Below are 57671 nucleotides of genomic sequence, written 5' to 3' on the forward strand. Positions count from 1 at the left end.
CATATTCTAGCGGCTCAGTGTTTTAAGTCAACCCTTTTTTTCAACTTTCGTGGCCGGAGCCGCGCGGAAAACAGGGTGACTCACAAGTCGATAACGCCGGTTAACTTTGCAATAAAATCAACCACTTACTTCCGACTTGCTCGCTCTGTTTGAGGGCCGTTAAAGCCGCTCTCCCTAAGCGAGGTGCGCATTCTACATTCCCCCAGCGGAGAGTCAACAGCCCTTTTGAAAATAATGCCCGGAAAGTGAAAAAAGGCCGAATCCGGGCCTGGAAAACGCCTGGACGCGCATAATCGGCTTAAATAACAAACAGTAGTTAACCATTAACACTCATGAGCCCGCCAAAGCCCCGTGAATAAAACCGGACCGAGCCGATAACAATCGCCAGCAGCTCCATATCAAAAGCCCCATAAAAACAAAGGGCGCCGAAAGGCACCCTTTGTACATTTGAGATAAAGAGCAACTAACCAGAGGTATAAGTGAGCGGAATAAAGGTTCCCCACAGAATAGCGGACGCAGCCAGTACACCCACCAGGACACAGAGTCCAACTGTCAGAATCGAAGACGAGAAGAAAAAAGCGCGGTCTTCAGGAATCTGCATGATCACAGGCACCCCGGTGTAAAGCAGGTACACGGTATAAGCAAGGGCGATCATTCCGATAATGACATCGAACCAGAGCATAGGATAGAGACCCGCCAGCCCGGAGAGAAAGAGCGGTGTGGCGGTGAAGGTCGTCAGGACAATACACTCATCCATCGTCACGTTTCCGCCGTAGGTTTTTTCCATCCAGTGGACCGCATAAGCGATAAAGCCAACGGCAACCCACATTGCGAAATAGAACGCGATCGCCACGGGTAACGCACTGGCAACTTCCAGCTTGACATAGTCACTGCCCGCGATGCTCCACCCCACCTGGGTCGTGCCAATAAACAGGGACACGGCGGGAATCGCCGCAAGAATGCTGATCTGAGATAAAAAGACGTGCAGTGTTGTGTAGTGCTCCTTACGAATCGAACCCCATTCTTCTTTAGGGTGATAAAGCATACCCATCATGTGTTGCAGGAACATATGGCACTCCCCTTTTCTTAGCCCTGGAGATCCTTCCCTGATATCTGAGGCTATTGCATGTGGGCGAACCCCAAGCCAATCTTGAGCAGCCCTTTTTCAAACCCACTGACAGTGTAGATCCTACTGCGGCAGTTTGTGACAGTATTTAACGTGTAAAAATGAAGTAATGGTCCAGCAGCAATAGGGCAAACAGCAACATGATGTAACTGATGCTGTAACGAAACATCTGCATGGGAATCTGCCGGTTATCTCCTGCGTACATGACCCGCCAGGCCCACTGCAGAAAGCGCAGGTTCAACAATGAAACCCCCACCAGATAGAGCACACCGCTCATGCCCGTAAGGAAAGGCAACGCAGTAGTGGCGATCATCAACAGCGTGTAGAGCATGATTTGCAGGCGCGTGAAGCTCTCGCCGTGGGTGACCGGAAGCATCGGGATTCCTGCTTTAATGTAATCCTCCTTGCGAGCAAGACAGAGCGCCCAGAAATGGGGCGGCGTCCAGGCAAAGATGATCAGCATCAACAGCAAGCCGTTGGGCTCAAGTGCACCGGACACTGCCGTCCAGCCAAGTAACGGCGGCGCGGCACCGGCAACACCGCCAATCACGATATTTTGCGGCGTCGCACGCTTCAGAAACATCGTGTAGATAAACGCATAGCCTATCAGGGAGAACAATGTGAGCCAGGCAGTCAGTGGATTCACCCAGAATGCCAGCACACCAATGCCGAAAACACCCATTGCAGCAGCGAACAGCAGAGCCTGCTGCGCACTCATTTTCCCACACGGCAGCGGGCGCCCCCGGGTTCGCGCCATGTTCTCGTCCAGGTGGCGATCCATCACGTGATTGACTGCAGCAGCCGAGCCAGCAGCCATCGCGACCCCCAGCAAGGTGAGTAGTATCAACTCAAGGGAAGGCAGCTCGGGTCGGGCCAGCCCCATGCCGACCAATACCGTCAGTAGCATCACCGCAACCACTCGAGGTTTGCACAGTTCGAGATAGTCGCGCCAGGTCACATGAGCATGAGCAGTCTCAACAGCTTTGCGTACGGGCATACACAATCTCCTTATCAACAACACGATCTTGCTGGGATAACCACACCAGACTGAGCAGTAGAACAACAGCCCCGCCGTGGTGCGCCATTGCCAGCGGGATAGGAACAGCATAGATGATATTGGCGACACCCAATGCAACCTGCAGCACCACAAGCCCCCCAACCAACATCAGGCTCCCCCTGGACCAACCTGCTCTACCCAGGCGCCAGATCATGGTTGCAATCAGCATCAAAACGACCACGGCACCGGCCCGGTGCGTCATCTGGACCGCTGCGCGCGCATCCCGCGGCATGTGCCCGCCCTGATAGTTGGGACCTGTATCGAGCGCCGGTGTAAAGCCCGTAACAAAATCGAGTGTCACGACACCGCCCTGTTCACATTGCAGCCAGTCGGTGCAGGCCCAACCGGCGTAGTTGGCGCTGGTCCAGCCACCCAATGCAATCTGGCCAAAGAGCGCAAAGGTAGCCAGCATAATCCAGCCTTTGCCTTGCTGCGCCCGCCCCGGCCAAGAAGACCGTGCGGCAGCTTGATGCCAGTGAAGAATGCGAAAACGCAATAGCACCAGCAATGACAGAATAACGAGCCCGCCGAGCAAATGCAGCGTCACTATGAGGGGAAGCAGTTTCAGCGTCACGGTCCACATACCAAAGGCGCCCTGCACGCAGACCAGTAAGAGCAACGCGATACTGAGCCCTGCTGGATACCGTCGGTCTGTGCGGCACTTCCAGCCCAGCCAGGCCAGCCATAACACCAGCAAACCCAGACTGCTGGCCGCGTAACGGTGCACCATTTCGAGCCATCCCTTGCCGGCCACCAGCGGCTGATCCGGATACAACGCCTGAGCCTGCGCCAGCGCCTCCTCAGACCCTGGTAACACGATATGACCATAACAGCCCGGCCAGTCAGGACATCCGAGACCCGCATCATTAATACGAGTCCACCCCCCCAACATCACCACCAGCAAGGCGAGTACCACAGCAAAATTGATCAGCACGACGGATGCGGCACGTTGCGGCATATTCAGCCTCCCGTTTCAGCCCAGTTTGGATAATTTCAGCAGTTTGCGCAGATCATCCAGCACCGCCTGTGGTGCCTCGGTCAGGTCATAACGCAGGACCAGATTCCCCAGAGGGTCAACAACCCAAACTGCCGCGCCCAGGCGAGAGATCTCGTCTGACACCAGCCCACCCTGAACAGCAGCAGAAGACACCTGGTGCCACTCAACCCGATCCCGTTCTTTGCCCAGCGCGGTATGCAGGTTGGGCATTTTTTCTACCCAGCTGTCACAGCCGCTGCAGCCTGGCGGCTGAGTGAGTATTAACTGCCAATGCTTGCTCATTTGCCATGGTTCTCCTGTGGCAGTCACCAGCGACCAATCATCCACAGTGCGTCCATCCGCAATGAGTTCGCCATGATGAGTGCGCCCTTGAGGAATACCCACGCCGGTAAAATACATGAACAAGGCCAGCAACATTGGCCCTGCACCCACAGCAAAAACCCACCAGACAGTACTCTTGCGCATCAATCATCCACTCCTTTATGTACCCCATTGCGCCAATGCCACCCCAGCAAAACGGCCAGCGCCAGCGCCATCGCGAACCACTGCACTGCGTAGCCCAGATGTCTTTCAGGCTTAAGTGCAGCCACAGGCCAGTCTGTGTTGAGACGCGTGTCCACCGGTTCGACAACCTCCAGTACCCAAGGCAGCACCGGCCGATGAACAAGTGACTGCAAACGCTCAACATCCAGCGTCTGGACTCTCAGAGGCCAGCCAGGGGTCCAGATGTCCTGCGCCAACACAAAAGAAGGCTGAACCCGATGCATTCGCCCGGAAAAATAATCAGGCAACTCGGGCAACTGAATCTCCGGCAGTTGAGATCGATCAGGAGAGGCCTTGAGCCAGCCCAGGTTGACAGGGAGTAGCGAGTGCTCTGTTGGCATTTGCAGAAAGCCGATCAGTTCATAGCCTGCATGTCCGCCACGGGTACGATTGTCCAGCAACAGCCACTTCCCTTGCAGAATGCCGCCCTCCAGCCTTGCCGGAAACAGGTTTTTGTCTGCCAGACTGTTCAGCTGCGAAAGGCTCGTAAGCAGGATGCTATCGTCATTCCAGGCCTTGAGCAGCTCCTCCTTTTGCACCGCCCGTTCCAGCTGCCAGTTGCCCAGATACAGCAGCAGCGGCAGAAGCAATGTCGCACTCAACACAAGAAGCCACTTGAAACCTGAACGTCTGTCACCTTTACTCATGGCATACTCTTTACGGATAACCTGAATGTTCCTCAAGCCTCTGATCGCCGTGCTGTTTCTCGCTATCCTGGTTAGCCTTTTCTGCGGGCTCTATTTTCTGCTTACAGACCGGGGACACTCCAACCGCACCGTCAACTCACTGTTTTTCCGAGTGGGTTTTAGCGTGCTGCTAATTCTTGTACTGCTTTATGGCTTTTACACCGGGGAGCTGGGTATGGGCGCTCATGCCCCCTGGCTGCACCGCTGAGCCCTTAGATGATATAAACAAATAGAAAGAGCCCTACCCAAACAACATCGACAAAATGCCAGTACCAGGTAACCGCCTCGAACCCGAAGTGATGCTCGGCGTCAAAGTGCCCCCGCAGCACCCGTAGCCAGATAATGATCAGCATCACACTACCCAGTGTGACGTGCAAACCATGAAATCCAGTCAGAATGAAGAAGGTGGCACCGTATACGCCGGCATTCAGTGTCAACCCCAGATCATGGTATGCCTCGACGTATTCATACGCCTGGAACACCAGAAACCCTGCTCCCAGCAGTACAGTAATTGCCAGCCAGAGTACGATACGGCTGCGCTGATCAACCTTCAGCGCCTTGTGCGCCACCGTAACCGTGAAACTTGACGAGACCAGCAGAATGGTATTGATCAGCGGCAGGTGCCAGGGATCGACTATTTGCTGCGGCCCCGGAAACGTTTCCATATCCGGTGTCGTCATCAGGGGCCACTGCGCCTGAAAACCCTCCCACAGCATGTTGGAGATACCCCTGTCGCCTTCCCCGCCCAGCCAGGGCACCGCAAGCGTGCGGATATAAAACAGGGCGCCGAAAAAGGCCGCGAAAAACATCACTTCAGAAAAGATGAACCAACTCATGCCCCAGCGGTAGGAACGGTCCATTTGTTCGTTATAGAGCCCGGACATGCTTTCGTTAATCACGTTACGAAACCAGGCAAACAGAATCGCCATCATCAGCACCGCCCCCACAAGCAGGAGCCAAACGCCGATACCGCCAGACACTTCCGCGCTTAAATCATTGATCAGATTACCGGCACCCAGGGCCATCAGAAACAGCGCAATGGACGCCAATATCGGCCAGTGGCTTTGCTTGGGTACGTAATACTCAGCAGAACTCATAGCGTCGACCTCTGTGTATCATCATTTGTTATTTGCCCGGCGGACAGGTCCGGAGTGATATCGAACAGGGTGTACGAAAGTGTGATGGTGTGGATATCGGCCGGAAGCTTCTTGTCAATGACAAACAACAGCGGCATTTCCATGTGCTCATCCGCATCCAGCGCCTGCTGATCGAAGCAGAAGCAACTGACCTTGTGCAAATACTGGGCTGCTTCCGACGGTGTCACGGATGGAATGGCCTGAGCCACCATGCGACGAGGGGTCGGGTTGCGGGCGAAAAAGGCCATTTGGCGCATTTCGCCGGGATTAACCGATACCGTATTCAGCAGCGGCCGGAACTCCCAAGGCATGCCTTCGTTGTTCACGCCGATAAATTGCACACGTACATCACGGCTGGTATCCGCAGCGGCGATGGCAACCGGGCCGGTATTGGTAATCTTGCCGTTCAGACCGGTCACACGACAGAACACATCGTATAGCGGTACCAGCGCAAAGCCGAATCCGAACATGAAGATGCCACCGAGCATCAGCTGCAATACCAGACGCCTGTTTCTGCGTCGAAGATTATCCATCAGCCGAGCCTCCCGCGGTTACTTGATCAACGGAGGCTTTGAAAATGTATGGTAGGGCGCCGGCGACGGCAGCGTCCATTCGAGCCCATGAGAGCCCTCCCAGACCTGATCCGTGGCTCGCTCTCCGCCACGAATGCAGCTGATGATGTTGTATACGAACACCAGCTGGGAGAAGCCAAAGATAAAGGCCCCAACACTGGCCACCGCATTAAAATCGGCGAACTGCAGCGCATAGTCCGGAATCCGTCGCGGCATGCCTGCCAAACCGACGAAGTGCATCGGGAAGAAGGTAATATTGACGCCGATAAAACTGAGCCAGAAGTGCGCCTTGCCGAGACGCTCGTTGAGCATGTGACCGGTCCACTTGGGTAGCCAGTAATACACGCCCGCCATGATTGAAAAGATGGCGCCCGGCACCAGCACATAGTGAAAATGCGCCACCACGAAATAGGTATCGTGGTACTGGAAATCGGCCGGGGCGATGGCCAGCATCAGGCCGGAGAATCCCCCAATGGTAAACAGCACGACAAAAGCCAGTGCAAACAGCATCGGGGTTTCAAAAGTCATAGAGCCATGGAACATTGTCGCGACCCAGTTAAACACCTTAACCCCGGTAGGTACGGCGATAAGCATGGTGGCGTACATAAAGAACAGTTCACCGGCCAGCGGCATACCAACAGCGAACATGTGATGCGCCCAGACCAGGAACGACAGCAGTGCAATCGACGACGTCGCGTATACCATTGAGGCATAGCCAAACAGCCGTTTGCGGGCGAAGGTCGGAATGATCTCGCTGATAATGCCGAAAGCCGGCAAAATCATGATGTAGACCTCCGGGTGGCCGAAGAACCAGAAGACATGCTGGAACAACACTGGATCACCGCCGCCTGCGGCATTAAAAAAGCTGGTACCGAAGTGGATATCCATCAGCATCATGGTCACCACGCCCGCCAGTACCGGCATGACCGCAATCAGCAGGAACGCTGTAATTAGCCAGGTCCAGACAAACAGCGGCAGTTTCATCATCGTCATGCCGGGAGCTCTGAGATTCAAAATGGTGGCGATAATATTTATCGCCCCCATGATCGAGCTAAAACCCATCATGTGAACTGCAAAGATAAAGAAGGTCACGCTCGGCGGAGCATAGGTGGTCGAGAGTGGCGCATAGAATGTCCAGCCGAAGTCGGGGCCGCCACCCTCCATAAAGAGGGTCGATATCATCAGCGTAAAGGCAAAGGGGAGAATCCAGAAACTCCAGTTATTCATCCGCGGCAACGCCATGTCCGGCGCGCCCACCATGATGGGAATCATCCAGTTAGCCAGTCCCACAAAGGCCGGCATCACGGCACCAAACACCATAATAAGGCCGTGCATGGTGGTCATCTGGTTGAAGAATTCAGGCTGTATCAGTTGCAGCCCCGGCTGGAACAGTTCAGCGCGTATCATCAGCGCCATACACCCGCCCGTGAGGAACATCAACAGGCTGAACCAGAGATAGAGAGACCCTATATCCTTGTGGTTGGTGGTAAACAACCAGCGCCCCAACCCTTTGGCAGGGCCATGACCGTGATCGGCAATTCCCGCAGTCTGACTGAGCGTAGTGTCCATGATCCCCTCCTACTGCTGCAGTTCGGTAATTCGCTGCGGACTGACACTGTCACCAGTATCGTTACCCCAGGCATTACGCTCGTAAGTGATAACCGCCGCCAGATCGACAGCATTCAACTGGGCGCCGAAAGCCTGCATGGCTGTCCCCGCCTTGCCGTGCAGAACTATATCGATATGCGCCCCGATATCGCCGGTAACCATCGGGCTACCCGCCAATGCAGGGAAAGCACCGGGGATACCCTGCCCGTTCGCCTGGTGACAGGCCGCACAGCTGGTGTTGTACACCTGCTCGCCGCGCTCCATCAGCTGCGCCAGCGTCCACTCCTGGGTAGCCGAGGCTTTCTGGGCGGCAGCTGCGCTACGAGTATCAGCCAGCCATTGATCAAACTCAGCCTGGGGTCTGACGTCGACCACAATGGGCATGAAACCGTGATCACGACCGCACAGTTCGGTGCATTGCCCACGGTAAATACCGGGTTCTTCAGGAATGGCCCAGGATTCATTGATAAAGCCGGGAATCGCGTCTTTTTTCACAGACAGGTCCGGCACCCACCAGGAATGGATGACATCGTTGGCGGTAAACAGAAAACGTACCTTCTTACCGACCGGCAGCACCAGGGGGTTGTCGACTTCGAGTAAATAGTGCTCGCCTTTGGGGGCTTCATTATTTATTTGCTCCCGGGAAGTCGCCAGTGACGAGAAAAAATCAATGTCCTCGCCGAGGTACTGATAGCGCCATTTCCATTGATACCCGGTCACCTGAATATCAATCTCGGCGTCCGTATTGTCGTACATTTTAATCAAAGTGGCGGTGGCAGGGACCGCCATGGCGATGAGTATGGCAAAGGGGATCAGCGTCCAGAGGATCTCTACCGCTGTATTCTCATGAAAATTGCGCGCCTCGGCGCCGCGAGATTTTCGATGATGAATAATGGACCAGAACATCACCCCGAAGACCACAACTCCGATGGCGACGCATATCCAGAAAATAATCATGTGCAGGTCATAAACTTCACGCGCGATCGCGGTTGACCCCGGTCTCATATTTACATCCCAAGCGGCTATAGCCGGCAGGGAAACAAGCCATCCTATCCATGGCAGGAGCCAGACTTTTCTTATCATTAGCGGGCCTCTCGCAGATCCGCAGAACCGCCCAAGTGTTGCGGTTATACGGAATTTTCCCTACCAGATCACTTGGTTAAGAGTGAGTATAGCAGCCCATCCGATAATGCAAGGTGAGATCAGGCTCCCGCCAGCATAAGCGCCAGACGCACCAGCAGAATCACGCCGACGACAAATAGTGCCGCCATTAGCACGCCCGTCAGTAAATAGCGCAACGGCGAGCCCGATGAAAAATCTTTTTGCCGATTGCGGTCCGATTGAACACCAAACATGGCTGCCAAAGCGCTCAATACGGCGGTGAGCAGCCCGTTTTTCTTTGGATCCGGCATTGTATGACGCCCCCTTTATAACCATCGCTGATGTTAAAGGTATAGCTGAACGCCCGCCGCTGTGCTGTCCAGCGCAGGATATGACGAGGCAAACGGAAAGAGCAATAACACATCGCTGACTTGATAGCGGCCCCTTGGCGCCATCCCGCTCAGCATGTAGCAGTGATTTGCGCGAAGGAAACCGGGACCGGTGGCAGGATAGATATTTTCAGTGAGCGAGCAGGGTTCAGCCACGTTTTCGCTTCGCTGAACGACGACGTATCCATAGCCGATACCCCAGCAACCAAGCCAGAATCAGGCCGTATAACAGCTGATCTTCAAACGAACTGCGGATTTGCCAGATGAAGTGCACCATGGCTAACACCGCGATGACATACACCAGACGATGTAATTTTACCCAGCGCGCGCCCAAACGACGCTGCATGCTTCGGGTTGAGGTTACTCCCAGTGGAATCAGCAGCAGCAGGGCCAGTGACCCTACGACGATATAAGGCCGTTCACTCAATTCACGTACTAGCAGATCCGGGCGCCACCCAAGAATAAAAGTGGCAAAGGCGAGCGCATGCACAACAGCATAAAACAGCGTGTAAAGGCCCAGCATGCGACGATAGCGCTGCAACCAGCCCCATTGAAAGATCCGTCGAAGCGGGGTCACGGCCAGGGTTATCCACAGCAGGCGCAGTGTCCATAGCCCGGTGAACTTGACGATCGCCTGGGCGGGATCGGCACCCAGGTTCATGTTCCAGGCCTGGTCGAACAGCCATGCCAGCGGCAGCAAGGGCAACAGGAACACCAGCCACCAGAGCGCATAGGGTTTCAGGGTGTTAGCCCTGACGCCGGTCAGAACCATTGCCGTAAATCCATGCCGCGATACAGGTCGGCGACTTCGTCGGCATAGCCGTTAAACAGCTGGGTATCGATGATATTGGGTGAAAACAGCGATGACGGAAGACGCCGCTCGGTCGCCTGGCTCCAGCGCGGGTGGTCGACCGCCGGATTTACGTTGGCGTAGAAGCCATACTCCCCCGGGGCCGTGCGATTCCAGGAGGTACCAGGCATCTCCTCCACCAGGCGAATCTTGACGATCGACTTGATACTCTTGAAGCCGTATTTCCAGGGCACCACCAGACGGAACGGAGCGCCGTTCTGCGGCGGCAATCCATTGCCATACAACCCCACCGCGAGCAGTGTGAGCGGGTGCATGGCTTCATCAATGCGCAGGCCCTCGACATAGGGCCAGTCCAGGGTTGAGAAGAACGAGCGCTGCCCCGGCATCTGCTCGGGATCCTGCAGCGTGGTGAACTCGACATATTTGGCCTTGGACGTGGGCTCAAAACGCTTGAGCAGATCGGCCAGCGGAAAACCCATCCAGGGAATAACCATGGACCAGGCCTCAACACAGCGCAACCGATAGATACGCTCTTCCAGGGCATGGGGCTTAAGCAGGTCTTCCAGGTTATAAATGCCGGGCTTGTTCACCTCACCGGCAATATCGACTTTCCAGGGGTCGGTTTTAAACTCCTGCGCCCTGCGTGAGGGATCCTGTTTGCCAAGACCGAACTCATAGAAATTGTTGTGGGTAATGATATTGCCGTAGGGCGCGGGCTTTTCATCGGTGGAAAAGGCCTCGTTACGCTCACTGGCACGCAATGCGCCCTGAAGCCAGTCGGGCCCCGGATACTGCGGCTGGTTTTTATCCAGGCTATAGGCCGGGATCGCCGACGCGCCTTCGGTTAATGCCAGCGCCGCAGTACCCGCCAACCCCTGCATGAACCGGCGTCGATTGACATAGACAGATTCAGGTGTGATTTCAGAGGACTTCAGCGGCGATCTTCGTTTAATCAACATGTTCCGTTCCCTGCGTGCAGTTCAGCGATTAACCGTGCCCAGACGGGCACTACGGTAAGTCAGCCCTGAGCCTAGAGCCCTTGGCTGAACCCACCCTGAAAAGCCGCTTTACTGCACGTCGGGAGAAGCCCTGCGCAACGCTGGTTCAGCGCGTCTTGCGCTTGCGCCATAACCAGAGCAGCGGGCCGGACAGCATGTAACACAGGAACAGCAGCCAGAGGAAAGTCGCCGGACTGATTGAGATAACCCCGATCACCAGGACAATGCCCGCCAGGATCATAAAGGGCACCTTGCCCTTGAAATCCACTTCCTTGAAACTGTAATACAGCACGTTGCTGACCATCAGCAAACCGCAACAGGCGACAAAGGCGGCGACAAGATAGGCCAGTGGCCCTGGTGCGACTTCAAACTCGGAGCAGGCCCAGACAAGACCCGCAACCGCCGCTGCCGCGGCGGGGCTTGGCAAGCCGATAAAGTATTTTTTGTCGACCGAGCCGATCTGGGTATTAAAGCGCGCCAGCCGCAACGCCGCACAGGCAACATAGATGAACGCGGCAAACCAGCCGATCTTGCCCACGCTGTCCAGCACCCAGGTGAACGCCACCAGCGCCGGCGCCACACCAAATGACACCATGTCCGAGAGCGAGTCATACTCCGCACCGAACTCACTGCTGGTATTGGTCATGCGGGCAACGCGACCATCAAGCCCATCAAGCACCATGGCGACAAAAATGGCGATAGCCGCATTAACGAAGTCGCCATTCATGCCTGCGATCACGGCATAAAAGCCCGAAAACAAGGCCCCCGTCGTGAACAGGTTAGGCAGCAAGTAAATCCCCCGGCTACGGGGTGTCTGCTCGTCGTCACAGGGTTGAGTATGTTCGTCCGTCATCATCTCTCTTCAGTGGTCGATTGAGTTGGGCTCATTCTACAGGTGCCGCCTCCCTGCTGTCACCGCCCCACAGGCGGGTTAGGAAACACGGCACTCTGCTCTTGCAGCAGTACTCGGTCCACAAATTTTCGCATCAGGCCATTGGATATCGGGGTCTCCTGCGCCGTCGCCAGTACCTGCTCCAGATGCTCCGCACCGTCGGTGTAATGGGCCCGGTAATGCGTGAGTCGCTCCACCAGCGTTGCCCTGTCCACTTCCGGATGAAACTGGAATGCCCAGAAAGGTTTTCCGCTGACCCTCAGCACATGTACGCACTGCTCGGTATAGGCCAGCAGTTCACAACCAGGGGGCACCTCGGCAGCATACTGCCGGTGGACCGATACGGCGGCGAAGCCATCCGGGCTATCGTGCAGCAACGGATCCTGGCGAGCGGCCTCAGCCAGGCGGATGGCCAGTGTGCCCATCTCAAAGTCCTGCTCCCGGTGTTCAATCCTGCCCCCCAGCGCCAGCACGGCCAGCTGAAAGCCAAAACAGGACGCGAAGGTTGGCTGCCCGGTTGTCACCACATGACGGAGCAGCTTTTCGCAGTTGTGCACAAAGGGATACCGCGAAGGCTCCAGTACATTGGCCTCGCTCGCCCCCCCCACCAGCAGGGCGTCATAGCCTTCGACGACATCAAGGGAAAAGGCCGGGGTATGGAAAACATTCAGCCGGTCGATCTGCTCAGGGTCCAGGCCGCTGTAACTGGCGAAACTGCGGTGCTCTTCATCGCAAACCCGGGCCTCGGTACGGATCTGCATTAACAGCAATCGGAGATCGGATCTTCTTTTCGAACATGGCTTCATGGGTAGTTCCAAAACAGTTTCCTTGCACGGCCTCCTCCGTTCGAAAGCGGCCTCAGTGGCGACGCCAAACGTCAGTTACGGCAACGGCCAGAGATGCTTTACAGAAAGAGTCCCAGATCGCAGCTGGATGCACGCCCGATACTTTGACCCTGCTGCGCCAGCCAGCGATGGGCCCGCACCCGTCCCCGGTCTCGCAGGTCTTCCAGAAAGTGTAGTCGGGTATCGTACTTGCTGGCCCGATCCAGACTGGCCAGCAGCTCATCGGTTTCGATCAGGTGCAAACGCAAACGGCGCACCCGACGCTCAAAGGCCCCAATGGAAAACGGTGTCTTGCGGATCTCAAACTGCATGTGACTGATGGCGCGCATTTCACGCAAGAACGTACTTTGAAAGCCGAATTCTGCCACTCGCTCGCGAATGGCAGACGCACTGACAGGCGTGCCGACACGCATCAGCGGCTGCAACAGAATGACCAGCACATCGTCACTGTCACAGTCAAAAATCAGTGGATAGATCGCCGGATTACCGCTGAAACCTCCGTCCCAGTAACTGTGCCCGTCAATCTCAATGGCTTTGTGCAGGGTCGGCAGACAGGCCGAGGCGAGCAGGTGGTCAGCACTGAGCTCAGTTTCACGAAACAGCCGCAGCTTGCCGCTTTGCACATGGGTCGCCACGATAAATAACGGTATGGGGGACGCTGTACGCAGTCGCTCGAAATCCACCATCCGCTCTACCAGTGAGCGTAACGGGTTAATATCCAGCGGGTTGAGGTCATAGGGCGACAGGTAATAACTCAGCATCAGCATCCAGTCGTTCACCGAGTCGCCCAAGCCCGCGGCAGGCACCCCCTGCGGCAGCTCCGGTAACGCATGCAACGACACCTCGTGCCAGAAACGCGCCAGCATCTCGCGGGCGCCCTCATGGCCGCCCTGCTGCAGGCCACTGGCCAGCATCACCGCATTCATGGCACCGGCACTGGTGCCACTGACGCCTTCAAACTGCAGTTCGGGTTCCTCCAAAAGACGGTCCAGCACACCCCAGGTAAAGGCCCCGTGGGCACCTCCCCCCTGCAGTGCAAGATTAAGTTTTCGCGCTCTCATAACAGCCTCCGGCCAATATTTGTGCACTGCACAAATCTGACATTTAGCCGCCACGAAGTCAAAAGAAACCCGGGTGACAATCGAGTGACACACAGGAACCGGGCTCAGTGAAAATCCCGTGAGCGCAGCGCCAGTGCCTGCCAGCACTGGGTGATATCCGTCAAACGACCGGCCACAACATGGATAACGCCCGCCTCTGACTCCAGCACCCCCGATACGCGCAACAGGCGTGCGCCCAGCAATGCCTGACGCTGTAGTGCAGCGGTAGTACGCCAGACCACCAGATTGACCTGTCCGGTTTCATCCTCCAGCGTGACAAAGGTAACCCCCGAGGCTGACCCCGGTCGCTGCCGGTTGGTCACGATTCCCGCGACCCTCACCAGCTGCCCGGGTCGACAGGTTTCGAGTTGCTGCGCACTCAGGCAGCCGTTGAGCTCACCGCCCTCACGCAGCAGCGCCACGGGATGACGCCCCAGCGTTAGCCCAAGATGGCGAAAATCCTCTTCCAGATCCGCCTGCTCATCCGGGGCCCTCAGCCTTACGACACCGCTGTCAGCCACCCGGGCCTCTCCCAGCGCCAGCGCCGGATCCTCGGCCAGCAATTCCCAGCGCGCCTGGTAACGGTGCTGCGCCAGCGCATTCAGAGCACCGGCCGCCGCCAGTACATCCCAGCTGCCACGGTCCAGCTTCATACGCCCCTGGGCATCGGCCACCGAAACAAAAGACCCCGCCTCCCGGGCCTGCAGCACAAGCTCAGCCGCCTTGCGGGACAGGCGTTTAACCATGCGAAAGCCAAGACGCAGCGCACCGTCTGGCTCCAGCGCAGAATCCCAGGCACTGCAATTCAGGTCGACCCCGCGTACGGTGACGCCCTGGCGCCGTGCGTCCTGAACCAGCTGCGCAGGCGAATAAAAGCCCATGGGCTGACTGTTCAGCAAACCACAGCAGAACGCCGCCGGCTCATGACATTTAAGCCAGGCCGACACGTACACCAGCAGCGCAAAGCTGGCGGCATGGGACTCAGGAAAACCATACTCGCCAAAGCCCTCGATCTGGCGGCAGATCCGTTGAGCAAACTCCTCGCTGTAGCCCCGCTCCAGCATCCCGGCCACCAGCTTCTGCTGATAGACAGCGATAGTACCGCTGCGCCGCCAAGCCGCCATGGCGCGGCGCAACTGATCCGCTTCGCCGGCGGAAAAACCTGCAGCCACCATGGCCAGGCTGATCACCTGCTCCTGAAAGATAGGTACGCCCAAGGTACGTTCCAGCACCCGGCGCACGGCGTCGCCGGGGTAGCTGACCGATTCAAGGCCCGCGCGCCGTTTGAGATAGGGATGCACCATGTCCCCCTGGATAGGCCCGGGGCGCACGATGGCCACCTGAATCACCAGATCGTAGTAGCAGCGCGGCTGCAGGCGCGGCAGCATATTCATCTGCGCCCTGGATTCCACCTGGAACACACCCACGCTCTGAGCCCGCGACAGCATGTCATACACTTGAGGATCTTCCCGGGGAATATCCTGCATGCGCAGCGCCTTGCCATCCCTGGCCGACAACAGCGCCAGTGTCTTGCGCACGGCACTGAGCATGCCCAGCGCCAGCACATCCACTTTCAGCAAACCAAGACTTTCCAGGTCATCCTTGTTCCACTGAATCAGGCTGCGATCTTTCATCGCGGCATTTTCCACCGGCACCAGTTCCGACAAGGGACCTGCCGAAATGACAAAGCCACCGACATGCTGCGACAAATGACGGGGAAAACCGATGATTTCGTCCACCAGCTCCAGCAGCAGGCGAAACTGCGCGGGCGGTTTGTCACCACCGAGTTCACGCAACTGTTCAAACCACTGGCCGGAGTCGGCACGCTGGTCCAGCCGGCTGCACAGCCAGCTCAGATAAGCGGCATCCAGCCCCAGCGCCTTGCCAACATCACGCAGTGCACTGCGCCGCCGGTAGCGGATAACCGTAGCCGCAATCCCCGCCCTCTCCCGACCGTAGCGCCGATAGATATACTGAATCACCTCTTCGCGCCGCTCATGTTCAAAGTCCACATCGATGTCCGGCGGCTCGTCACGTTCTCGCGAGATAAAGCGTTCAAACAGCATATTCACCTGGCGCGGGTCCACCTCGGTAATATGCAGGCAATAACACACCACCGAATTGGCCGCCGAGCCGCGCCCCTGGCACAGAATGCCCTGGTCACGCGCAAAGCGGACAATATCCTCGATGGTGAGAAAGTAATGTTCGTACTTCAGCTCGGCGATCAGTGCCAGCTCGTGATCAACCTGGCGTGCGATGGCCGCCGGCATGCCGTCCGGGAAGCGCAGCGCAGCCCCTTCATGCACCCGCTGGGCCAGCCACTGGCCAGCACTTTTGCCCCGGGGCACCAGCTCGGCCGGATATTCATACCGCAGCTCGCCAAGGTCAAAACGACATCGCCCGGCAATGCGCAAGGTTTCACTGAGCATGGAGGGCTCATAAAGGCGCTTGAGCTTGTTCAGTGAGCGCAGGTGCCGCTCGGCGTTGCTCGCCAGCCGAAACCCGGCCTGGCTGACCGGCATACCCAGGCGTATCGACGTCAGCACATCCTGCAACCGCTGCCGACCAGGCAGGTGCATCAGTACCGCACTGGCACAAACCATCGGCAACCCCAGCTGCTGAGCCAGCCACTGCTGCTGTGCATAACGTTCGGCATCCCCCGCCCCCAGCAATCGCTCGATCAGCATCCAGCAACGCCCGGCAAAGCGCTCGGACAATCCGCGTCCCCGCTCAGCGGCCTGCGGCAAATTCCCGCCCGGACGATACAGCAGCAAACAATCTGGCTGCGGCCCAAAGTCCGCCCATTCAATGCAATAACGTCCCTTAACTGCACGCCTGCGCGCCTTCGTGATCAGCGCACAGAGCTGTGCATAGCCCCGCCTGTTTTGAGCCAGCAACACCACGCGCTCATCCTGCAGCCGGAATTCGGACCCGATAATCAGCTGCAGACGACTGCCCCGGCAGGCCTCCCAGGCCCGTACGACACCGGCTACCGAGCACTCATCGGTCAGCGCCAGCGCGCGGTAACCCAACTCAATGGCCCGCTGCACCAGCTCTTCAGGGTGCGACGCCCCCCGCAGAAAGCTGAAACAGCTCAGACAGTGCAGTTCGGCGTACTCCAGCGTCATAAGATCAACCGCCACATGCCGATATCACCTCATCCGAACCAGCCATGCAGGTACCAGTCGCCACCGGGCTCGCAATACAACCAGCCCCGCCGCCCGTCTGGCCAGCAACCGATGTAATAGTCCCGGCGCACCGGTTGCTGATCCCACCAGCCGCTGACGATGCGCTCCGGCCCCTGCAGCAATTTAATAACACTCCCCACCGTGCTGCGAGCCAGCAACTCGGGGGACGCCAGCAGCCAGAGCGGCCGCACGGCCGGTGTATCAGGCAGGGCCGGCAAGGCGCCATCCAGAGGCGCCTCTTTCCAGCTTCGCTCCGGGCGGTAGTCTGCGCAGGGAGCCACCCGGTAAAGTGACTGCTCCCCCAAACGCATCTGCAACCGGCTCAGCAACTGTGTGGGCGCATCCTGCGCCACAGCCGTGCTGAACAAATCCTCCCGGCCCGCTTCCAGTTCCCGGAACTCCGTCACGCCAAGGCGCAGGCCAATGACAGGCCGGTCGAGCGTCACGCGCTCCAGGCGCAAACGACACAGTTCAAGCCAGGTATCCGCAGACTGTGCTCCCTGCGCATGCCCCACCACCAGCGACTGCTGCCCCTGCGCCTGGAGCAGGTCCAGTTGCAGGCGCAATGCGCGCCAGTAATGGGCTCGCAAAAAGCCTTCCAGCTGGGCCAGTAAGCGGCGCAGCCCAAACAGCAGCGCTTCGGTACGCTCAACTTCAAATGCCAGGGGAAGCTCGCGCAAAAAGACGGCAGGGATCTCAAAATAGGTGGGCGGGTCCGGTCTTTGCCCCGTCAGCCGCTCCAGCCAGGCCGTAAGACCCGGCCCAAACCGGTGCGCAAGTTCCACCGCCGGCAAGGCCAGCAATTCGCCCAGCCGGCTAAACCCCAGCCCCTGAAGCCGCTCGCGCTGCCGGGCTTCCAGCTCCAGGCGCCCGATGGGCACCGACTGCAAGCGCCGCAAGTGATCCGTCGCATCCGCTGCACAGAAACCGCCATCCAGGGCCAGTACACGGGCGGCAAGCGGTGTGTGTCCCGTCGCACTCACGCAACTCAACTCCAGTGCCTGCAGCTGCGTCTGAATGTTTTCCCACAACAGATCCAGGCCGCGGAAATAACGCAGCATCGAGGCCAGTTCAAGCAGTACTCCACAGGGGGGCTGCAGACTGATCCGGGCACTGAATCGCCCGCTCCAGAGCGCAAGACCTTCCAGCTGTTGCGCCGCCTGCTTCACATCCCCCTGCAATAGACGCAGGTTCGGCACCATGCTCAGCGCCCGTGCCACCGCCATTCCGGGCTCAAGCCCCTGCGCCTGTGAAGCCGTGTTACAAAGCAGCAGCCTGGCTGCGCGTTCGTCCAGCAACGCCGCGGGTTCCCGAACGTCAGCCCGGCACTGCATTTCCAGCGGCAGCAACGGAAAATGCAGGTACAGCCAGAGCCCCTTCATCCACCCGCACGCACCTGCGCCGATGAAGCCCCTGGCGAGGATGCCAACAACGCAGTCTGCCGACCGCAGCCCTTACGGCGCAACGACAGCACCCGACGTGGCAGCGGCCAGCCCCCCCTGCGCTTCAACACGGAGACAGCCAGCGTATCAGGTGCCTGCTCAGGCTCCAGCAGCAAACGGTAGGACGCCGCCGAGCCTTGATGACGGCAGGTGGAAGACCTGAAAATGAATCCCAACCCGCCACCTTCGGCGGCGGCCAGCTGCAAGCGCCGCAATGCCGCTTGCGGAACCTCTCCCAGCCAGCCCAGCACTGCACTGCAACAACCGCTTTTCAGGGCCTGTTCAAGACACCAGAGCCGGTCACGGCGACTGTTGCTGCGAACGATCAAGAGGCGTTCCAGCGCCACCCCGGCGGCTTTCAGCGCAGGGGCATAGGGAATATGCGGCGGATCAATCCACAGTACCCAGCGGTCCGTGGACATCGCCAGTAATGGCAGTAGCAGACGCAACTCACCACAGCCCTCGGTCTCGTAAAGCACCTCAACCAGGCTGCCAGACTGCCACCCCTGGCCATGCAGCATCTGATCCAGCTCCGCATGCCCACAGGAGACCCCAGCCACACGGGGCTCGGTAGCAGTATCACTCGCCCGCCATACGGCGCCCCGTTCCAGTAACTGCTCCAGACTCATGATCCACCTCAATATACTGTATAGATATACAGTATATTGGTCGAAAAAAGTCATCCCGGCAAGCACCCACGGCAATTGCCCTGGCATACAGATTCAGCAGACAATGAATGGGTGAATCAAAAACACACAGCCATGGTCAGGCACAGCGACGCTGGGAAAAAGCCATCACCGGGTGTTTTCTAGTGCAAAGTCAGAGAGTTATATAAGGCTTATGCCAGCCAGATAAGACTGGCCATACGACCCGTTTCGCCGTCGCGGCGATAGGAATAAAAATTTTCTGCATCGCTCAGGGTGCAGAATTCACCGCCCGAAACCGATGCGACACCCGCAGCCTCAAGCCGCATGCGTGCCAGTGCATAAATATCGGCCAAGTACTTGCCAGGCGCCTCGGCTCGAGCCTGGAAAGCTCGCTCCGCGCCGGGCTGCGCCGCGCAGAATGCCGCCCGCACTTCGGCACCGACTTCAAAGGCCTTAGGCCCGATAGCGGGTCCCAGCCAGCAGTGCACCCGCTCAGGCTGATCGAACACCGCCAGTGTATTTTCCAGAATACCGGCCACCAGCCCACGCCAGCCCGCATGGGCCACCGCCACTTTTTCGCCATCACTGAAAAACACCGGCAGGCAGTCGGCGGTCATCACCACGCAGGCCAGGCCCGGTTGATCACTCCAGCAGGCATCCGCCTGGCGCACCCGCCCATCATCGGCGGCCTGCACGACATCAACGCCATGGACCTGCCGCAACCATTGTGCCGGACGCTCCAGCCCCAGTTGCTCGCACAGATGCGCACGATTGTACGCCACCGCCAGAGGATCATCACCGACGTGATCACCCAGGTTGAGCCCTTGAAAAACGCCACGGCTGCGCCCGCCTTGCCGAGTGCTGACACAGGCCTGCACCCGGTCAGGCACAGGCCACTGCGGACGAATCAGCTTCATAGCTCTTCGTTGCGCCTCTGGTCCTGTTGCAGGGCTTTAAGCAGCTGCTGGAAATCCTCCGGCAGATCCACTTCCCAGGACATCAGTTCACCGGTTGTCGGATGGAACAGCTCGAGCTTCTTGGCGTGCAGCGCCTGGCGGTTAAAACCACGCAACGTTTTAATCAGACCTTCACTGACGCCCTTGGGCAGGCGGAAGCGACCACCGTATACAGGGTCGCCCACCAGCGGGTAGTTGATATGCGACATGTGTACGCGGATCTGATGGGTACGCCCCGATTCCAGCTTGAGCCGAATATGGGAGTGCGCTCGAAAACGCTGCAACAGACGGTAATGGGTCAGGGCCGGTTTGCCCAGCATGACCACCGCCATCTTCTGACGATTGGTCTTGTGTCGACCCATCGGGGCGTCGACCTTGCCACCGCCGGTCATGACACCCTGCACCACGGCTTCATACTCGCGGCCCATAGAGCGCTCCTGCAGCTGCACCACCAGCTCGGTCTGAGCCTGAATGGTCTTGGCCACCACCATCAAGCCGGTGGTGTCCATATCCAGCCGATGCACGATGCCGGCCCGCGGAACCTGGGCGATTTCCGGCACATGATGCAGCAGCGCGTTCAGCAGAGTGCCGTCGGCATGGCCCGCCGCCGGGTGCACCACCAGGCCCGCAGGCTTGTTGATTACCAGGATATCGTCATCTTCATAGACGATATCCAGTGTCATTTCCTGCGGCTTGTGGTGTTCGATCAGTGCGAGCTCGGCTTCAACATTGATCAGCTCACCACCCTGTAGTTTGTCACGGGTACGCTTCAGCTCACCGTCCACGGTGACACAACCGTCCTTGATCCAGCCCTGCAGACGGGAGCGGGAGTACTCGGGAAACAGCTGCGCGATGGCCTGGTCGAGCCGCTTGCCGACCAGATCGTCAGGGACCCGCGCTTGTAATTGAACCTGTTCAGGTTTCTGTTCTGGCATCTGGGATACGTAATTCAGAAGGATGTTTTGGCTTGAGTTCCGGTTGTGTTTAAATATGCCGGACATTTGGATTAACTGGCCCAGTATAACCGAAACTGTCCTCGGTATCGCTGTAGGCAAGCGGGACTCATTAACATGCGCTTTGTAAAAGTCATCGGCATCCTGACTCTGGTCTCCCTGATGTCCGCCTGTTCGTTCTTTGGCGGCGAAAAGACAGAGGAACCGGATGTTCCAGAGCAGCAGCTCTACTCTGAGGCACTGGACGCCCTGGAGGCGCAGAATTACAGTCTTGCGGTCGAAAAACTGCAGCGGCTTGAAGCACGCTATCCCTTTGGGCGCTTCTCGGAACAGGCTCAGCTCGAACTGATTTATGCCTACTTCAAGAACTATGAGCCTGAAGCTGCCCGCGCTGCGGCGGACCGGTTCGTACGCCTGCACCCGAATCACGAGAACATCGACTACGCCTACTATCTCAAGGGCCTGACCTCCTTTGAAGAGGACCGTTCCCTGGTAGCGCGCTACCTGCCGATTGACGAAACCCAGCGCGACCCCGGGGCTGCACTGGAGTCTTTCGAGAGCTTCTCGACCCTCGCGACCCGCTACCCCAATAGCCAGTACGCACCGGATTCACTCAAGCGCATGCAGTACCTGAAAAACCGTCTGGCTCAGTACGAAGTTCATGTGGCGCAGTACTACATGAAACGCGGCGCCTGGGTTGCCGCCGCCAATCGCGGTCGCTATGTCGTGGAAAACCTGCAGGAAACGCCCGCGGTGCCCGAAGCGCTGGGCGTGATGGCCGAAGCCTACGAAGAACTGGGTCTCAACGACCAGGCCGCCAAGGCTGCCGAGGTCCTGCACACGAACTTCCCGAACTTCCGCTACGAATCCAGCAAGGAGCGCGACAAGTCTCTGCTGGAAACCGCAACCTTCGGCCTGCTGGGCAGCAATGACGAGCCTGCCGTCCAGCGCCCGAACTCCGTTGTGACAGAAGAACAGCAGGACGCTGAGCGCTCCTGGTTCAGCATCCTGACCTTTGGTGCCTTTGACAGTACCGATGAGGATGAGGACGAGGCCAAGCCGGCTCAGCCCTGAGTTATAACCTCAGGCACAAAAAAGGCGCCTACTGGCGCCTTTTTTGTTATGGATCAGACGGTTACCGGCAACCCCCTGCTAGTCTCCGGCTTTCCAGCCAGAGGTGATGGGGTAACGCCGGTCGCGCCCAAATCCCCGCTGGGTAATGCGCACCCCGACCGGGGCCTGACGCCGCTTGTACTCATTGATATCCACCAGCCGTATCACACGATGCACCACCTCGGGCTCAAAACCCTCGGCGATCAGGGCATGGGCGCTGTAGTCATGTTCGACGTAGAACTCCAGAATCCGGTCCAGCACATCGTAGTCGGGCAGGCTGTCCTGATCGGTCTGATCCGGCGCCAGCTCCGCCGAGGGTGGTCGGTCGATCACACGCTGCGGAATCGCCGGCGACAGGCCGTTACGATAGTCGGCAATACGGTAAACCAGCGTTTTGGGGACATCCTTCAGCACATCGAAGCCGCCGGCCATGTCACCGTAGAGCGTGGAATACCCCACCGCCATCTCACTCTTGTTGCCGGTGGTCAGTACCAGATAGCCCTTCTTGTTGGAAATCGCCATCAGCACCACACCCCGGCAGCGCGCCTGGAGGTTTTCTTCGGTGGTATCGGGCGCCAGGCCTTCAAATTCATCAGACAGCTGCGCCATAAAGGCGGTATACATGGGCTCAATCGAAATCGAGCTGTAGCGTACGCCCAGCATTCGCGCCTGCTCGCTGGCATCCTCCTGACTCATGGACGAGGTATAGCGAAACGGCATCATGACCGCTTCGACCCGATCCGCGCCCAGAGCATCGACGGCCACCGCCAGGGTAACGCCAGAGTCAATGCCGCCGGACAAGCCCAGCACCACGCCCTTGAAGCCATTCTTGTTGACGTAATCCCGTACACCCAGCACCAGGGCGTCATACACGCTTTGCTCCACGGATGGGAACGCCACCGAGCTTTCGCCTGCAACCGAGAGGCTCTGGTCGGCATCCCGGTATTCCACCACAAAGGTCATTTCTTCAAAGAAGCGTGCCTGGAAAACACGGCTGCCGTCCGTTGCGATCACCTTGGAGCCGCCATCAAAGACCAGCTCGTCCTGGCCGCCGACCTGGTTCAGATACAGAATCGGGCACCCTGCCTGGCGAGCACGCTCGCTCAGCAGTTTGACCCGCTGCTGTGACTTGTCGACATGGAACGGCGAGGCGTTGAGGTTCAGCATCAGACGCGCGCCCTGCTCGCGCACCTGCTCTGCGGGCCTGTTCTTCCACAAGTCCTCACAGATGGTCAGCGCCACCGGTACGCCCTTGAGGTCGAATACGCAGGACTTGTCACCGGCGGTGAAGTAGCGCATCTCGTCGAACACCTGGTAGTTCGGCAGGCACTGCTTGGCATATTCGGCCACCAGCTCGCCGTTGTAGATCACCCCCGCCATGTTGAAAAGCTCACCATCGCGGTGACGCGGATACCCCACAACCACATAAATGTCCCGCACCTCCTCCCGCAGACGCGTCAGCGCCGCTTCAATACGGGTTTGAATGCTCGGGCGCAGCAACAGGTCTTCCGGCGGGTAGCCCGACAGCGTCAGCTCCGGAAACAGCACCACATCGGCCTGCTGCCGATCCCGGGCCTCCAGGGCGATATCGACTACGCGCTGGGTATTGCCGGGGATATCCCCCACCAGCGTATTGATCTGGGCCATCAGGACCCGAATAGTATTACTCATCGACTATGTGATCTCGTATTCCGGATGCATGACGCACCCGCTATCAGGATGTTAACTCAGGATCAGGCCTCGAGCCTCAGCGATCAACCGACAGGCTGTAAGGCGCCGGATCGATAATGGGGCGACGCTGCAGCAACAGGTCCGCCATCAGGCGGGTCGAGGCCGGCGCCAGCACCAGGCCATTGCGGTACTGCCCGGCATTCACATGCAAGCCGCGAACACCCGGTACCTCGCCAATGTAAGGAATCCCCTCAGGTGAGCCCGGGCGCAAGCCAGCCCAGTGATGCTCAACCGGATAATCCTTCAGTGCCGGCATTATATCCAGTGCGCTGCGGTACAGGGACTCCCTGGCTTCTTCCGTGGTCTGCTTGTCGAAACCCACCCGCTCCAGCGTACTGCCCACCAGAATGCGGCCATCATTACGCGGAATCAGGTAACGCCCGCCCTGCAGCACCACACGATTAATAAGCCCAACCGGTGCCTTGAACAGCATCATCTGCCCTTTTACCGGCTCCACCGGCAGCTCAATGCCCAGCTGGGCCAGCAGGGTTGCCGTCCAAGCACCGGCCGCCAGCACGGTCTGCCCGGCGCGATACTCGCCTTGCTCGGTCCGTACACCGCAAACCCGTTCGGATTCGAGCAGCAAGCTGGCATTGCCCGCCTGCTCTATCAGTGTAACGCGAGGATTGAGTTCCAGAGCGCGCCGCAATGACTGCCCCAGACGAGGATTACGAATACTGGCCACTTCGGGCATCCAGAGAGCCCGCTCGTGTCCCGGGTGCAGATTCGGCTCCTTCCGATACAGGAAATCCGCATCCACCTGCTGCATCGGACGCTGATAGCGCCTGGCCCAGGCCAGCGCCTCGGCCTCATCGTCCACCGCCACCATGAACATGCCTTTCTGGCGCAGCTCCGGATCGATCCCGGTTTCCTCCAGCAGATCCTGCGCCAGATGCACGTAACTGCCCTGCGACCAGGTCGCCAGCTGTGTCACCGGCTCCTGGTAACGCCAGGGGTAAAGCGGGGACACGATGCCCCCACCGGCCCAGGTGGATTCACGCCCACAGACGCCACGTTCCACCAGTGTAACCGAAGCACCCGCCTGGGCCAGCTCACGCGCCGTGAGCATGCCCATCACGCCGCCACCCAAGATTAGAAAGTCCGACATTGCTCTACTTCCGATCGGCTTTGATTGTGGAGGTATTGTGAAGGGTTGGGGAGGAGGATGCCAGAGATTGTAGACTTCACTAAAGGTTAAGTATTTAAAAAACAGTAGCCAGACATGGAACAGCTGCATTAGAAGTTAGAGCAACTGTCCACATGCCAAAAAAGCTATTGACCTTTATCAATCACACTTTATATCGGCCCTTAGTTACACGGAGGCTTGGTAAAAGAAAAGTTCACATCCGACAGATTAGACTTTATATCTTGAAAGGCATAAAACGCCGTATCATCAAGCGGATCAGAATCCAAAGAGGCATTCCGGCTGTCTTTGATACCTGACAGATTCTCAATTTCAGAGAAAGCCGCGTAATTCGTGTAGCTTCCATAATCATCCGGTGCCGCACAAATACTTTGAGCACCACCAGCAGGCTGAGCGATAATAACCCCGGTCCATACCACGGGAATACCGCAATCGTATGGATACCTTATTCCAGAAGCCGTAACCTGGCTTGCTGAGCTGTCAATCGAGCAGGTTATCGAAATAGAAGGCACCGGGCTGCCAAGCAACACATAATCTGTAGGATCATCCGCCCCTCCCGGCATACCCGCCTCGATTTCAAACCACCCTGATATCTGAAAAGTACGCCCCACATAACCTAAAATCACAGTACCTTGGTCATTGTGGACATCGACAACCTCGCCCGGCAAAGGCTGCGGAATGACCGGATCGGGAAAACCGGCAACCTTACTATCAGAATAGACTGTTACGAGATCCGCACAATCGGATACCCCGCCGCCCGTTTTAGCTACGGTAAAACTCTGATAAGTAACGTCTCCGGACTGCATGTTCCCCCACGGAGTATAAGACGGTTCAGCCGGAGACTGCAGATTAGGATTATGCCAGAAATAGTCATTCCAGTTAACTTCCGAACCTGTCGCACCCGAAGAGACAAAACGAACCATCCCGGACTGCCCCACAACATTCAGGTCAGCAAAACTCGCCTCATTGAATGAAAATCCGTCAGGAACTTCGACAAGCTTATATTTGTAATCCCTACCTTCTCCGCCCGTAGGACACACTAAATGATTCTGATCCTCCAATGTTTTATTCGTATCAACCTCACGCTTAATGACATCGATAGTTCCATACCAACCCTCCAACATCAGGCACTTATAATCACCATAATCATAAGCAGGAGTAGCTCCTGAAGCAGGAGCTGTATCCGTATCGTAAAACACACAGTTCGCCCCCTGAGAAGCCAGCATATCAATAACATTGTCGCCCGCCAGACCGGAGGCTATCGGAAAGTCTGAACCCTCAACGGGATCTATCGCAACGCGACCTGCAATAGTAAAGATTTCATCCAGAGAAATATCACTACCATCATTAGCCTTGATCAGCTCGACGATTTTACCATCGACTGCAACTCCCGCTACCTTACCGCCGGAGGTTATGGACACCGTACCAGCAGAGGCTGTCGTAGTTTCGACAGCCTGTCGTTCGACAGCCTTTCCCCTGCCCCCGGGAAAACTTAATGCATTGACTCCACTACCACCACTATCGGCCTCATCGACTCTCAATCCGAGCAACGGATTCAACCAGGCAATATAAGACGAAAGACCAACTGAATCGACATTACCCTCTGAGTCATTCCAGCTGACTGCAATATCCGCATGGTATAAATCAGAAGCCTGAGAGGTGGCCATATCAGTAATACTATGTGTTACCGTAAACTGCGTTGCTGGCCCTGAAACAGTTGCCGCTGACACGGGACCCGCACCGACCATACTACGAATCAAGGTGTCAAACTGTGTGTCACTCGTATAATTTCTAAGATCTTCAATTCGCTGCTCGGCAAGTTTTACCGCATACGACTTTGCCTTTGAACTGCCACTTTCCTTGAGCAACACGCTATGAAAAAAGGCCGCGCCAACCATACCTATGGCCAGTATAAGAAATGCAATCAAGGCTTCTATTAATGTGAAACCTTTCTGCTGATATCGTGCAACGGTCATGTTTCCCATATCAGTTACCCCAGTCCTTCCAGCTGCTGTTAACTGCAGCTATCTCCTTCATCTCACCAAGCGAGACAAAAACACCCGTGTTGAAAATAACTGAAAAGTTACCCGCGCCAAAGTCCATATTACCGGTAGCGATAATGCCACCATTAATCACAGGTGTACCGACACCTTTAGTTAAATCCTCAGTTACAATTAATCCATAAAAATTTACATTGCCACCTATTTCAAGCTCGCCTTTAACCACAAGAATGACCGGATTACCTTCACTCCCCCAGTCTCCGCCATTAATAGCGACATCGCCATCAATATAAATAAGATTCCCACCAGCTTCGGATATTGGATCAGGAATCTCGGTCATCGTAGCACTGGCAGCCAGAGCATCCCAATCTCGCCCCAAAAAGTTTTCCAAAAGGCTATCGGGAGAGAGTCCCGCCAGGTTTTCATCGCCATCAATCACATCAGGCCCTTTGGTGTTTTTTGATGTACTGAGCTGATCGGGATTGCCATCGATTGTAATATAGGTGTTAGCGTCCCCCCACGACGTTGTCTTCGCCCCGGTCCAAATGGTTATATTCTCAGCATTATTTGTAACATCGATATTACCGGTCAGGTCCACGGAACCACGAGCAACAAGGGGCATGTCGGGGGGATTCGGAAGCAGAGGGATAGTACCAAAAGCCTGGGTTACAGTGCGCTGTACTGCACTGTCGTCACTGAAACCCTGCCCTTCTACCAGTAAAAGCCCCATCGTTCCGGCCAAGGACCCATCCGCCATAGAAGCGAGAAAACTGGCCTCACCAACTGCTACAGCCGTACTCGCAAGCCATTGATCTGCCGCCAGGTCACCGTTTTGATCAGGATCGACTCTTATATAGGCGATCCCATAGTCTATACCCGACTGGCCAGCCATTAGCGCCTGTTTGGCACGCAGCTCACCGGCTACAATCTGTTTTTCCGTAACGACGGCATTAGCCATAAAAAACGACATGCCCAAAACCGCAACCAGCAATACGAGTGTAACGATGAGTGTCGCTACACCGCGTTGTAAGTGCTTTCGATTAAAGGTTTCCATTTCGTCGCCTCATCATAAAGACCCACTAGAAGTCTTTAACGATATTGTTTCGTATACGAACCGAGTCATTCAATGTCGTTTTCCAGTCTGGATCGCGAATCACTTCAGCCGTTACGGAAATCATCAGATCGCGAATCTGCGCATAGTCATCACTGGTTACACCACACACGGCTGTAGATGAAACCGCCGGTCCCAATAGGCAGGTTGTCTGATCAGTGATGGAAAAGCCTGTCACATCCATGAATTCCTCATCTGAAACAGTTTCCCAGTCATCTCCTGTCGCTGCACAGTCTGACATAGAAAAAGACCCTCCAGATTTACGGAATTTTATAACCCCGACGCCATCCACTACTTCTCGCTTGAAACCCAAAAACTCACTCGTTTCACTATAATCTGCGTCACCATCCACATCATAACGATAAAGCACACAGTCTGTTCCAATAATGGCAATATCAATTTCCGAGCCATCCAGATATGGATTTGAATCATAAGGAGAAGTAGCGGAAGACGCGACCGATACATACCAGTGGCCACTACGACGGAGCTCTCCTGTCATAAGATCAAGAAGAGCAGATGTTTCTACATTCAGCCGAGTACTGTTGAGCACATCCTTACTGCTTGAATACGTCAGTAAGAAGGTATACAGCACACCAGAAAGGACAATCAATCCTACGACCAGCCCTATCATAAGTTCCACAAGTGTAACGCCCAGCTGACAATTTCGCTGACGCAGTTTGGATAATTTTTCTGTCCTTGTATTCATGTCAGCAGTCCGGATAGTTACTTAGAACATCTGAACAGATTCGAACACGCCCTATCGTACTAATAACTACCTCAGCTATGCCCAAACGGGCAGACGCAACCTGTAAGGTACCAGCATCCGCTGAGTTTCCCGGCATTCTGAACTCGCGTTCAAAAGATGTTGCTGCGGATGAAGCCTTATTTGTTACAATAATACCTTTAAAATCAGCACCATTACTGACCTTAGTGGCCATCCCGTTCACCTGGCAAGAACTCGTCACCTTACAGTTGCACCCTGCTGTATCCGATATCGCAGCACACCATGCAGATGTTGCAGTGGAGCCATATTTCACATAAATACCCTTGTTATTGGCAATTGCCATGGTACGCGCCAGTTGTGCCTGCTCAGCAATAGCTTGAGTTGCGCCGATCAACCTTTGCCGTTCGACATAGTCCCCCATATAAGGCGCAGCCAAAGCTGCCAAGACGCCGAAAACCAGCACGGTTATAAGCAGCTCGATCAAAGTAAAGCCCTTTGCAAGCTTCATAACCACATGATTGGTAGCAACCTTGGCCATCATCAGCGTTCCCAGCAATCCGCATCGGCATTTGTACCTGTGTAATCAGGTCCATTCCGATCGGCCGCAAAGGTACCACAATTATCACCTACCTGAGCTCCCTGCGGGGTGGCTGTTGCGGCAAAAGAAGAAGCCGTCGCTGCCGGAATTGCAATTGTGTAATAGCCTTCTGTCGACACGCTGAGCAACCCCAGACTAGACAAATTTGTAGTGAATGAGACGTTATTGGCCCGCCACTTCTCTTGCTCAATCCGCACGCTGGCAAGTGCGTTCATAGCATCGGACCTGCGGCTTTTGCGAACATAGTCCATGTACGACGGATAGGCTAAAGTCGTCAAGATAGCGACAACGACAACAACTATCATCAGTTCGATGAGGGTAAACCCTCCCTGCGCACGATCCTTCACTGCTTCCCTCTCCGTGTGAACGTTGCACTAAAATATAGCATTGAAACACACTTGGCCCACCAGATTATGGCCTCTTCTTAAGTACGAATGACACTACATAGTAGAATACTAAAGGTAAAAACAAAAAACGCTGCATCGGCAGCGTTTTTCATATTCACATCATTCGACCCGCAAAACTTTCACATCAAACAGTAGCGTCTTGCCCGCCAGCGGGTGGTTGAAGTCGATGTGCACCACCTGGTCATCAAAGGACTTGACCACACCGGGCAGTTCACCGCCGGGTTCCTGAAAGCTGACCACCAGCCCCGGTTCCAGCTCCATATCCTTGAACTGTGCCCGCGGCAGGCGCTGGATGTTGGCTGGGCTCGGCATGCCGAAGCCTTTTTCCGGCACGATGGTGAAGGTGGACTCGGCGCCTGCAGCCAGCCCCATCAGAGGCTCTTCAAAGCCCGGCAGCAGGTTGCCATCGCCCACCGTAAAGGTGGCAGGCTTGCTCTCAAAATTGGAATCCACCAGCTGGCCATCTTCCAGCTTGATGGCAAAATGCAGGGTCACGGTTTTGCCGGGCCCGATAATCTGATCACTCATGGATTTTTCTCAACTCGTTCAGTTATGGAGCCTATGAGCAAGTCCCAGTAGTCCTCTGCGGGTCCTGAAGCGTGCAGCTGCAAGGCGTGGTGCGAAGGGAATGACCGTAGCCCTTTCCAAGCGCCGCAACGCAGCAGATGTATGCTTCAGGGCCCGCCCTTTGGGGCTTGCAGCGCGAACCGGACTCTTTGTTGCAACTTCTCGACAGGCCCTGGCATGCCTTCGAAACTGCGCCGCGATTCCGGATCGCGCTGAAAGCCAGAGCCTCATTGGGACTTATTCATAGGCTCCTTAGGTGCCGGCGCTTCTCGAAAAACAGCGTATCGACCACCAGCAGCACGGCACCCAGGGTGATGGCGCTGTCGGCCAGGTTGAAAGCCGGAAAATAGTAGCCACCGTAATGCAGTGATATGAAGTCCACAACGTGCCCCAGTACCACCCGGTCATACAGATTGCCCAGTGCGCCGCCGAGCAGCAGCGCCAGGCCCATGCCAAGCCACCAGTGCACACGGGACGTGCGCTTCATCCAGATCACCAGCGCCACGCTGACCACCAGTGCGACCAGGGCAAAAAACCAGCGCTGCCAGCCGCCGGCATCCGCCAGAAAGCTGAAGGCAGCGCCCCGGTTGTACAGCAGCGTCAGGTCAAACACCGGCAGCAACGGATTGGGGACGCCATACTCCAGCATGGTCTCGGCCAGCCATTTGCTGCCCTGGTCCAGCACGACAACGAGCACCGACAACCAGAGCCAGACCAGTGAAGAGCCCGGCAGCGCCGGCTCTTCGATGCGTTCGCGACTGCGTTGCATGGTCATCAGGCGTAGTGACGCGTTTCGCCGGGGCCGTCGACGTTATCGACACAGCGCTCACACAGCTCCGGATGCGCCGCGTGATGACCGACGTCTTCACGGTGGTGCCAGCAGCGACCGCACTTGGCATGGGCCGAAGCGCCAACCGCCACTTTCAGTCCCTGGACCTCGGTAACGCGGGCGTCCGCGCCCTCCGCCAGTGGCGCCAGCGCCGCCTTGGAGGTCAACAGGACAAAACGCAGCTCGTCGCCCAGGCGCGCCAGATCCGCTTGCAGGCTCTCATCGACATAGAGCGTGACTTCCGCCGCCAGCGAGCCTTTCACCAGCTTCTCGTTGCGGGCGTCTTCCAGGCACTTGTTGACGGCATTCTTGACGCCCAGCACTCGACGCCAGAAATCCGCCCCGAAGGCATCATCGGCTGGCAGGGTAAACAACCCCTGGTACCAGGTCGTCAGGAAGACACTCTCCTCGCGCTCGCCCGGCAGTACTTCGTGAATTTCTTCAGCGGTAAAGCTCAGGATCGGCGCGATCCAGCGGGTCAGTGCTTCAGCGATATGGTAAAGCGCCGTCTGGCAGGAGCGGCGTGCCAGGCTATCAGCCTGGGTGGTGTACTGACGGTCCTTGATGATATCGAGGTAAAAACCGCCTAGCTCCTGCGCACAGAAGTGATGCACCTGCTGATACACATCCAGGAAACGGTAGCTTTCGTAGGCAGCGGTGATCTTCTGCTGCAGGCGGTAAGCGGCATCCACCGCCCAGCGGTCCAGCGCCAGCATGTCCTCCGGTGCCACGCTGTCACGGGCCGGCTCAAAGCCGTTCAGGTTGGCCAGCAGGAAGCGTGCAGTATTGCGAATGCGGCGATAGGCATCGGCCGTACGTTGCAGAATCTGCTTGGACACAGCCATTTCGCCGGAGTAATCCGTCGCAGACACCCACAGGCGCAGAATGTCGGCCCCCAGGGTGTCAGTGACCTCCTGCGGGGCAATCACGTTACCGAGGGACTTGGACATCTTGTAACCCTTCTCGTCCACCGTGAAGCCGTGGGTCAGCACCTGCTTGTAGGGGGCGCAGCCATTGATGGCGATCGAGGTCTTGAGGGACGACTGGAACCAGCCCCGGTGCTGGTCAGAGCCTTCGAGGTACAGGTCGGCCGGAAAGCGCAGCTCAGCACGCTCACGCAGCACCGCATGGTGCGTTACGCCGGAATCGAACCAGACATCCAGCGTATCGGTAACCTTGTCGTACTGCTCTGCATCAGCGCCCAGCAGGCTGGCGGCATCCAGCTCGAACCAGGCATCAATGCCGCCCTGCTCAATCGCCTTGGCAACCTGCTCGATCAGCTCGGCTGTATTGGGGTGCAGCTCGCCGGTCTGCTTGTGGGTAAACACCGTGATCGGTACGCCCCAGGTGCGCTGGCGTGACACACACCAGTCCGGGCTCTGCTCGACCATGGCCTCGATGCGGTTCTGACCCCACTCGGGGAACCAGCTGACGCCCTTGATGGCCTCGAGTGCCTGGGTCTTGAGACCCTTCTCTTCCATGGAAATAAACCACTGCGGCGTGGCGCGGTAGATCAGCGGCGTCTTGGTACGCCAGCAGTGCGGGTAGCTGTGCTCAAAGCGCTTCAGGTGTACGAGTTTACCTTCGCGCTCCAGCGCCTCCACGACCGGGCCATCGGCCTTATAGACATGCACGCCGGCAAACTCGCCCGCCGCATCGATGTAAGTGCCGTTAGCCTGCACCAGGTTCAGCGTGCCCAGGCCGTACTGCTGACCGACCACAAAGTCTTCCATACCGTGATCAGGCGCCGTGTGCACGGCACCGGTACCGGCATCGGTGGTGACGTGATCACCCAGGATCACCGGTACCTGCTTGTCGTAGAACGGGTGCTGCAGCTGCAGTAGCTCCAGCGCACTGCCGTTGCAGGTCGCCAGAGCCTGGTACTGCTGTACCCCCCAGCGCGCCATGATGTCTTCAACCATATCGGCGGCCAGCACCAGACGCTCTACACCCTGTTCGGCATGCACTTCGACCAGCGCATAGTCGAGGCTGCCATTCAGCGAGACCGCCTGGTTGGCGGGTATGGTCCAGGGGGTTGTGGTCCAGATAACCACGGACACAGGCCCCTCACCATCCGTGGTATCAAACAGCGCCAGCACCTTGTCCTGATCGGCAAAGGTGAAACGAATATCGACTGCAGTGGAGGTCTTGTTCTGGTATTCCACCTCGGCCTCGGCCAGGGCCGACTGACCGACCACACTCCAGTACACCGGCTTGTAACCCTTGACCAGATGACCATTCTCGATAATCTTGCCCAGCGCCCGCACGATATTGGCTTCGGTGTCGAAGTTCATCGTCAGGTAGGGATTTTCCCAGTCCCCCACCACACCCAGGCGGATAAAGTCGGCTTTCTGACCGGCCACCTGCTCGGCGGCATAGTCGCGGCATTTCTGGCGAAACTCGCTATAAGGCACCTTGTCACCGGCGCGACCGATCAGGGTTTCGACCTTGTGCTCGATCGGTAGACCATGGCAGTCCCAGCCCGGCACGTAGGGCGCATCAAAGCCCGACAGTGTCTTGGACTTGACGATCATGTCCTTGATCACCTTGTTGACCGCATGACCGATGTGAATATTGCCATTGGCGTAGGGCGGGCCATCATGCAGGATGAACTGCTCGCGCCCCTTGCCCGCTTCGCGCAGTTTGGCGTACAGATCGATCTCGGCCCAGCGCGCCAGGCGCGCCGGTTCACGCTGCGGCAGGTTGCCACGCATTGGGAAAGCCGAATCCGGCAGGTTCAATGTCGCTTTATAGTCGGTCATGTCGTGTCGCTTTGAGGTTATGGGTCTTAACAGGCCAATAGCGCCCGGGCCACATCAATATCGTTGAAAATCTGCTGTTTCAGCTGTTCAAGGCCATCGAACTTGCGCTCTTCGCGAATGAAGGCAGCAAACTCGACGCTCAGCAGCTGACCATAAAGATCGCCTTTAAAATCAAACAGGTGCGCTTCCAGTACCGGCTGGGTACCGTTAACGGTCGGACGCATACCGATATTGGCCACACCCGGAATCACTCGACCATCGTCCAGCTGTGCCCGGACCGCATAGACGCCCCGTAACGGCGCGGCAAAGCGATGCATACGCACATTCGCCGTCGGTACACCCAGCGTACGTCCGAGCTGCTGCCCCAGCATAACGCGCCCGCTGATGCGATAGCGCCGTCCCAGCAGCCGTTCTGCCAGGTCCAGGTCATTCACCGTTAACGCCTGACGTACACGGGTACTGCTGACTCGCTCGCCATCCACCAGACAGGTTGACGTACTCTCCACCGAGAAGCCATGGGTCGCGCCCACCTGGCACAACATGGCGTAGTCACCGGCCCGGTCGCAGCCAAAGCGAAAATCATCGCCCACCACAAAATGCCGTACCGCAAGCCCTTCGAGCAGCAGCGCTTCGATGAAGCCGGCCGCCGACATGTTGCGCAGGCGGTCATTAAAGGTCAGGCACAGCACCCGATCGAGCCCCTGTTCACGCAGCAGGCGTACTTTTTCATCAAACCGGGTCAGACGCGGTGGCGCATCCTTGCCTGCGAAAAATTCGCGCGGCTGCGGCTCAAAGATAATCGCCACTGTGGGCAAGCCAAGCTCTCGCCCCTTGGCCTTGACCTGCTCCAGCACCTTGACATGCCCGAGGTGCACGCCATCGAAATTGCCGATGGTCGCTACGCACACCCGATGCTTGTCGCGCAGATTGTGTAATCCCCGGATCAATTCCATCAAACGCTAGCCAAAGCCTGAAAATAAACCGCAGAATTATAACGCAGATGCAACGCAACGAGTACCGCAGCGCCACAAGAAGCCATAACATGAACAAGATACCGCCGCGGCAGCAGCGTCAGCACTGCCGCCGGGCCGCGACAATCAGGCCCGCAGATGGCGCAGACGCAAGCCCGTGAGCAGCAAGACAGCAGCATAGACGCCCGCCCCCAGCAGCACCAGCACGGTCATCTGCCAGACCCGGTCCATCAGCCCCCAGTCAAACCACTGCACCACCGCGGGGCTGAGGTAAACCAGCACAGCAACCATCGCTACATTCGCACTCCCCAGGCGCAACAGCCAGACAGCCCAGCCCGGCTGCCAGCGAAACACGCCCTCGCGCAGCAGGCCGCGCAGCAGGAGCCCAGCGTTGAGGAATGCCGACAGGCTCGTGGCCAGGGCCAAGCCGACATGGGCCAGCGGCCAGATCAATATAAGGTTCAGCACCATGTTGACCACCATCGCAATCACGGCAATACGTACCGGCGTACGCGTATCCTGTCGAGCAAAGAACCCCGGCGCCAACACCTTGACCAGCATAAAGGCCAGCACGCCGCAGCCATACGCCCGCAGGCTGCCTGCAGCCATGTCCACATCACGTTCGGTCAGAGCGCCATAGTGGAACAGGGTGATCAGCAGGGGCTTCGCCAGCAAGACCAGCGCCAGCGCCGCCGGCAGGCCAATCAGCAACACCATGCGCAAAGCCCAGTCCAGCGTGTGGGCGAACTGATCCAGTGACTGCTGCGCATGCTTGCGGGACAACGCTGGCAGGATCACCGTCGCAATCGCGATACCGAACACGCCCAGCGGCAACTCGGAGAGGCGATCCGAATAGTAAAGCCAGGATACGCTACCGGCTTGCAGAAAAGACGCCAGCACCGTATCCAGCAACAAATTGACCTGTGCCACCGAGACACCAAACAGCGCCGGCAGCATCAGCCGCATGACCTGTTTGACCCCCGGATGACTGAAGTCAATCACGGGCCCCGGCAACAAGCGGATGCGCCACAAGAAGGGCAGCTGAAATGCCAGCTGCACAAAACCCGCCACCAACACGCCCCACGCCAGCGCAAAAATAGGCCGCTCAAACCATTCGCTGAACAGCAGCGTTGCGCCAATCAGGCACAGGTTGAGCAACACCGGTGTAAAGGCCGGCACCGCAAAGCGCTCGTAACTATTGAGAATAGCACCGGCAAAGGCTGTCATGGAGATCAGCCCCAGGTACGGGAACGTAATGCGCAACATCTCGGAGGCGAGCTCATAGCGCTCGCTGTCATGCATATAGAAACCCGGCGCAAAAATCGCCGTCAGCACAGGCGCCGCCACCACCGACAGCACCGTGATGCAAATCAGCACCGAGCCCAGGCTGCCGGCCACCCGCGCCACCAGCACCTGCACGTCGAACAGCGTGCGCTGCGCACGGTACTCGGACAGTACCGGCACAAAGGCCTGCGAAAAGGCGCCTTCGGCAAACAGCCGGCGCAGAAAGTTGGGAATCTTGAACGCAACGAAAAAGGCATCCGCGCTGCCAGAGGCCCCAAAATGGCTCGCCACCACGACATCCCGCACCAGACCCAGAATGCGCGAGAGCAACGTCATCAACCCAACCAAACCACTGGAACGCAACAGGCCAGCGCTCTTCCTGATTTCTCTACCCTCGTCTGCCACGATCCCTATCCCCAAGCCGCAAGGCGCTGTACAATGCGCTGCATCTTACTGCGTCGCAGATAATAATTCCGCTACTTTATTGACAGTCTCTCGTCAAACAGGAATAATCTCGCGTCTTAATTTTCGGCGTTTACTGCCGATGATTTTCCAAATAACTTTGAAGGAGCCGGACTGTGGCAAATTCCGCAGGATCTCGTAAACGCGCTCGCCAGTCGGAGAAGCGTCGCCAGCATAACGCTAGCCTGCGCTCCATGGTGCGTACTTACATCAAGAAAGTCGTAAAAGCGATCGATAGTGGCGACAAAGCCGCTGCTGAAGGCGCGTTCAAAACCGCCCAGCCGATCATGGACGGCTCTGTAAACAAGGGTCTGTTCAACAAGAACCAGATCGCTCGCACCAAGAGCCGCCTGAACGCACGCATCAAGGCACTGGCTTAACCCCCAGCTGCACGATGACGCAGGGCCCACAAAGCCCTGCCATAAAAAAAACCGGCCCAAGCCGGTTTTTTTATGTCTAATGATCTAGACGATCTAGCCATCCACAACCCGGCCCGCCAGCCCGATCAGGCCAGCGCCAGGTTATCGCGATGCACCAACTCAACTTCACCCATATAGCCCAGCAACGACTCGATCATTGAGCTCGGCTTGCCAATCAGCTTGCGCGCATCCTTGGCACCGTAATTCGCAAGACCTCGACCGACAATACGCCCCTGCTCGTCCTGCAGCACCACCATTTCACCGCGTGAAAACTCTCCCGACAGGTCTCTCACCCCCGCCGGCAAAAGGCTCTTGCCACGCTCGCGCAATGCAGCCACAGCACCGGCATCCAGCACCAGAATACCGCGCGCCTGCAGATGACCGGCAATCCATTGCTTGCGTGCAGCCTCAGGACTGCGCTCCGGCACCAGCAGCGTCCCCACAGCCTCACCCGCCTTGAGCCGGAGCAGCACGTCCGCCTCTCGACCACTGGCAATCACCGTCACCGCACCACTGCGCGCAGCCAGCCTCGCGGCACGGACCTTGGTCGCCATGCCACCACGACCCAGCTTGCCACCACCACCGGCCATTGCGATCAGCGCATCATCCTCAGCACGCGCCTCAGAAACGAAGGCGGCATCCGGATTGGAACGCGGATCCGACTCAAACAACCCCAACTGGTCGGTCAGCAGAATCAGACCATCCGCCTCAACCAGGTTGGCCACCAAGGCCCCCAGGGTATCGTTATCGCCAAAGCGGATCTCGTCGGTGACGACCGTGTCATTCTCGTTCACTACCGGCACCACACCCAGGCGAATCAACTCACCCAGAGCTGCCCGCGCATTGAGATAGCGCTTGCGGTTGGACAAATCCTCATGTGTCAGCAGGATCTGCGCCGTGTGGGTACCATGGCGCTGAAAATTAGCCTCGTAGGCCTGCACCAGCCCCATCTGCCCGACAGCCGCAGCGGCCTGCAGACGGTACATCTCATGCGGACGCTTCGACCAACCCAGCCGCGTCACACCCTCGGCAACGGCGCCCGAAGAGACCAGCAGCACTTCCATTCCTTCGGCACGCAGCGCGGCAAGCTGATCAACCCAGCGAGAAATCGCCTCCTGATCAAGCCCCCGGCCATCATTGGTCAGCAAGGCACTGCCGATCTTAACGACCCAGCGCCGCGCTTTTTTCAGCCTGTTCCTACCCGTGGACACCCGTGAATCCTCTACCTAGCGAGCCCATTCGACATCAACGTCGAACTCGTCATCGTCGAAATCATCCCAGTCATCGTCATCACCCGTACGCCGCGCACGGATTGCCGCGCGCATGGTTTCGACGCACTCACGCGCTTCGGCATCAATCTGCAGACGCGTATCGCGCTCAACATCGAGCAGTTCCGGATTTTCCTGAATCTCCAGCACCCGCTGATCGAGAAACGTCTGGATATCCCTGACCAGCACCTGCACACCTTCCTTGTTCAGGGCAGAGATGCGATATACAGGTCCCTTCCAGTCCAGCGCATCAATCACAGCCTGACAGCGCTCTTCCTGCTCCTCTTCGGGCACCAGATCAAGCTTGTTCAGCACCAGCCAGCGCGGCTGAGCCTCCAGCGTAGGACTGAACTTTTTCAGCTCAGTCACCGCCACACAGGCAGACTGCGGCGCGGTCTGCTCATCCCAGGGCGCCATGTCCACCAGGTGCAGCAACAGGCGGTTACGCGCAAGGTGACGCAGAAAGCGAATACCCAACCCGGTACCTTCCGAAGCGCCTTCGATGATGCCCGGTATATCGGCAATCACGAAACTGCGATGACTCTCCGTACGCACCACACCCAGATTCGGCACCAGCGTGGTAAACGGATAGTTTGCCACTTTCGGCTTGGCCGCAGACACGGAACGAATAAAGGTCGACTTGCCCGCATTTGGCAACCCCAGCAGACCCACATCCGCCAACACCTTGAGCTCCAGCTTAAGGTTACGCGCCTCACCGGGCGATCCGTTACTGGTCTGGCGCGGCGCGCGGTTAATGGAACTCTTGTAGCGAATATTGCCCAGGCCATGAAAGCCCGCCTGCGCCACTTTTTCCACCTGACCCTCAACGGTCAGATCCGCCAGCACTTCGCCGGTATCCTGATCGACCACCGTGGTACCCACCGGCAGTTTCAGCACCAGGTCTTCACCCTTGGCGCCGGTACACTGACGGGTCATGCCATTCTGGCCGTTCTGCGCCTTGTAGTGGCGCGTAAAACGATAATCGATCAGCGTATTCAGACCGCCATCCGCCTCGACGAAAACCGAGCCTCCATCACCGCCGTCACCTCCGTCGGGGCCACCTTTGGCGACGTATTTCTCGCGCCGAAAACTCATGCAGCCGTTACCACCCTTTCCGGCTTCCACCGAGATCAACGCTTCATCGACAAACTTCATCACAACCTCCCCGACGGGTCAGGATCCTGCACTGACTATAGCGCGATCCCGCTTCCCGAATAACATCACCCACACCACCCACTCACCACCGCAGGCCGCATCCAGTCCTGACGAGCAGACCAGCAGCCACAGCGCTCACGGGCGCCGCGAGTAACGCAACTGCCGTTTTGCACATGCAAAAACAGTAAACACAGCCCTATACGAAAAAAGCCCCGCACAGGCGGAGCTTTTTTCGAACATCAAAACGCGAATCAGGCAGGTACGATACTGATGTACTTGCGCTTGTTTTCGCCCTTGATTTCAAACTTTACTACGCCATCCGCTTTCGCGAACAGAGTGTGATCCTTGCCCAGACCAACATTGGTGCCGGCATGGAACTTGGTGCCACGCTGACGAACCAGGATGTTACCTGCAGCAACAACCTGACCACCGTAGCGTTTTACACCAAGGCGTTTCGATTCTGAGTCGCGACCGTTACGAGTCGAGCCACCCGCTTTCTTATGAGCCATTTTCTATCTCCTGATCGAGGTTGCGTTAAGCACTGATACCAGTGATCTTCACTTCAGTGAACGACTGACGATGACCCTGACGTTTCATGTGGTGCTTACGACGCTTGAACTTCAGGATGGTAACTTTCTTGCCGCGACCGTGCTCAACAACTTCAGCAGTCACTTTGGCACCATCAACAACCGGCGCACCGATTTTGATGTCATCACCGGCACCAACCAGCAGCACACGGTCAAACTCTACGCTGGAACCCAGCTCTGCCGGCAGCTTTTCAAGCCGTACAGTCTGTCCTTCCTGAACGCGGTACTGCTTACCACCGCTAACGATTACTGCGTACATTTCTTTCTCCAGGTAATGCTCATCCGGCTACTATGAATAACAACCTACTTCTAAGGGTTAAACCCTATGATAGGGAGCAAATTTGGATGAGCTCAGGGCGGGGGATTCTATAGCAAAGACAGCCCAAACTCAAGCCGAATGCCGGCGATTTATACAGCCTGCCGACAAAGCGCCATTTCCGACCCCGAACACCGACATCATGGGCCTTTAGACCGGCACTTTCTTGACACCCTTGCGGGCACCCCCTAGCATGCGCGCTTACCATTCGTACAGTCGACGACCCTCCCCACATGCAGCCACATCAGCTAAATCCGGCGATCGAGCCGCAGTTCGAAGCCGTTAATGACTACATTCTCAACCATTTGGGCTCCACCGTCCCGCTGGTCGAGAAGATTGGCCACTATATAGTTGAAAGTGGCGGCAAGCGCTTGCGTCCGCTGCTGGTATTACTGAGCGCCAACGCCTGTGGCTACAAGGGTGAACACCATATTCCACTGGCTGCAATCGTGGAATTTATCCATACCGCCACCCTGCTGCATGATGATGTGGTCGATAATTCAGACCTGCGTCGCGGCAAGGATACAGCCAACGCGCGCTGGGGCAATGCACCGAGCGTGCTGGTCGGTGACTTTCTTTACAGCCGTGCCTTTCAGGTGATGGTCGAAATAGGCAGCATGGACATCATGCATGTCATTTCCAATGCCACCAACGTCATCGCCGAAGGCGAAGTCCTGCAACTGCTTAACTGCAAGAACCCGGACACCACTGAAGACGCCTATATGCAGGTAATTATAGGCAAGACAGCAACCCTGTTTGAAGCCGCCACCGAGACCGGCGCCATTCTTGCCGATGCGACCGCCGCCGAGCGGGATGCACTGCGACTTTATGGTCGCCACCTGGGCATCGCCTTCCAGCTGGTCGATGACCTCATGGATTATCTCTCCAGCGCTGAAGAAATGGGCAAGAATGTCGGCGACGACCTGGCCGAAGGCAAACCGACGCTGCCACTGATCCAGGCCATGAAAGCCGGCACCGTCGAAGAGCGCCAACTGATTCGCCAGTGCATTCGAAAAGGCGGCCTGGACGACCTGCAGCCTATTCTGGATATAGTGCAACGCACCGGCGCCATCGACTACACCCGCGCTGCGGCACATCGCGCAGCTGCAAGCGCCTGCGAAGCACTCGAAGCGCTGCCTGCCAGCTCTTTCAAGAACACCTTGCAGCAACTGGCCGAGATGGCGGTCAACCGCACTCACTGATCATGCAAGCAGGGCCTGTGCTCCTGTCATACAGGAGCATCCCCGGCCCCGATAGCCGCCCATGCCGGAGCGAAATGCACCCACAATGGCGCCAGCCCGGCAGAAACAAGCCCCAAACAGTGCTTCAGGGCGCCCGACCCGCTATAATCTGCGGATATTTTTAGCTGAAACCTATAAGACTTCCCCTATGACAAAACCTTCTTCTTTCGATCGCGAAGACCTGCTGCGCTGCGGCCACGGCGAAATGTTCGGCCCGGGCAACGCCCAGCTGCCCGTCGACAACATGCTGATGATGGACCGGGTCGTTAACATCGCCTCCGAAGGCGGTCTCTATGGCAAGGGCGAAATCATTGCCGAGCTCGATATCAACCCCGACCTCTGGTTCTTTCAGTGCCACTTCCCCGGTGACCCTGTCATGCCGGGCTGCCTGGGCCTGGATGCCATGTGGCAGCTGGTCGGTTTCTACCTGGGCTGGCGCGGCAACAAGGGACGCGGGCGCGCCCTGGGCTCGGGCGAAGTCAAGTTCACCGGCCAGGTTCTGCCGACGGCGAAAAAAGTGACCTACCACATCCACCTCAAGCGTGTAATCGAACGCAAGCTCGTCATGGGCATCGCCGACGGGTCGGTGTTTGTTGATGGCCGCGAAATCTACACTGCCAAAGATCTGCGTGTCGGGCTTTTCACCACTACCGACAACTTCTAAGCAGCACCGGGGCGGCCGCCAGAAGGCCGCCGCCCCGCTCAATCCCGATAAAACCTAATTCAGGTAGCCTTCAGAGGCGCTTTATCGGACAATAGGCGGTCTAAATATCCGCAAAGAACATTACCTTAGTGAAACACAAGAGGCCTCACATGCGTCGTGTCGTTGTTACAGGTATGGGGATTGTGTCCTGTCTGGGCACCGACAAGGAATCCGTCCTCAGCGCCCTTCAGGAAGGCCGTTCCGGCATCAAATTCCAGGAAGAATACAAGGAACTCGGCTTTCGCAGCCAGGTTGCCGGCAGTATCGACCTGGATCTTGAATCCCTGATCGACCGTAAACTGTTGCGCTTTATGGGCAACGCTGCCGCCTACGCCTACCTGGCCATGGACCAGGCAGTCAAGGATTCCGGCCTGAGCGAAGATCAGGTATCCAACGTACGCACCGGCCTGATCGCCGGCTCCGGTGGCGCTTCATCCGCCGACATCGTTGAAACCGCTGATATTCTGCGTACCAAGGGCGTCCGTCGCGTGGGCCCTTACCGCGTAACCCGCACCATGGGCAGCACCGTATCCGCCTGTCTGGCTACGCCATTCAAGATCAAGGGCGTGAACTACTCCATCACCTCTGCCTGCGCCACCAGTGCACACTGCATCGGCAACGCCATGGAGCAGATTCAGCTGGGCAAGCAGGATGTGGTTTTTGCCGGCGGCGGCGAAGAGCTGCACTGGTCCCTGAGCGTCATGTTTGATGCCATGGGCGCACTGTCCAGCAAATACAACGACACGCCGGAAAAAGCCTCCCGCGCCTATGACGCCAACCGAGATGGCTTCGTCATCGCCGGCGGCGCCGGCATGCTGGTACTCGAAGATCTCGAGCACGCCAAGGCCCGCGGCGCCAAGATCTACGCCGAACTGGTCGGCTACGGCGCAACGTCCGACGGCTACGACATGGTCGCCCCCTCAGGTGAAGGCGCTCTGCGCTGCATGCAGCAGGCCATGGCCACCGTAGACGGCCCGATCGACTACATCAATTCCCACGGCACCTCCACCCCGGCCGGCGATATCCAGGAATTGAAGGCGATGAAGCAAACGTTCGGCGACAACATGCCGACCGTCAGCTCCACCAAGTCCCTGACTGGCCACTCGCTTGGCGCCACCGGCGCGCAGGAAGCAATTTACTGCCTGCTGATGCAACAGAACAACTTCGTCTGCGCCTCTGCCAACATCGAGCAGCTCGATCCGGAAGCCGAAGGCCTGCCGATCGCCACCTCGCGTATCGATAACGTCAACCTGGAACGCGTGATGTCCAACAGCTTCGGCTTTGGCGGCACGAACTCCACTCTGGTATTCCAGAAGTACACCGGCTGATAAATCCTTCCCGCGTACAGGTCTGCTCGCCAGACACAAAAAAGCCGCTTTGATAGCGGCTTTTTTGTGTCTGGCGCCTGGCTTCAAGCTAGCCAGACCGACGACAACCTGACTCAGGCACCGATTGCGCGCATCTCCTGCTCGATCCAGGTCACGGATTCCTGGTGAACTTCATCCACTTTGCGCTCCACGGTCTCCAGCGGCTTACCGATGCGCACCTGCACCGTACCCGGAAACTTCACAAAGCTTTTACCCGGCCAATAGAGACCCGCATTGTGCACGATAGGCACCACTGGCACCTGGCTGTCGACCGCCAGCATGGCGCCGCCCTTGTTGAAACGCCCCATTTCCCCCACCTTGACGCGGGTTCCCTGCGGAAAAATCAGCACCGGCACCTGCTGCGCCAGACGATCACGCCCCTGCGCCAGCAACTGCTTCAGCGCCCCACGGCGCTGACTGCGGTCCAGCGCAATGGGCTGCAGCATGGCGAGCGCCCAGCCGAAAAAGGGCAATTTGAGCAGCTCCTGCTTCAGCACTACCGCCTGGGGGCGAACCAGCGTTTGAAAATAAAGGGTTTCCCATTCGCTCTGATGATTTGCCACCACGACGTAGGCGCCGCTGCGCGGCAGATTTTCCAGCCCCGTGACTTCAAACTTCACGCCACAGCAGATGCGCAGCCAGAACATGTAGAAATAGTTCAGCACCGTAAACAGCTTGAAGCGGGGGCGGAACGGCAGCGCCCAGCCGACCAGCAGACAAAACGCCGAATACAGAATCGTCACCGGGTAGAAGCCGGCATAAAACAGGGTCGCCCGCAAATAATGCAGCGGTGTAGCTGTAGGCATTCTCAGCCTCCGGTAACCGGTGGGAAAAAGGCAACTTCATCGCCATCCGCCAGGGACGTCGACACGCCGACCATCTCCTGATTAACCGCGACCAGCAGATTCGGCGCCTTGAGCACCGACTGCCATCGCTCGCCGCGCTCAGACACCAGATAATCGATCAGCTCGTCGACCCGGGTCACTGCGGTGGGGCACTGCAGCGTCTCGGAATCCAGACCGAGCTGCTCCCGCACACGCGCAAAATAAACCAACTGCAATTTCATGCTATTCCTCTACTTTCCAGTGCCCGCTCTTGCCGCCTTTCTTTTCCATCACCCGCACACCCGAGATGACCATGCCGCGATCCACCGCCTTGCACATGTCATACAGCGTGAGCGCTGCAACGCTGGCAGCGGTCAGGGCTTCCATCTCCACCCCTGTTTGCCCTGCCAGCTTGCAGGTGGCGGTAATCTCGATGCGGTTTTGTTCAGGTACCGGCACCAGCTCCACCGCAACCTTGCTCAGCATCAGCGGGTGACACAACGGTATCAGCTCCCAGGTACGCTTGGCCGCCTGGATACCGGCAATACGCGCGACCGCCAGCACATCGCCTTTCTTGTGGCCACCTTCGATAATCAGCCGCAGCGTTTCTGGCAGCATCTCTATATCGGCCCGCGCCACCGCTTCCCGGTAGGTCACGTCCTTGGCGGACACATCCACCATATGGGCATGCCCCTGGTCATCCAGGTGAGTAAGCTTGCTCATGAAGCCTCCAGGTTGCGCTTGTTGATCAGCGGATTGGCATACATCTGGCGCATGATTTCCTGAGCACCGGGCTCCAGCCCCTCAAGACGCCGCTGAAATGCCTCACGCTGCTCGTCCGTCACCTCTGCGGCTTCGCCGGCGGCGACCCGGTTGGATGAATGCAGCTTGTAGTTGGCGATGATTTCCCGGTCAATCAGGGCAGCCAGCGTCTCCGGCGACTCAAACTCACCCTTGATTGGCGTGCCGAAGGCAACATGCACATTTCCCTTGAGGCCGGTTATACCCTTGACGATGCTGTCCAGGTCCTCGAACTGCCCCTTGGCATAACTGCCATCACTGGCCTTGGCATGCAGCTCCCGCGCCTTGGCCGCATCGCAGGGATCGTATTCATAGGAAATGGACACCGGCACCAGGTTAAGCCGGGTAATGGCCTCACTGAAGGAGCGCTGTTTTCGCTGCGACATGTAAAACATCTTCAGAATGGCGGGATCCGTGCGGTCATTCCCGTCCTTGGCCCGACCTTCCCGCTGGGCAATCCAGATCGAAGCGCCTTCGTTGATACTGTGATCGATATAGCTCGACAGCTGATTCAGCGCCGTCATCATTTCCCGCCCACGGGCTGAACGATTGACGATGAAACTCTTGTTCAGGCGCATCAGGTCAGACACATAGGGCTTGCGCAGCAGATTGTCCCCGATGGCAATGCGGGCCGTATCCATGCCGGCCTTGTACAACACCCAGTTCACGAACGCCGGATCCAGCGCGATATCGCGGTGGTTAGAGATGAACAGATAGGCTTCATCAGGATCGAGCTGCTCTATCCCCGAGCAGCTCAGATGGGTCGTGCTGCGGGCAATCATTTTCTCCATGTACTTGGCCACCCGCTCCTGGAAGCCACGGATGCTTTCGACGCCATCGACTTCCCGTGCCAGCGCCATGCGGACCAGCGGGCGCAACAACCAGCCAAAGGCACTGGCCATGCGCGGAAACTGGTAGCGGGTTACAACCCGGATAAATTCTTCGTTATACAACAACCGGTTGAGCACCTCTGCCACTTCGGTGTCGCGGTACGGTCGGATCTCTTTATATGGATCCTGCAGCGCGGAATTGTCGCTCATGGTGCTCTCTAATTATCGTGATTGGTTCAGCTGGGCGCTATTTTACCCGCTGAGGGGGGCTTTTGCAGCGCCCTCAGCCAAGTAGCTCCGAGAACGGAATAAAACCCACCAGATCACCTTCGGCAACCGGGGTATCGGGCGGCACAACCACCAGCCCCTGCGCCAGGCTGGCAGAAGACAGTACGCCCGAGCTCTGATTCGCAAAGGGACAGGCGCGTCCGGCGTCCAGCCGCGCCCGCAGATACTCCTGGCGCCCACCCGGACGGCTACGCGAAAAACCAGCCGGCACCTGCAGCATCAGCGGCGGCTCGACAGCAACGCCCTGCAGGCGCAACAGGTAAGGTCTGGCCAGCAGACAGAAGGTCACCAACGCCGAGGCCGGATTGCCGGGCAGCCCGAAAAAGGGCACAGACCCCACGCGCCCATAGGCCAGAGGCTTGCCGGGCTTGATGCGCAAGCGCCACAACCGCAGCTCGCCCAGCGACTCAACCGCCGCCTTGACGTGATCCTCATCTCCCACCGAAACGCCGCCGGTGCTGATAATGCAATCGGCCTGGCCCATCGCGCCCGCCAGCGCCGCGCGGGTAGCCTCGGCAGTGTCGGCGACCCGCCCAAGATCCAGCACCTCAATGCCAAGCTGCTGCAGCAACCCGCTCAGCAGGTAGCGGTTGGAGTTGTAAATCTGCCCGGGCTTGAGCGCGCTACCAGGATCCACCAGCTCATCGCCGGTGCAGAGCAACGCCACCCGAAGCGGCCGAATCACATCCACCTCGGCGACACCGGTGGATGCCAGCACCCCCAGATCTGCTGGCTGCAGCCGCGTTCCCGCCGCGGCCACCACGGCACCGGCGGCAATATCCTGGCCTCGCGGGCGCACATTGTCACCGGCATCAGGCCGGACACTGAAACACACCTGCCCGTCATTAACCGACGCCTGCTCCTGCATCACCACGCTGTCGGCCCCGGCCGGAATCTCAGCCCCGGTAAAGATACGTGCCACAGTTCCGGCTTCCAGGGGCGCAGGCGCAGCGCCGGCCGGAATGCGTTGGCTGATACGCAGCCCTGTCTTGCCGGCATCGCCATGAAAACAGGCATAGCCATCCATTGCGCTATTGTCCGCCGGCGGTACATCCACCGCCGCGACGACGTCATCGGCCAGTACCCGCCCGACCGCATCGATCAGCGGGCGTCGCTCGACACCCTCAACTGGCCGAGCATCGGCCAGCAGCGCGGCAATGGCCTCGTCTACCGGCATCAGGTCCGATTTTGCGCCAGGCCCAGCATCACGGCCCGCCATCCTTTATTCCTGCTCCTGTAAATGACGCATCAGCATGTCGACGAAATTGCACGGGCGGTGACGCTTGTCGAGCTGCTCGGCAATAATGCGATCCCAGCCGGTGCGACAGGCTCCAGTGGAACCCGGCAGACAGAAGATCAGCGTGCCATTGGCCAGACCCGCAACCGCACGGGACTGTATCGTCGAGGTGCCGATCTCGTCGTACGACAGACTGCGAAACAGCTCGCCAAAGCCCTCAATCTGCTTGTCGAACAGCGGCTCAAGCGCCTCCGGGGTGGAGTCCCGGTGCGAGAAGCCGGTACCGCCGGTACTGAGCACCACCTGCACCTGGGGATCGGCAATCCAGGCAGACACCTGGGCCCGCAACTGGTAAACATCATCCTTTACGATGCTACGCGCCTGCAGCTTGTGCCCGACAGCCTCCAACCGATCCACCAGCGCCTGTCCCGAGGTATCCGTCTCCAGCGTACGGGTATCGGATACGGTCAGCACAGCGATATTAAGCGCCACAAATTCTGCATCGTTGCTGCAACGTCCCATAAAACTCTCCTGAAAATTTACACAACTGAATACCACACTGTCGAAGCTTCGGACTGGTCAGGCGCGCCCTTGTGCGCAACAATGGCAGCGTGCCGCAGAGCTTCCACAAGCAGAGCCTAACGCCCTGATGCACAAAGCAAAACCCAGCCAGAGCAACCGAAAAGGAAAGAACCATACCGTCATGTATATGATCCTGAAACACCTGCACCTGACTGCAGTAACCCTGAGCATTTCTCTGTTTCTGCTGCGCGGCTACTGGATTCTGATCGGTTCAGGCTGGCTAAAAAAGCGACCAATCCGGATCATACCCCACCTGGTGGACACGATCCTGCTGCTCAGCGCCATCGGCCTTGCCGTTACGCTACAACAGTACCCGTTCGTCAATGACTGGCTCAGCGCCAAGCTGCTCGCCCTGGTGGTTTATATCGTGCTCGGCATCATCGCCCTTAAGCGCGGCCGGAGCAAGGGCACCCGTGCCCTGGCATTCGGCGCTGCATTGACAACCTTTGGTTATATCGTCTGGGTGGCACTCACGCGGGATCCAACGCCCTGGCATTAAAGCCGCAGGACACAGGCACTCAGGACAGCGTCAGAAGCGTTCGTACAGCTGGCGCACCAGCGACACCAGCTCGCCGCGCCAGGGACGCTGACGAATCCCAAAGGTGCTCAGCAGCTTGGTGCATTTGAGGATCGAGCTGGCGGGGCGCTCAGCCTCGGTGGGGAAGTTTTTGCTGGCCACCGGCATCAGCCGCTCCACCTTGAGCGCCTCGTACTGGCTGGCCGTGGCAATAATGGCTTCACTGAAAGCATAGCGGGTGGTGATCTCGGCACCACAGTAATGATAGGTGCCCCAGGCTTGCGCGCCGCATTTCAGCTGCTTGATGATAGCCAGTACCACCCGCGCCACATCGGCCGCCGCAGTCGGGCAGCCACGGCGATCATCCACCGAGGCCAGCTCGGTTTCGGTGCGCGCCTGCTCAAGAGTACGGATCAGGAAGTTGTGTCCGCCGCCACTGAAGACCCAGCTCACACGCAGAATGATGTGTTGGGCATGTGTGCGGCGCAGCAACTCCTCACCCAGCCACTTGCTTTCGCCATACACCCCCAGCGGTCGTACCGCATCGTTCTCACGGTATCCGCTGGCATAATGGCCATCAAAAACATAGTCCGTAGACAGGTGTACGAGGGGAATATCCAGCTCGGCGCAGACACTGGCCAGCTGCTGCACAGCATCTGCATTGAGGCGCATGCAATGCTCGCGCTGTTTCTGCGCAGCATCGGCCCGATTAAAGGCGGCACAATTGACAACGTAGTCAGGCTGATGCTGCTGCAGCTGCTGCCGGATCTGGTCGGTTTCGGTGATATCAAGCTGCCGGCGCGTCAGGCCGATAATATCAAAAAAAGCATCCGCGCCCGCCTGCCTAACCAGCTCTCGCCCGACTTGACCATTAGCTCCCGTAACCAGAATACGGGCCGGCCGGCTGAAATAATCACTGCCCATAATGCGATGTACAAACCTCCACAGGGAGCAGAAAATTCAGAAATACGCGAATGCGATGAATGATTTTCACCTTATCACAGAACCCTGCCGGACAATACTGCTGCAGTGCGGTACTTTCGCACTGTCAGCCAGGCCGTCTTGCACTACCAAACCCGCGCCAGCGACACGCCAGCAGACGCCACCTGCAAGCACGAATCGCAGCAGCCTGACCCCAATTCGCACCACCGCGGCTAAGCTTGAAAGAGACACTGGCCACCTCAAATATTTTCTGACTTTTGAGTCAGCTTTTAGTTGACTCCAAAGTCAGCTTTCGTCTAGAGTCAGTCCATAGGCTAATAACTGAACACACAGCAGGAGGTTTTCCTTGATCAGGTTCTTACTCAATCAGGAACTGCGGACAGAGAATGATCTCGATCCGAACGTCACGGTCCTCAATTATCTGCGGGAAAACCTCGGCAAGAGCGGCACCAAGGAAGGCTGCGCATCGGGTGATTGCGGTGCCTGCACCGTGGTTGTCGGCGAACTGGTGGAAGAGCGCATTCGTTATCGCACACTCAACGCCTGCCTGACCTTTGTGTCTGCCCTCGATGGCAAACAGCTGATTACCGTGGAAGGACTCAAGCACCAGGGCCAGATGCACAGCGTGCAGCAGGCCATGGTCGACTGCCACGGATCCCAATGCGGCTTCTGCACACCCGGCTTTGTCATGTCACTGTTTGCGCTGCAGAAAAACAGCCCCCAGCACGACAAGGCTGCCGCCGAAGAGGCCCTGGCCGGCAACCTGTGTCGCTGCACCGGCTACCGCCCGATTCTGGAAGCCGCTGCCAGCAGCTGCACCGCCGCCCCGCGGGACCAGTTTGACCAGCAGTACGAACAGACACTTGCAAGGCTGCGCGACATCCAGCCCAGCGGCACCAGCACGCTGAACTGCGCAGGCAACCAGAGCTTTGCGCCACTGACGGTGGCCGATCTTGCACAACTGTACCAGGACAACCCCGAGGCCCGACTGCTGGCTGGCGGCACCGACCTGGCACTGGAAGTCACCCAGATGCACCGTAGCCTGCCGGTCATGATCTATGTCGGCAACGTGGCCGAACTGAAACAGGTCGAGACGTTCGATGACCGTATCGAGATCGGCGCCGCCGTGCCGCTGACCGACTGCTATGACGTTCTGGCCCGCGAATATCCGGATTTCGGTGCCATGCTGCACCGCTTTGCATCACTGCAAATCCGCAACCAGGGTACCCTTGGCGGGAATATCGGCAATGCCTCACCGATCGGCGATTCGCCACCCGCCCTTCTTACACTCGATGCGCAGATCGTGCTGCGCCAGGGCAGCAGCACCCGCACCATCGCGCTGGCCGACTACTTCGTTGACTACCGCGTGACCGTGCGCCAGGAAGCCGAGTTCATCGAAAAAATTATCGTGCCGCGGGCACAGGGCCGGGACAGCTTTCGCGTCTACAAGATTTCCAAGCGCCTGGATGACGACATCTCCGCCGTCTGCGGCGCTTTCGATCTGCGCGTAGCAGACGGTCAGATCACCGATGCTCGTGTCGCCTTCGGCGGCATGGCCGCCATTCCCAAGCGCGCCAGCCGCTGTGAACAGGCGCTGATCGGCAAGCCGTGGAATCAGGCAACCATTGATGCCGCCGCCAAGGCCCTGGGGGAAGACTTCACCCCGCTCAGCGATTTTCGCGCCAGCAGGGAATACCGCGCGCTCATCGCCGCCAACCTGTTGCGCAAATACTTCCTGGAACTCAGCACGCCCCAGCTGGCTACACGGGTAACCGATTATGTCTAACCACAACAAGATCAGCAGAACGCAGGACGAAATGATGGCGCTGGTGCGCCAGGACCTGCAAACCGGCGTCGGCCGCAAGATTCCCCACGAAAGCGCGGCCAAGCATGTCAGCGGCGAAGCGGTATATATTGATGACCGGCTGGAATTTCCCAACCAGCTGCACGTCTATGCCCGTCTCAGCGACCGGCCGCACGCGCGCATTCTCAGCATCGACACTTCCCCCTGCTACGAAATTCCGGGCGTGCGCATTGCCATCACCAGCCAGGATGTGCCAGGTCAGCTCGACATCGGTGCCGTGGCACCGGGGGATCCGCTGCTGGCGGATGGCAAGGTCGAGTATGTCGGCCAGCCGGTCATTGCCGTGGCCGCCAACAGCCTGGAAAATGCCCGCCGTGCAGCCATGGCGGCTGTCATCGAATACGAAGACCTGGAGGCCGTGCTGAGCGTTGAAGAGGCGCTGAAGAAAAAACACTTCGTACTCGACAGCCACCAGCACAAGCGCGGTGATTCCGCCCGCGCGCTGGCTGCCGCCCCACACCGCCTGCAGGGCAAACTGCATATTGGTGGCCAGGAGCATTTCTACCTCGAAACCCAGATTTCGTCGGTCATTCCCACCGAAGACGACGGTATGATCGTCTACACCTCCAGCCAGAACCCCACCGAGGTACAAAAGCTGGTCGCCGAAGTGCTCGACGTACCGATGCACAAGGTGGTGATCGACATGCGTCGCATGGGCGGCGGCTTTGGCGGCAAGGAAACCCAGGCCGCAGGGCCCGCCTGCCTCTGCGCCGTCATCGCCCGCCTGACCGGCCAGCCGACCAAGATGCGCCTGCCCCGGGTCGACGACATGATGATGACCGGCAAGCGCCATCCGTTCTACGTGGAATACGATGTCGGCTATGACGACAATGGCCGGCTGCACGGTATCGATCTGGTATTGGCGGGTAACTGCGGCTATTCGCCGGACCTGTCGGGCTCGATCGTCGACCGCGCCATGTTCCATTCCGACAACGCCTATTACCTGGGCGATGCGACCGTGACCGGTCACCGCTGCAAGACCAATACGGCCTCCAACACCGCCTATCGCGGTTTCGGCGGCCCCCAGGGCATGGTGGCCATCGAATACATCATGGACGACATCGCCCGCACCCTGGGCAAGGACCCGCTGGACGTGCGCAAGCACAACTACTACGGCAAGGCCGAGCGCAACGTCACGCACTACTACCAGACCGTCGAGGACAACATGCTCGACGAAATGACGGCCGAGCTTGAAGCCAGCAGTGAATACCAGCAGCGGCGCCAGGCCATCACCGCCTTTAACCGCGCCAACAGCATTCTGAAAAAAGGCATCGCCCTGACACCGGTGAAGTTTGGCATTTCCTTTACCGCGACCTTCCTCAACCAGGCCGGCGCACTGGTGCATGTCTACACCGATGGCAGTATTCACCTCAACCACGGCGGCACCGAAATGGGCCAGGGCCTGAATACCAAGGTCGCCCAGATCGTGGCCGAGGAATTCCAGGTCGACATCGACCGCATCCAGATCACCGCGACCAATACCGACAAGGTGCCCAACACCTCACCCACGGCGGCTTCCAGTGGCACCGACCTGAACGGCAAGGCGGCGCAGAATGCAGCCCGCACCATCCGCGGCCGGCTGGTGACCTTCGCAGCCGCACACTTCAAGGTGTCCGAAGAAGATATCGAGTTCCGCAACGGCCATGTCCGCATCCGCGATAAGGTGATGCCGTTCGACGAGCTGATTCAGCTGGCCTATTTCAACCAGATTTCGCTCTCCAGCACCGGCTTTTACCGCACACCGAAAATCTATTACGACCGCGATCAGGCTCGCGGGCGTCCGTTCTACTATTACGCCTACGGCGCGGCCTGCTCCGAGGTCCTGCTCGATACCCTGACCGGCGAATACCGCATGCTGCGTACCGACATCCTGCATGACGTGGGTGCCTCCCTTAATCCGGCCATCGACATCGGCCAGGTTGAAGGCGGCTTCGTGCAGGGCATGGGCTGGCTCACCATGGAAGAACTCAACTGGAATGCCCAGGGCAAGCTGACCACCAACAGCCCCGCCAGCTACAAGATCCCGGCGGTGGCCGACATGCCGGCCGACCTGCGGGTACGCCTGGTTGAGAACCGCAAGAACCCGGAAGACACGGTGTTCCACTCCAAGGCCGTCGGCGAGCCGCCCTTCATGCTCGGTATCTCGGTGTGGTGTGCGCTGAAGGATGCCATCGCCAGCGTTGCGGACTACCGCTTCAGCCCGCATGTCGATGCGCCGGCCACCCCCGAGCGCGTGCTCTGGGGCGTAGAGCAGATGAAACAGGCCATGGCGCAGGCATCGGTAACAGAACAAATTTGACCGGTCGGCAGTGGCCCGTGCCACTGCCCGCCCCTGGATTTGAAGAGGACAGACTATGAACCGGGTTGACTGGATCAGCGTACTGAACAAGCTGCGGGACAAGGGCGAGTCCTGCGTGCTGGTGACCATACTGGACGAGCGCGGCTCCACGCCGCGCAACAACGGCACCAAGATGGTGGTCACGGCGCAACGCAGCTATGAAACCATCGGCGGCGGTCACCTGGAACACAAGGCCATGCAGATCGCCCACCAGATGCTGGCCGACGGCGATACCGAGGTGCGCCTGGAGAAGTTTTCGCTGGGCGCCAGCCTGGGTCAGTGCTGTGGCGGGGCGACCTCGCTGCTGTTCGAACCGGTGCTGCAGTCCGGTGTGCAGATCGCCCTCTTCGGGGCCGGTCATGTTGCCCGGGCGCTGGTGAACGTGCTGGCAACACTGCCATGCCGTGTGCGCTGGATCGATTCCCGTGACAACGAGTTCCCGACGCAGATTCCGGACAATGTAGAGAAAGTAGTCAGCGAGTTCCCCACCGATGAGGTCGCAGACCTGCCTGCCCACAGCTATTGCATCGTGCTGACCCATAACCATCAGCTCGACCTGGAGCTGAGCGAACGCATCCTGAAGCGCGGTGACTTCGACTATTTCGGCCTGATCGGCTCGCGCACCAAACGCAAACGCTTCGAGCACCGGCTGCGTGCCAAGGGCATGGATGACGCCCTGCTGGCCCGCATGATCTGCCCCATGGGCACCCCCGAGGTAAAAGGCAAGCTGCCGGCCGAGATCGCCATTGCCATTGCCGGCGAAGTGATTGCCCATTACAACGCCGACTTCGGGACACAAAAGAAACGCCCGGCCGAGCCAAAGGCGCTGAGCATCTGCCGACCCGCCTGAGACCTGGCCTTAACGACCCCTTTTAAAGCTTCAAGAGCGACGCACTCCCATGACTTCTGCACGCAAGGCTTACCGCGCATCCATTCTCCACAGCATCGGCGATCCGGCCGAAGTGGGCATCGAGGCGTCTTATGAATACTTTGAAGACGGCCTGCTGATCGTCAGCAATGGTCAGATCGAGGCCCTGGGCGAGGCGAAGACACTGCTCGCCACATTGCCGGCGGGCACCGAAGTCGTCGAATACGCCAACGGCCTGCTGATGCCGGGCTTTATCGACACCCACATCCACTACCCGCAAACCGGCATGATCGCCTCCTACGGCGAGCAGCTGCTGGACTGGCTCAACAACTACACTTTCCCGGCCGAGCGCGAGTTTGAAAACCCCGCACATGCCGCTGAAGTGGCCGATGTCTTCATTCGCGAACTGCTGCGCAACGGCACCACCAGCGCCCTGGTGTTCGGCACCGTGCACAAGGCGTCGGTCGATGCCTTCTTCAACGCCGCCGAGCAACGCAACCTGCGCATGATTGGCGGCAAGGTGCTGATGGACCGCAATGCACCCGATTACCTGACGGATACCGCCGAATCCGGCTACCGCGACAGCCGCGAGCTGATCGAGCGCTGGCACGGCAAGGGGCGCCTGCACTATGCCGTGACCCCGCGCTTCGCACCGACCAGCACCGACGAACAGCTCGCGGCCGCTGGACAGCTGCTGCAGGAATACGAAGGCCTTTACATGCACACCCACCTGTCAGAAAACCGCGACGAGGTGGAATGGGTCAAGTCGCTGTTCCCGCAGTGCAGCGGCTACCTTGACGTCTACGACCATTTCAACCTGCTGAGCGAGCGTTCGGTGTTTGCCCACGGCATTCACCTGTGTGACGACGAGTGCAAACGCCTGTCGGCAACAGGTTCAGCAATCGCCTTTTGCCCAACATCCAACCTGTTCCTGGGCAGCGGCCTGTTTAACCTGCCCAAGATGGAACAGCACGGCGTCAATGTCGGGCTGGGCACCGATGTCGGCGCCGGCACCAGTTTCTCGATCCTGCAAACGCTGAACGAAGCCTACAAGGTCATGCAGTTGCAGGGCGCCAAGCTGAGCCCGTTCAAGTCACTCTACCTGGCGACGCTGGGCGGCGCCCGCGCCTTGCGCCTGGATGACCGCATCGGCAGCTTTGCCGCGGGCAACGAGGCCGACTTCGTCGTACTCGATTACCACTGCACACCGCTGATGCAATACCGTATGCAGCAGGCGCGCAGCCTGGACGAAAGACTGTTTGTGCTGATGACCCTGGGCGACGACCGGGCCGTGCGCGCAACCTTCGCAGCCGGCCAGTGCGTGCACCAACGCGATTGATCCCGAGCCCTGAAGGCGCCGATACGATGATGGCACTCACACAAAAAAGCCCCCTGCCTTGCGGCGAGGGGGCTTCGAAAAGCAGATGGGCAAGGGGCTTAACTGGCGCCCTTCTTGCGATCCCTGATCAGGTGCGAGAACACCGCATGCAGGTCACCGGACGCGCCGTCATCCTGCAGGTTCAGCTTGTGATCAATATGATCCAGGTGATGCATCATCAGCTCTACCGCGCGGGCCTTGTCGCGCTGTTCAATGGCCTTGATCAGCTGGTTGTGTTCGTCGTAGGAACAATGCGAGCGATTACCGGTTTCATAGCGGGCAATGATCAGCGAGGTCTGGGAAACCAGACTGCGCTGGAAATTCAGCAGCGGTGCATTGTTGGCCATCAGCGCCAACTGCAGATGAAACTCACCCGACAGGCGAATGCCGGAACCGCGGTCACCCTTGTCGAAACAGGCCTGCTCTTCGCGCACCAGCCGTTTCATGTTGGCAATCTGTTCGCTGGTGGCATGATCAACCGCCAGCTCCGTAATCGCGCGCTCGACGATGCGCCGGGCAAAGGAAATCTGCCGTGCTTCCTCGAGGCTCGGCTCAGCCACCACGGCACCGCGATTGGGCCGCAACAGCACGACCTGCTCGTGGGCCAGACGCGACAGTGCGCGGCGAATGATGGTTCGGCTGACGCCAAAGATTTCACCCAGGGCTTCTTCGCTCAGTTTGGTGCCGGGCGCGAGGCGCTGCTCCAGGATGGCGTCGAATATATGCGCGTACACCATATCATCCTGAGTCCCGGTGCGGACCTCGCGCGGATTGCCGCTCTGGCCGATGATCTGCTGCAAACGATCGTTCATAAGTGTGTCCACGTTTTACTGCCTGGTACCTCGACACGGCGGCCACTGCGGGCATCATCGCGACGAAGTACACAAAGGAATTATTTGAGTGCCCAGAATAGTACACAGGAACCAGACAATTGTACACGCAATACGGGAACAATAGCCCCGTCAGAACCCCGACTGTTGGCGTGCCGCACAGACGCCCGGAGACAGCACCGGCATTTTTTGATCATCGGCCCCGAACCGTTTTGGAAAACAAAAAGACGAGACAAGACGGCCTCTTCAATCCATTTTCACGCGTTTACAACTTCATTTTGGAATTTACCCATTGACCGGAGAGCTCACTAACCATTGATATTTTTGTATACAATCTTAAAATACACCTGACTGCAGTTTCAGTCTGGTATTGCAATGCAGGGATAGCCAGTCCACTACAACGTCGAGCACGGCCCAAGGCCGAGCGCGTTCAATACCATAAAAGAAATGAGGAGCACGCGTCGTGGCGAGCATTGAACAAGAACAACATGCCGCTCATTCCCTGAATGAGCCACAGACCGCTGGATTTCTTGATCGCTTTTTCAAGCTGAGCGAACACAAAACCA

At 58.1% G+C, this 57671-nt stretch carries 56 protein-coding genes (1 of these 56 running past the window's edge); 12 read left to right on the plus strand and 44 right to left on the minus strand.

Going from position 1 to position 57671, the window contains the following annotated elements:
- Nucleotides 1-463: 463 nt before the first annotated feature.
- The 5 genes from F451_RS0116910 to F451_RS25865 form a co-directional block, all read right to left on the minus strand.
- Nucleotides 464-1069 (minus strand): Yip1 family protein, encoded by a 606-nt coding sequence (locus F451_RS0116910; protein WP_020682580.1) that lies wholly within the window; start codon nucleotides 1067-1069, stop codon nucleotides 464-466.
- A gap of 145 nt (nucleotides 1070-1214) precedes the next feature.
- Nucleotides 1215-2123: a heme o synthase gene (cyoE, locus tag F451_RS0116915; protein WP_020682581.1), complete on the minus strand. Its 909-nt coding sequence runs from the start codon at nucleotides 2121-2123 to the stop codon at nucleotides 1215-1217.
- Nucleotides 2101-3141, minus strand: a complete 1041-nt coding sequence (locus F451_RS0116920; RefSeq protein ID WP_020682582.1) for a COX15/CtaA family protein — start codon at nucleotides 3139-3141, stop codon at nucleotides 2101-2103. The genes cyoE and F451_RS0116920 overlap by 23 nt, the downstream gene beginning before the upstream one ends.
- Nucleotides 3142-3156: 15 nt before the next feature.
- A complete protein-coding gene (locus F451_RS28100; protein WP_026291838.1) occupies nucleotides 3157-3597 on the minus strand; it encodes a hypothetical protein in 441 nt (146 codons plus the stop codon).
- A gap of 47 nt (nucleotides 3598-3644) precedes the next feature.
- Entirely contained in the window at nucleotides 3645-4406 is a 762-nt protein-coding gene (locus tag F451_RS25865) for an SURF1 family protein (protein ID WP_156826539.1), read from the minus strand.
- On the opposite strand from F451_RS25865, the gene F451_RS0116935 reads away from it, so the two are divergent.
- Nucleotides 4396-4617, plus strand: a complete 222-nt coding sequence (locus F451_RS0116935) for a twin transmembrane helix small protein (RefSeq protein ID WP_020682585.1) — start codon at nucleotides 4396-4398, stop codon at nucleotides 4615-4617. The two genes, F451_RS25865 and F451_RS0116935, sit on opposite strands and share 11 nt — an antisense overlap.
- Nucleotides 4618-4621: 4 nt before the next feature.
- Here the strand turns inward: F451_RS0116935 and F451_RS0116940 are convergent, their stop codons facing one another.
- The 15 genes from F451_RS0116940 to rluD form a co-directional block, all read right to left on the minus strand.
- Nucleotides 4622-5506 carry a cytochrome c oxidase subunit 3 gene (locus F451_RS0116940; protein WP_020682586.1) on the minus strand — a complete coding sequence of 295 codons (885 nt, stop codon included), beginning with the start codon at nucleotides 5504-5506 and terminating at the stop codon, nucleotides 4622-4624.
- Nucleotides 5503-6078 carry a cytochrome c oxidase assembly protein gene (locus F451_RS0116945; protein ID WP_026291839.1) on the minus strand — a complete coding sequence of 192 codons (576 nt, stop codon included), beginning with the start codon at nucleotides 6076-6078 and terminating at the stop codon, nucleotides 5503-5505. Before F451_RS0116945 ends, F451_RS0116940 begins: the two co-directional genes overlap by 4 nt.
- A gap of 18 nt (nucleotides 6079-6096) precedes the next feature.
- Nucleotides 6097-7686 carry a cytochrome c oxidase subunit I gene (gene ctaD, locus F451_RS0116950; protein WP_020682588.1) on the minus strand — a complete coding sequence of 530 codons (1590 nt, stop codon included), beginning with the start codon at nucleotides 7684-7686 and terminating at the stop codon, nucleotides 6097-6099.
- Between the two features lie 9 nt (nucleotides 7687-7695).
- A complete protein-coding gene (coxB, locus tag F451_RS0116955; RefSeq protein ID WP_051103959.1) occupies nucleotides 7696-8808 on the minus strand; it encodes a cytochrome c oxidase subunit II in 1113 nt (370 codons plus the stop codon).
- A 119-nt stretch (nucleotides 8809-8927) separates the two neighbouring features.
- A complete protein-coding gene (locus F451_RS0116960) occupies nucleotides 8928-9137 on the minus strand; it encodes a DUF2970 domain-containing protein (RefSeq protein WP_020682590.1) in 210 nt (69 codons plus the stop codon).
- 226 nt (nucleotides 9138-9363) lie between these two features.
- Nucleotides 9364-9987: a protein-methionine-sulfoxide reductase heme-binding subunit MsrQ gene (locus F451_RS0116965; protein WP_020682591.1), complete on the minus strand. Its 624-nt coding sequence runs from the start codon at nucleotides 9985-9987 to the stop codon at nucleotides 9364-9366.
- On the minus strand, nucleotides 9978-10985 hold the full coding sequence (gene msrP, locus F451_RS0116970; RefSeq protein WP_020682592.1) for a protein-methionine-sulfoxide reductase catalytic subunit MsrP: 1008 nt from the start codon (nucleotides 10983-10985) through the stop codon (nucleotides 9978-9980). Before msrP ends, F451_RS0116965 begins: the two co-directional genes overlap by 10 nt.
- Nucleotides 10986-11130: 145 nt before the next feature.
- On the minus strand, nucleotides 11131-11877 hold the full coding sequence (gene pssA / locus F451_RS0116975; protein ID WP_026291842.1) for a CDP-diacylglycerol--serine O-phosphatidyltransferase: 747 nt from the start codon (nucleotides 11875-11877) through the stop codon (nucleotides 11131-11133).
- Between the two features lie 59 nt (nucleotides 11878-11936).
- Nucleotides 11937-12677 (minus strand): glutamine amidotransferase-related protein, encoded by a 741-nt coding sequence (locus F451_RS0116980; RefSeq protein WP_020682594.1) that lies wholly within the window; start codon nucleotides 12675-12677, stop codon nucleotides 11937-11939.
- Nucleotides 12678-12820: 143 nt separating this feature from the next.
- Nucleotides 12821-13822 (minus strand): patatin-like phospholipase family protein, encoded by a 1002-nt coding sequence (locus F451_RS0116985; protein WP_020682595.1) that lies wholly within the window; start codon nucleotides 13820-13822, stop codon nucleotides 12821-12823.
- Between the two features lie 104 nt (nucleotides 13823-13926).
- On the minus strand, nucleotides 13927-17004 hold the full coding sequence (locus tag F451_RS0116990) for an error-prone DNA polymerase (RefSeq protein ID WP_276202607.1): 3078 nt from the start codon (nucleotides 17002-17004) through the stop codon (nucleotides 13927-13929).
- Nucleotides 17005-17018: 14 nt separating this feature from the next.
- Nucleotides 17019-18431, minus strand: a complete 1413-nt coding sequence (locus F451_RS25870; protein WP_020682597.1) for a Y-family DNA polymerase — start codon at nucleotides 18429-18431, stop codon at nucleotides 17019-17021.
- A complete protein-coding gene (gene imuA / locus F451_RS0117000) occupies nucleotides 18428-19120 on the minus strand; it encodes a translesion DNA synthesis-associated protein ImuA (RefSeq protein WP_020682598.1) in 693 nt (230 codons plus the stop codon). Before imuA ends, F451_RS25870 begins: the two co-directional genes overlap by 4 nt.
- A gap of 209 nt (nucleotides 19121-19329) precedes the next feature.
- Nucleotides 19330-20055 (minus strand): peptidoglycan editing factor PgeF, encoded by a 726-nt coding sequence (gene pgeF / locus F451_RS0117005; RefSeq protein WP_020682599.1) that lies wholly within the window; start codon nucleotides 20053-20055, stop codon nucleotides 19330-19332.
- On the minus strand, nucleotides 20052-21029 hold the full coding sequence (gene rluD / locus F451_RS0117010; protein ID WP_026291843.1) for a 23S rRNA pseudouridine(1911/1915/1917) synthase RluD: 978 nt from the start codon (nucleotides 21027-21029) through the stop codon (nucleotides 20052-20054). Before rluD ends, pgeF begins: the two co-directional genes overlap by 4 nt.
- 135 nt (nucleotides 21030-21164) lie before the next feature.
- Here rluD and F451_RS0117015 point away from each other — a divergent pair, with 135 nt between their 5' ends.
- Complete coding sequence (locus F451_RS0117015; RefSeq protein ID WP_020682601.1) at nucleotides 21165-22121, plus strand: outer membrane protein assembly factor BamD; 957 nt, start codon at nucleotides 21165-21167, stop codon at nucleotides 22119-22121.
- A 78-nt stretch (nucleotides 22122-22199) separates the two neighbouring features.
- Here the strand turns inward: F451_RS0117015 and F451_RS0117020 are convergent, their stop codons facing one another.
- The 12 genes from F451_RS0117020 to murJ form a co-directional block, all read right to left on the minus strand.
- Nucleotides 22200-23831, minus strand: coding sequence for an NAD+ synthase (locus tag F451_RS0117020; RefSeq protein WP_020682602.1), 1632 nt, complete (start codon nucleotides 23829-23831; stop codon nucleotides 22200-22202).
- A gap of 76 nt (nucleotides 23832-23907) precedes the next feature.
- The gene (thiO, locus tag F451_RS0117025) at nucleotides 23908-24999 is read right to left on the minus strand and encodes a glycine oxidase ThiO (RefSeq protein ID WP_020682603.1); all 1092 of its coding nucleotides are present in this window, start codon (nucleotides 24997-24999) and stop codon (nucleotides 23908-23910) included.
- A 200-nt stretch (nucleotides 25000-25199) separates the two neighbouring features.
- Entirely contained in the window at nucleotides 25200-27020 is a 1821-nt protein-coding gene (locus tag F451_RS0117030; RefSeq protein WP_020682604.1) for a type IV pilus modification PilV family protein, read from the minus strand.
- Between the two features lies 1 nt (nucleotide 27021).
- Entirely contained in the window at nucleotides 27022-28089 is a 1068-nt protein-coding gene (locus tag F451_RS0117035; protein WP_020682605.1) for a hypothetical protein, read from the minus strand.
- 25 nt (nucleotides 28090-28114) lie between these two features.
- Nucleotides 28115-28852 carry a PilW family protein gene (locus F451_RS27310; protein WP_083928468.1) on the minus strand — a complete coding sequence of 246 codons (738 nt, stop codon included), beginning with the start codon at nucleotides 28850-28852 and terminating at the stop codon, nucleotides 28115-28117.
- 1 nt (nucleotide 28853) lies between these two features.
- The gene (locus F451_RS26835) at nucleotides 28854-29411 is read right to left on the minus strand and encodes a GspH/FimT family pseudopilin (protein WP_020682608.1); all 558 of its coding nucleotides are present in this window, start codon (nucleotides 29409-29411) and stop codon (nucleotides 28854-28856) included.
- Entirely contained in the window at nucleotides 29411-29815 is a 405-nt protein-coding gene (locus F451_RS0117055; protein ID WP_020682609.1) for a type IV pilin protein, read from the minus strand. The genes F451_RS26835 and F451_RS0117055 overlap by 1 nt, the downstream gene beginning before the upstream one ends.
- Before the next feature lie 159 nt (nucleotides 29816-29974).
- Nucleotides 29975-30403 carry an FKBP-type peptidyl-prolyl cis-trans isomerase gene (locus F451_RS0117060; RefSeq protein WP_020682610.1) on the minus strand — a complete coding sequence of 143 codons (429 nt, stop codon included), beginning with the start codon at nucleotides 30401-30403 and terminating at the stop codon, nucleotides 29975-29977.
- Between the two features lie 280 nt (nucleotides 30404-30683).
- Complete coding sequence (gene lspA, locus F451_RS0117065) at nucleotides 30684-31217, minus strand: signal peptidase II (protein ID WP_020682611.1); 534 nt, start codon at nucleotides 31215-31217, stop codon at nucleotides 30684-30686.
- On the minus strand, nucleotides 31217-34033 hold the full coding sequence (gene ileS / locus F451_RS0117070; protein WP_020682612.1) for an isoleucine--tRNA ligase: 2817 nt from the start codon (nucleotides 34031-34033) through the stop codon (nucleotides 31217-31219). The genes lspA and ileS overlap by 1 nt, the downstream gene beginning before the upstream one ends.
- A 26-nt stretch (nucleotides 34034-34059) precedes the next feature.
- Complete coding sequence (gene ribF, locus F451_RS0117075; RefSeq protein ID WP_020682613.1) at nucleotides 34060-34986, minus strand: bifunctional riboflavin kinase/FAD synthetase; 927 nt, start codon at nucleotides 34984-34986, stop codon at nucleotides 34060-34062.
- Between the two features lie 144 nt (nucleotides 34987-35130).
- Nucleotides 35131-36693: a murein biosynthesis integral membrane protein MurJ gene (gene murJ, locus F451_RS0117080; protein ID WP_083928469.1), complete on the minus strand. Its 1563-nt coding sequence runs from the start codon at nucleotides 36691-36693 to the stop codon at nucleotides 35131-35133.
- A gap of 173 nt (nucleotides 36694-36866) precedes the next feature.
- Between murJ and rpsT the strand changes: the two genes are divergently transcribed.
- Nucleotides 36867-37130 (plus strand): 30S ribosomal protein S20, encoded by a 264-nt coding sequence (gene rpsT / locus F451_RS0117085; protein WP_026291846.1) that lies wholly within the window; start codon nucleotides 36867-36869, stop codon nucleotides 37128-37130.
- Nucleotides 37131-37255: 125 nt separating this feature from the next.
- Here the strand turns inward: rpsT and proB are convergent, their stop codons facing one another.
- The 4 genes from proB to rplU form a co-directional block, all read right to left on the minus strand.
- Complete coding sequence (gene proB, locus F451_RS0117090) at nucleotides 37256-38380, minus strand: glutamate 5-kinase (RefSeq protein WP_020682616.1); 1125 nt, start codon at nucleotides 38378-38380, stop codon at nucleotides 37256-37258.
- 15 nt (nucleotides 38381-38395) lie between these two features.
- A complete protein-coding gene (gene cgtA, locus F451_RS0117095) occupies nucleotides 38396-39592 on the minus strand; it encodes an Obg family GTPase CgtA (protein WP_020682617.1) in 1197 nt (398 codons plus the stop codon).
- 251 nt (nucleotides 39593-39843) lie between these two features.
- On the minus strand, nucleotides 39844-40101 hold the full coding sequence (gene rpmA / locus F451_RS0117100; RefSeq protein ID WP_020682618.1) for a 50S ribosomal protein L27: 258 nt from the start codon (nucleotides 40099-40101) through the stop codon (nucleotides 39844-39846).
- A gap of 25 nt (nucleotides 40102-40126) precedes the next feature.
- Nucleotides 40127-40438, minus strand: coding sequence for a 50S ribosomal protein L21 (gene rplU / locus F451_RS0117105; RefSeq protein WP_020682619.1), 312 nt, complete (start codon nucleotides 40436-40438; stop codon nucleotides 40127-40129).
- A gap of 290 nt (nucleotides 40439-40728) precedes the next feature.
- Here rplU and ispB point away from each other — a divergent pair, with 290 nt between their 5' ends.
- The 3 genes from ispB (at nucleotide 40729) to fabB (ending at nucleotide 43767) form a co-directional block, all read left to right on the plus strand.
- Nucleotides 40729-41697, plus strand: a complete 969-nt coding sequence (gene ispB, locus F451_RS0117110) for an octaprenyl diphosphate synthase (RefSeq protein WP_020682620.1) — start codon at nucleotides 40729-40731, stop codon at nucleotides 41695-41697.
- Between the two features lie 187 nt (nucleotides 41698-41884).
- Nucleotides 41885-42400 (plus strand): 3-hydroxyacyl-[acyl-carrier-protein] dehydratase FabA, encoded by a 516-nt coding sequence (gene fabA / locus F451_RS0117115; RefSeq protein ID WP_020682621.1) that lies wholly within the window; start codon nucleotides 41885-41887, stop codon nucleotides 42398-42400.
- 149 nt (nucleotides 42401-42549) lie between these two features.
- The gene (fabB, locus tag F451_RS0117120) at nucleotides 42550-43767 is read left to right on the plus strand and encodes a beta-ketoacyl-ACP synthase I (protein ID WP_026291847.1); all 1218 of its coding nucleotides are present in this window, start codon (nucleotides 42550-42552) and stop codon (nucleotides 43765-43767) included.
- A gap of 113 nt (nucleotides 43768-43880) precedes the next feature.
- Here fabB and F451_RS0117125 read toward each other — a convergent pair whose 3' ends face one another.
- The 6 genes from F451_RS0117125 to moaB all read right to left on the minus strand — a co-directional run bounded on the left by F451_RS0117125 (nucleotide 43881) and on the right by moaB (nucleotide 48308).
- Nucleotides 43881-44612, minus strand: a complete 732-nt coding sequence (locus F451_RS0117125; RefSeq protein ID WP_020682623.1) for a lysophospholipid acyltransferase family protein — start codon at nucleotides 44610-44612, stop codon at nucleotides 43881-43883.
- A 2-nt stretch (nucleotides 44613-44614) separates the two neighbouring features.
- Complete coding sequence (gene moaD / locus F451_RS0117130; RefSeq protein ID WP_020682624.1) at nucleotides 44615-44872, minus strand: molybdopterin converting factor subunit 1; 258 nt, start codon at nucleotides 44870-44872, stop codon at nucleotides 44615-44617.
- 1 nt (nucleotide 44873) lies between these two features.
- Nucleotides 44874-45353 carry a cyclic pyranopterin monophosphate synthase MoaC gene (moaC, locus tag F451_RS0117135; RefSeq protein ID WP_020682625.1) on the minus strand — a complete coding sequence of 160 codons (480 nt, stop codon included), beginning with the start codon at nucleotides 45351-45353 and terminating at the stop codon, nucleotides 44874-44876.
- Complete coding sequence (locus tag F451_RS0117140; protein WP_020682626.1) at nucleotides 45350-46471, minus strand: 1-acyl-sn-glycerol-3-phosphate acyltransferase; 1122 nt, start codon at nucleotides 46469-46471, stop codon at nucleotides 45350-45352. The genes moaC and F451_RS0117140 overlap by 4 nt, the downstream gene beginning before the upstream one ends.
- A gap of 73 nt (nucleotides 46472-46544) precedes the next feature.
- A complete protein-coding gene (locus F451_RS0117145; RefSeq protein ID WP_020682627.1) occupies nucleotides 46545-47768 on the minus strand; it encodes a molybdopterin molybdotransferase MoeA in 1224 nt (407 codons plus the stop codon).
- 3 nt (nucleotides 47769-47771) lie between these two features.
- Complete coding sequence (moaB, locus tag F451_RS0117150; protein WP_020682628.1) at nucleotides 47772-48308, minus strand: molybdenum cofactor biosynthesis protein B; 537 nt, start codon at nucleotides 48306-48308, stop codon at nucleotides 47772-47774.
- Between the two features lie 181 nt (nucleotides 48309-48489).
- Between moaB and F451_RS0117155 the strand changes: the two genes are divergently transcribed.
- Nucleotides 48490-48867 (plus strand): SirB2 family protein, encoded by a 378-nt coding sequence (locus F451_RS0117155; RefSeq protein WP_020682629.1) that lies wholly within the window; start codon nucleotides 48490-48492, stop codon nucleotides 48865-48867.
- Nucleotides 48868-48897: 30 nt separating this feature from the next.
- Here F451_RS0117155 and rfbD read toward each other — a convergent pair whose 3' ends face one another.
- On the minus strand, nucleotides 48898-49809 hold the full coding sequence (rfbD, locus tag F451_RS0117160; protein WP_026291848.1) for a dTDP-4-dehydrorhamnose reductase: 912 nt from the start codon (nucleotides 49807-49809) through the stop codon (nucleotides 48898-48900).
- Nucleotides 49810-50173: 364 nt separating this feature from the next.
- Between rfbD and xdhA the strand changes: the two genes are divergently transcribed.
- Genes xdhA through guaD form a run of 4 tightly spaced genes read left to right on the plus strand, consistent with a single transcriptional unit; the run spans nucleotide 50174 to nucleotide 56236 of the window.
- Nucleotides 50174-51613: a xanthine dehydrogenase small subunit gene (gene xdhA / locus F451_RS0117165; protein ID WP_020682632.1), complete on the plus strand. Its 1440-nt coding sequence runs from the start codon at nucleotides 50174-50176 to the stop codon at nucleotides 51611-51613.
- The gene (gene xdhB, locus F451_RS0117170) at nucleotides 51606-53990 is read left to right on the plus strand and encodes a xanthine dehydrogenase molybdopterin binding subunit (protein WP_020682633.1); all 2385 of its coding nucleotides are present in this window, start codon (nucleotides 51606-51608) and stop codon (nucleotides 53988-53990) included. Before xdhA ends, xdhB begins: the two co-directional genes overlap by 8 nt.
- 55 nt (nucleotides 53991-54045) lie before the next feature.
- Complete coding sequence (gene xdhC / locus F451_RS0117175) at nucleotides 54046-54879, plus strand: xanthine dehydrogenase accessory protein XdhC (protein WP_020682634.1); 834 nt, start codon at nucleotides 54046-54048, stop codon at nucleotides 54877-54879.
- Nucleotides 54880-54928: 49 nt separating this feature from the next.
- Nucleotides 54929-56236 carry a guanine deaminase gene (guaD, locus tag F451_RS0117180; protein WP_020682635.1) on the plus strand — a complete coding sequence of 436 codons (1308 nt, stop codon included), beginning with the start codon at nucleotides 54929-54931 and terminating at the stop codon, nucleotides 56234-56236.
- 98 nt (nucleotides 56237-56334) lie between these two features.
- Here the strand turns inward: guaD and F451_RS0117185 are convergent, their stop codons facing one another.
- A complete protein-coding gene (locus tag F451_RS0117185) occupies nucleotides 56335-57087 on the minus strand; it encodes a GntR family transcriptional regulator (RefSeq protein WP_020682636.1) in 753 nt (250 codons plus the stop codon).
- A 490-nt stretch (nucleotides 57088-57577) separates the two neighbouring features.
- Here F451_RS0117185 and F451_RS0117190 point away from each other — a divergent pair, with 490 nt between their 5' ends.
- Nucleotides 57578-57671: the 5' portion of an NCS2 family permease gene (locus F451_RS0117190; protein ID WP_240476508.1), read on the plus strand. 1250 nt of this gene lie beyond the right edge of the window; the window shows 94 of its 1344 coding nt (coding positions 1-94); it begins with the start codon at nucleotides 57578-57580; its stop codon lies off the right edge, out of view.

This window comes from Marinobacterium rhizophilum DSM 18822 (assembly GCF_000378045.1).
GTDB classification, from domain to species: Bacteria; Pseudomonadota; Gammaproteobacteria; order Pseudomonadales; family Balneatricaceae; genus Marinobacterium_A; species Marinobacterium_A rhizophilum.

Coding starts and splice junctions, on each gene's coding strand:
- F451_RS0116910 (WP_020682580.1), bottom strand. CDS start 1,069: ATGTTCCTGCAACACATGATGGGTATGCTTTATCACCCTAAAGAAGAA.
- cyoE (WP_020682581.1), bottom strand. CDS start 2,123: ATGCCCGTACGCAAAGCTGTTGAGACTGCTCATGCTCATGTGACCTGG.
- F451_RS0116920 (WP_020682582.1), bottom strand. CDS start 3,141: ATGCCGCAACGTGCCGCATCCGTCGTGCTGATCAATTTTGCTGTGGTA.
- F451_RS28100 (WP_026291838.1), bottom strand. CDS start 3,597: ATGTTGCTGGCCTTGTTCATGTATTTTACCGGCGTGGGTATTCCTCAA.
- F451_RS0116935 (WP_020682585.1), top strand. CDS start 4,396: ATGTTCCTCAAGCCTCTGATCGCCGTGCTGTTTCTCGCTATCCTGGTT.
- F451_RS0116940 (WP_020682586.1), bottom strand. CDS start 5,506: ATGAGTTCTGCTGAGTATTACGTACCCAAGCAAAGCCACTGGCCGATA.
- F451_RS0116945 (WP_026291839.1), bottom strand. CDS start 6,078: ATGGATAATCTTCGACGCAGAAACAGGCGTCTGGTATTGCAGCTGATG.
- ctaD (WP_020682588.1), bottom strand. CDS start 7,686: ATGGACACTACGCTCAGTCAGACTGCGGGAATTGCCGATCACGGTCAT.
- coxB (WP_051103959.1), bottom strand. CDS start 8,808: ATGATAAGAAAAGTCTGGCTCCTGCCATGGATAGGATGGCTTGTTTCC.
- F451_RS0116960 (WP_020682590.1), bottom strand. CDS start 9,137: ATGCCGGATCCAAAGAAAAACGGGCTGCTCACCGCCGTATTGAGCGCT.
- F451_RS0116965 (WP_020682591.1), bottom strand. CDS start 9,987: ATGGTTCTGACCGGCGTCAGGGCTAACACCCTGAAACCCTATGCGCTC.
- msrP (WP_020682592.1), bottom strand. CDS start 10,985: ATGTTGATTAAACGAAGATCGCCGCTGAAGTCCTCTGAAATCACACCT.
- pssA (WP_026291842.1), bottom strand. CDS start 11,877: ATGACGGACGAACATACTCAACCCTGTGACGACGAGCAGACACCCCGT.
- F451_RS0116980 (WP_020682594.1), bottom strand. CDS start 12,677: ATGCAGATCCGTACCGAGGCCCGGGTTTGCGATGAAGAGCACCGCAGT.
- F451_RS0116985 (WP_020682595.1), bottom strand. CDS start 13,822: ATGAGAGCGCGAAAACTTAATCTTGCACTGCAGGGGGGAGGTGCCCAC.
- F451_RS25870 (WP_020682597.1), bottom strand. CDS start 18,431: ATGAAGGGGCTCTGGCTGTACCTGCATTTTCCGTTGCTGCCGCTGGAA.
- imuA (WP_020682598.1), bottom strand. CDS start 19,120: ATGAGTCTGGAGCAGTTACTGGAACGGGGCGCCGTATGGCGGGCGAGT.
- pgeF (WP_020682599.1), bottom strand. CDS start 20,055: ATGAAGCTGATTCGTCCGCAGTGGCCTGTGCCTGACCGGGTGCAGGCC.
- rluD (WP_026291843.1), bottom strand. CDS start 21,029: ATGCCAGAACAGAAACCTGAACAGGTTCAATTACAAGCGCGGGTCCCT.
- F451_RS0117015 (WP_020682601.1), top strand. CDS start 21,165: ATGCGCTTTGTAAAAGTCATCGGCATCCTGACTCTGGTCTCCCTGATG.
- F451_RS0117020 (WP_020682602.1), bottom strand. CDS start 23,831: ATGAGTAATACTATTCGGGTCCTGATGGCCCAGATCAATACGCTGGTG.
- thiO (WP_020682603.1), bottom strand. CDS start 24,999: ATGTCGGACTTTCTAATCTTGGGTGGCGGCGTGATGGGCATGCTCACG.
- F451_RS0117030 (WP_020682604.1), bottom strand. CDS start 27,020: ATGGGAAACATGACCGTTGCACGATATCAGCAGAAAGGTTTCACATTA.
- F451_RS0117035 (WP_020682605.1), bottom strand. CDS start 28,089: ATGGAAACCTTTAATCGAAAGCACTTACAACGCGGTGTAGCGACACTC.
- F451_RS27310 (WP_083928468.1), bottom strand. CDS start 28,852: ATGAATACAAGGACAGAAAAATTATCCAAACTGCGTCAGCGAAATTGT.
- F451_RS26835 (WP_020682608.1), bottom strand. CDS start 29,411: ATGATGGCCAAGGTTGCTACCAATCATGTGGTTATGAAGCTTGCAAAG.
- F451_RS0117060 (WP_020682610.1), bottom strand. CDS start 30,403: ATGAGTGATCAGATTATCGGGCCCGGCAAAACCGTGACCCTGCATTTT.
- lspA (WP_020682611.1), bottom strand. CDS start 31,217: ATGACCATGCAACGCAGTCGCGAACGCATCGAAGAGCCGGCGCTGCCG.
- ileS (WP_020682612.1), bottom strand. CDS start 34,033: ATGACCGACTATAAAGCGACATTGAACCTGCCGGATTCGGCTTTCCCA.
- ribF (WP_020682613.1), bottom strand. CDS start 34,986: ATGGAATTGATCCGGGGATTACACAATCTGCGCGACAAGCATCGGGTG.
- cgtA (WP_020682617.1), bottom strand. CDS start 39,592: ATGAAGTTTGTCGATGAAGCGTTGATCTCGGTGGAAGCCGGAAAGGGT.
- rpmA (WP_020682618.1), bottom strand. CDS start 40,101: ATGGCTCATAAGAAAGCGGGTGGCTCGACTCGTAACGGTCGCGACTCA.
- rplU (WP_020682619.1), bottom strand. CDS start 40,438: ATGTACGCAGTAATCGTTAGCGGTGGTAAGCAGTACCGCGTTCAGGAA.
- ispB (WP_020682620.1), top strand. CDS start 40,729: ATGCAGCCACATCAGCTAAATCCGGCGATCGAGCCGCAGTTCGAAGCC.
- fabA (WP_020682621.1), top strand. CDS start 41,885: ATGACAAAACCTTCTTCTTTCGATCGCGAAGACCTGCTGCGCTGCGGC.
- fabB (WP_026291847.1), top strand. CDS start 42,550: ATGCGTCGTGTCGTTGTTACAGGTATGGGGATTGTGTCCTGTCTGGGC.
- F451_RS0117125 (WP_020682623.1), bottom strand. CDS start 44,612: ATGCCTACAGCTACACCGCTGCATTATTTGCGGGCGACCCTGTTTTAT.
- moaD (WP_020682624.1), bottom strand. CDS start 44,872: ATGAAATTGCAGTTGGTTTATTTTGCGCGTGTGCGGGAGCAGCTCGGT.
- moaC (WP_020682625.1), bottom strand. CDS start 45,353: ATGAGCAAGCTTACTCACCTGGATGACCAGGGGCATGCCCATATGGTG.
- F451_RS0117140 (WP_020682626.1), bottom strand. CDS start 46,471: ATGAGCGACAATTCCGCGCTGCAGGATCCATATAAAGAGATCCGACCG.
- F451_RS0117145 (WP_020682627.1), bottom strand. CDS start 47,768: ATGGCGGGCCGTGATGCTGGGCCTGGCGCAAAATCGGACCTGATGCCG.
- moaB (WP_020682628.1), bottom strand. CDS start 48,308: ATGGGACGTTGCAGCAACGATGCAGAATTTGTGGCGCTTAATATCGCT.
- F451_RS0117155 (WP_020682629.1), top strand. CDS start 48,490: ATGTATATGATCCTGAAACACCTGCACCTGACTGCAGTAACCCTGAGC.
- rfbD (WP_026291848.1), bottom strand. CDS start 49,809: ATGGGCAGTGATTATTTCAGCCGGCCGGCCCGTATTCTGGTTACGGGA.
- xdhB (WP_020682633.1), top strand. CDS start 51,606: ATGTCTAACCACAACAAGATCAGCAGAACGCAGGACGAAATGATGGCG.
- xdhC (WP_020682634.1), top strand. CDS start 54,046: ATGAACCGGGTTGACTGGATCAGCGTACTGAACAAGCTGCGGGACAAG.
- guaD (WP_020682635.1), top strand. CDS start 54,929: ATGACTTCTGCACGCAAGGCTTACCGCGCATCCATTCTCCACAGCATC.
- F451_RS0117185 (WP_020682636.1), bottom strand. CDS start 57,087: ATGAACGATCGTTTGCAGCAGATCATCGGCCAGAGCGGCAATCCGCGC.